The sequence below is a fragment of the Novipirellula caenicola genome (assembly GCF_039545035.1).
In the GTDB taxonomy this organism is placed as follows: domain Bacteria; phylum Planctomycetota; class Planctomycetia; order Pirellulales; family Pirellulaceae; genus Novipirellula; species Novipirellula caenicola.
Genome location: NZ_BAABRO010000012.1, coordinates 115,344 through 173,014 on the forward strand (window position 1 = coordinate 115,344; position 57,671 = coordinate 173,014).

Annotated in this window: 37 protein-coding genes (1 of these 37 only partly in view); 21 read left to right on the top strand and 16 right to left on the bottom strand. The window is 55.2% G+C overall.

What is annotated here, in order from left to right:
- Positions 1-2,262 carry the 3' portion of a serine/threonine-protein kinase gene (locus ABEA92_RS20860; protein WP_345685818.1) on the top strand. The gene continues 480 nt to the left of window position 1, outside the view, so the window shows 2,262 of its 2,742 coding nt (coding positions 481-2,742); its start codon lies off the left edge, out of view; its stop codon occupies positions 2,260-2,262.
- A gap of 100 nt (positions 2,263-2,362) precedes the next feature.
- Positions 2,363-3,370 carry a DUF1593 domain-containing protein gene (locus tag ABEA92_RS20865; protein WP_345685820.1) on the top strand — a complete coding sequence of 336 codons (1,008 nt, stop codon included), beginning with the start codon at positions 2,363-2,365 and terminating at the stop codon, positions 3,368-3,370.
- 1,865 nt (positions 3,371-5,235) lie between these two features.
- On the opposite strand, the gene ABEA92_RS20870 is transcribed toward ABEA92_RS20865, so the two are convergent.
- On the bottom strand, positions 5,236-7,044 hold the full coding sequence (locus tag ABEA92_RS20870) for a glycoside hydrolase family 97 protein (RefSeq protein ID WP_345686109.1): 1,809 nt from the start codon (positions 7,042-7,044) through the stop codon (positions 5,236-5,238).
- A gap of 750 nt (positions 7,045-7,794) precedes the next feature.
- Here ABEA92_RS20870 and ABEA92_RS20875 point away from each other — a divergent pair.
- On the top strand, positions 7,795-9,204 hold the full coding sequence (locus tag ABEA92_RS20875; RefSeq protein WP_425572473.1) for an alkyl sulfatase dimerization domain-containing protein: 1,410 nt from the start codon (positions 7,795-7,797) through the stop codon (positions 9,202-9,204).
- A gap of 41 nt (positions 9,205-9,245) precedes the next feature.
- Positions 9,246-10,112, top strand: a complete 867-nt coding sequence (locus tag ABEA92_RS20880) for an SDR family oxidoreductase (protein ID WP_345685822.1) — start codon at positions 9,246-9,248, stop codon at positions 10,110-10,112.
- 457 nt (positions 10,113-10,569) lie between these two features.
- On the opposite strand, the gene ABEA92_RS20885 is transcribed toward ABEA92_RS20880, so the two are convergent.
- The 4 genes from ABEA92_RS20885 to ABEA92_RS20900 form a co-directional block, all read right to left on the bottom strand.
- The gene (locus ABEA92_RS20885; RefSeq protein ID WP_345685824.1) at positions 10,570-11,163 is read right to left on the bottom strand and encodes an H-X9-DG-CTERM domain-containing protein; all 594 of its coding nucleotides are present in this window, start codon (positions 11,161-11,163) and stop codon (positions 10,570-10,572) included.
- 505 nt (positions 11,164-11,668) lie between these two features.
- Positions 11,669-14,074: a tetratricopeptide repeat protein gene (locus ABEA92_RS20890; protein ID WP_345685826.1), complete on the bottom strand. Its 2,406-nt coding sequence runs from the start codon at positions 14,072-14,074 to the stop codon at positions 11,669-11,671.
- A gap of 449 nt (positions 14,075-14,523) precedes the next feature.
- Positions 14,524-16,353, bottom strand: a complete 1,830-nt coding sequence (locus ABEA92_RS20895; RefSeq protein WP_345685828.1) for a glycosyltransferase family 2 protein — start codon at positions 16,351-16,353, stop codon at positions 14,524-14,526.
- Positions 16,354-16,442: 89 nt separating this feature from the next.
- A complete protein-coding gene (locus tag ABEA92_RS20900) occupies positions 16,443-20,015 on the bottom strand; it encodes an RHS repeat domain-containing protein (protein ID WP_345685830.1) in 3,573 nt (1,190 codons plus the stop codon).
- A 521-nt stretch (positions 20,016-20,536) separates the two neighbouring features.
- Here ABEA92_RS20900 and ABEA92_RS20905 point away from each other — a divergent pair.
- The 4 genes from ABEA92_RS20905 to ABEA92_RS20920 all read left to right on the top strand — a co-directional run bounded on the left by ABEA92_RS20905 (position 20,537) and on the right by ABEA92_RS20920 (position 23,109).
- A complete protein-coding gene (locus tag ABEA92_RS20905) occupies positions 20,537-21,370 on the top strand; it encodes a glycoside hydrolase family 16 protein (protein ID WP_345685832.1) in 834 nt (277 codons plus the stop codon).
- Entirely contained in the window at positions 21,367-21,633 is a 267-nt protein-coding gene (locus tag ABEA92_RS20910) for a PQQ-binding-like beta-propeller repeat protein (protein ID WP_345685834.1), read from the top strand. Before ABEA92_RS20905 ends, ABEA92_RS20910 begins: the two co-directional genes overlap by 4 nt.
- Before the next feature lie 210 nt (positions 21,634-21,843).
- Positions 21,844-22,038 carry a hypothetical protein gene (locus ABEA92_RS20915; RefSeq protein WP_345685836.1) on the top strand — a complete coding sequence of 65 codons (195 nt, stop codon included), beginning with the start codon at positions 21,844-21,846 and terminating at the stop codon, positions 22,036-22,038.
- Between the two features lie 576 nt (positions 22,039-22,614).
- On the top strand, positions 22,615-23,109 hold the full coding sequence (locus ABEA92_RS20920; RefSeq protein ID WP_345685838.1) for an FKBP-type peptidyl-prolyl cis-trans isomerase: 495 nt from the start codon (positions 22,615-22,617) through the stop codon (positions 23,107-23,109).
- 74 nt (positions 23,110-23,183) lie between these two features.
- Here the strand turns inward: ABEA92_RS20920 and ABEA92_RS20925 are convergent, their stop codons facing one another.
- On the bottom strand, positions 23,184-24,875 hold the full coding sequence (locus ABEA92_RS20925; RefSeq protein WP_345685840.1) for a potassium channel family protein: 1,692 nt from the start codon (positions 24,873-24,875) through the stop codon (positions 23,184-23,186).
- A 647-nt stretch (positions 24,876-25,522) separates the two neighbouring features.
- Here ABEA92_RS20925 and ABEA92_RS20930 point away from each other — a divergent pair.
- From ABEA92_RS20930 to ABEA92_RS20940, 3 genes are all read left to right on the top strand, one after another.
- Complete coding sequence (locus tag ABEA92_RS20930) at positions 25,523-26,890, top strand: hypothetical protein (protein ID WP_345685842.1); 1,368 nt, start codon at positions 25,523-25,525, stop codon at positions 26,888-26,890.
- 723 nt (positions 26,891-27,613) lie between these two features.
- Positions 27,614-30,475, top strand: coding sequence for a DUF1592 domain-containing protein (locus tag ABEA92_RS20935; protein WP_345685844.1), 2,862 nt, complete (start codon positions 27,614-27,616; stop codon positions 30,473-30,475).
- A gap of 137 nt (positions 30,476-30,612) precedes the next feature.
- On the top strand, positions 30,613-32,058 hold the full coding sequence (locus tag ABEA92_RS20940; protein WP_345685846.1) for a DUF1552 domain-containing protein: 1,446 nt from the start codon (positions 30,613-30,615) through the stop codon (positions 32,056-32,058).
- 291 nt (positions 32,059-32,349) lie between these two features.
- Here ABEA92_RS20940 and ABEA92_RS20945 read toward each other — a convergent pair whose 3' ends face one another.
- The 3 genes from ABEA92_RS20945 to ABEA92_RS20955 all read right to left on the bottom strand — a co-directional run bounded on the left by ABEA92_RS20945 (position 32,350) and on the right by ABEA92_RS20955 (position 35,519).
- Positions 32,350-33,438: a sialate O-acetylesterase gene (locus tag ABEA92_RS20945; protein WP_345685848.1), complete on the bottom strand. Its 1,089-nt coding sequence runs from the start codon at positions 33,436-33,438 to the stop codon at positions 32,350-32,352.
- A 612-nt stretch (positions 33,439-34,050) separates the two neighbouring features.
- Complete coding sequence (locus ABEA92_RS20950) at positions 34,051-34,218, bottom strand: hypothetical protein (RefSeq protein WP_345685850.1); 168 nt, start codon at positions 34,216-34,218, stop codon at positions 34,051-34,053.
- Between the two features lie 95 nt (positions 34,219-34,313).
- Positions 34,314-35,519 carry a DUF1559 family PulG-like putative transporter gene (locus ABEA92_RS20955; protein WP_345685852.1) on the bottom strand — a complete coding sequence of 402 codons (1,206 nt, stop codon included), beginning with the start codon at positions 35,517-35,519 and terminating at the stop codon, positions 34,314-34,316.
- A 1,142-nt stretch (positions 35,520-36,661) separates the two neighbouring features.
- On the opposite strand from ABEA92_RS20955, the gene ABEA92_RS20960 reads away from it, so the two are divergent.
- Both ABEA92_RS20960 and ABEA92_RS20965 read left to right on the top strand, forming a co-directional pair.
- Positions 36,662-37,492, top strand: coding sequence for a metallophosphoesterase family protein (locus tag ABEA92_RS20960; RefSeq protein ID WP_345685854.1), 831 nt, complete (start codon positions 36,662-36,664; stop codon positions 37,490-37,492).
- A gap of 260 nt (positions 37,493-37,752) precedes the next feature.
- Positions 37,753-38,637 carry a TIGR02452 family protein gene (locus tag ABEA92_RS20965; RefSeq protein WP_345685856.1) on the top strand — a complete coding sequence of 295 codons (885 nt, stop codon included), beginning with the start codon at positions 37,753-37,755 and terminating at the stop codon, positions 38,635-38,637.
- A 115-nt stretch (positions 38,638-38,752) separates the two neighbouring features.
- Here the strand turns inward: ABEA92_RS20965 and ABEA92_RS20970 are convergent, their stop codons facing one another.
- The 4 genes from ABEA92_RS20970 to ABEA92_RS20985 form a co-directional block, all read right to left on the bottom strand.
- Positions 38,753-38,932, bottom strand: a complete 180-nt coding sequence (locus tag ABEA92_RS20970) for a hypothetical protein (protein WP_345685858.1) — start codon at positions 38,930-38,932, stop codon at positions 38,753-38,755.
- A 33-nt stretch (positions 38,933-38,965) separates the two neighbouring features.
- Positions 38,966-39,274: a hypothetical protein gene (locus tag ABEA92_RS20975; RefSeq protein WP_345685860.1), complete on the bottom strand. Its 309-nt coding sequence runs from the start codon at positions 39,272-39,274 to the stop codon at positions 38,966-38,968.
- Positions 39,265-39,462 carry a hypothetical protein gene (locus ABEA92_RS20980; protein WP_345685862.1) on the bottom strand — a complete coding sequence of 66 codons (198 nt, stop codon included), beginning with the start codon at positions 39,460-39,462 and terminating at the stop codon, positions 39,265-39,267. Before ABEA92_RS20980 ends, ABEA92_RS20975 begins: the two co-directional genes overlap by 10 nt.
- A gap of 602 nt (positions 39,463-40,064) precedes the next feature.
- Entirely contained in the window at positions 40,065-40,817 is a 753-nt protein-coding gene (locus ABEA92_RS20985; protein WP_345685864.1) for an ester cyclase, read from the bottom strand.
- A 1,403-nt stretch (positions 40,818-42,220) separates the two neighbouring features.
- Here ABEA92_RS20985 and ABEA92_RS20990 point away from each other — a divergent pair.
- Positions 42,221-42,757, top strand: coding sequence for an FKBP-type peptidyl-prolyl cis-trans isomerase (locus ABEA92_RS20990; protein WP_345685866.1), 537 nt, complete (start codon positions 42,221-42,223; stop codon positions 42,755-42,757).
- Between the two features lie 1,691 nt (positions 42,758-44,448).
- On the opposite strand, the gene ABEA92_RS20995 is transcribed toward ABEA92_RS20990, so the two are convergent.
- Together ABEA92_RS20995 and ABEA92_RS21000 are read right to left on the bottom strand one after the other, a co-directional pair.
- The gene (locus ABEA92_RS20995) at positions 44,449-45,537 is read right to left on the bottom strand and encodes an endonuclease/exonuclease/phosphatase family protein (protein WP_345685868.1); all 1,089 of its coding nucleotides are present in this window, start codon (positions 45,535-45,537) and stop codon (positions 44,449-44,451) included.
- The gene (locus tag ABEA92_RS21000) at positions 45,534-45,710 is read right to left on the bottom strand and encodes a hypothetical protein (protein ID WP_345685870.1); all 177 of its coding nucleotides are present in this window, start codon (positions 45,708-45,710) and stop codon (positions 45,534-45,536) included. The genes ABEA92_RS20995 and ABEA92_RS21000 overlap by 4 nt, the downstream gene beginning before the upstream one ends.
- A gap of 1,350 nt (positions 45,711-47,060) precedes the next feature.
- On the opposite strand from ABEA92_RS21000, the gene ABEA92_RS21005 reads away from it, so the two are divergent.
- From ABEA92_RS21005 to ABEA92_RS21025, 5 genes are all read left to right on the top strand, one after another.
- Entirely contained in the window at positions 47,061-49,025 is a 1,965-nt protein-coding gene (locus ABEA92_RS21005; protein WP_345685872.1) for an AI-2E family transporter, read from the top strand.
- On the top strand, positions 49,003-49,386 hold the full coding sequence (locus tag ABEA92_RS21010) for a response regulator (RefSeq protein ID WP_345685874.1): 384 nt from the start codon (positions 49,003-49,005) through the stop codon (positions 49,384-49,386). The genes ABEA92_RS21005 and ABEA92_RS21010 overlap by 23 nt, the downstream gene beginning before the upstream one ends.
- A complete protein-coding gene (locus ABEA92_RS21015; protein ID WP_345685876.1) occupies positions 49,383-54,047 on the top strand; it encodes a PAS domain S-box protein in 4,665 nt (1,554 codons plus the stop codon). The genes ABEA92_RS21010 and ABEA92_RS21015 overlap by 4 nt, the downstream gene beginning before the upstream one ends.
- Positions 54,044-54,409 carry a response regulator gene (locus ABEA92_RS21020; RefSeq protein ID WP_345685877.1) on the top strand — a complete coding sequence of 122 codons (366 nt, stop codon included), beginning with the start codon at positions 54,044-54,046 and terminating at the stop codon, positions 54,407-54,409. Before ABEA92_RS21015 ends, ABEA92_RS21020 begins: the two co-directional genes overlap by 4 nt.
- Before the next feature lie 905 nt (positions 54,410-55,314).
- The gene (locus ABEA92_RS21025) at positions 55,315-55,602 is read left to right on the top strand and encodes an alcohol dehydrogenase catalytic domain-containing protein (RefSeq protein WP_425572474.1); all 288 of its coding nucleotides are present in this window, start codon (positions 55,315-55,317) and stop codon (positions 55,600-55,602) included.
- A 26-nt stretch (positions 55,603-55,628) separates the two neighbouring features.
- Here the strand turns inward: ABEA92_RS21025 and ABEA92_RS21030 are convergent, their stop codons facing one another.
- Entirely contained in the window at positions 55,629-55,823 is a 195-nt protein-coding gene (locus ABEA92_RS21030; RefSeq protein ID WP_345685879.1) for a hypothetical protein, read from the bottom strand.
- 17 nt (positions 55,824-55,840) lie between these two features.
- Here ABEA92_RS21030 and ABEA92_RS21035 point away from each other — a divergent pair, with 17 nt between their 5' ends.
- On the top strand, positions 55,841-56,809 hold the full coding sequence (locus ABEA92_RS21035) for a muconolactone Delta-isomerase family protein (protein ID WP_345685881.1): 969 nt from the start codon (positions 55,841-55,843) through the stop codon (positions 56,807-56,809).
- A gap of 327 nt (positions 56,810-57,136) precedes the next feature.
- Positions 57,137-57,601 (top strand): DUF1569 domain-containing protein, encoded by a 465-nt coding sequence (locus ABEA92_RS21040; protein WP_345686113.1) that lies wholly within the window; start codon positions 57,137-57,139, stop codon positions 57,599-57,601.
- Positions 57,602-57,671: the final 70 nt, after the last annotated feature.

The following is a 57,671-nucleotide window of genomic DNA, read 5'->3' on the forward strand; positions in this document are numbered from 1 at the left end:
TCGTTGTTTTACTTGATCATGGAGTATGTCGATGGTCAGAACCTACGCCAGATCGAACACGCTGGCCAGCTTACTGCGGCTGAATCACTGGCAATCGTTCCGCAAATCTGCGAGGCACTGCAGTACGCTCATGGTCAGGGTGTCGTGCATCGCGATATCAAGCCGGAAAACATATTGATCAATAAGTCGGGACACGTGAAAATTGCTGATTTTGGAATCGCCAAACTGACCGAACTCGACGACGAATGGGGATTGACCGGACAGTGGCAGGTCATGGGCACGCCGCACTACATGGCGCCCGAACAGATCGAACATCCATCGGAAGTCGATCATCGCGCGGACATCTATTCGCTTGGCGTGGTGCTCTATGAAATGTTGACAGGCGAATTGCCGCTAGGCCGATTCGGCGTCCCGTCGATGCGTGCTAAGGTTGATGTGCGATTGGACGAAGTGGTGCTAAGGTCGTTAGAAAAAGAGCCACAGCGACGCTACCAACACGTGACGGATGTGCAAACCGATTTGGAACACGTCCGAGATACTCCTACCGACGAATCCCGAAGAACCTCTGCCATCCATTCGCTGCATCGGCGGCTCGCCGCGATCAAGCAACAATGGTTTGGGGGTGATACGAGCGCAACGACTTGGCCCGCGCGAGGATTAGTCGCCGCAGGCGGATTGGAACTCGCGTTCGCCGCATTGATGCTGTTGATCGCCCCACTGCAAGGCCGTGAGTCCGTAAACTTTTTAGGGATTGCGTTCACCAGCCTGTGCTTCGGTCTGATCACAGCGGTAACTGGATTGTTGCTCCAGAAACGAGAGTATCCGCTGGGCACAATGATCGGTTTGGGGATCACGTTGATTCCATGTTCGTTCGGTTGGGTATTGCGAGGTCCATTGGCGCTGTGGGCGTTCTGGACGATCCGCAATCCAGAAACGAGAGCGGCATTCCGCTCACCGGCTTGGAATCAATCACAGAGCTATCGAATATTGTCCGGAGTGGCGGTCGATGCCGCCGACACTGCCCGGTCGACGGCATCGACCGCCCGGCAAATGACCATGCGAGGTGCGGTGCTGGCGAGCGGCGTGGCCGGTTTGAGAAGTGTTCAAGCAATCGTAAGCGGGCTTTTGCTCGCTACGACCTGGACGCTGCTTTGCATCGCCGTCGCGGCGCTGTTGCAAATCGGATGGAGCGAGGTTTTCCTGCCACAGCGATGGCAATTGACAGATCGCACGGCTCAGCGAATCGAAAATCGCCTGGGACTATCGCAATTCTCGATCACCGGCACGGGGACCAGTTGGCAACCCTCACTGCCCGAACAACAGCCGTTGGTGCTAAAGCATGTTCAATTTGCAATCGCCCCTGAACGAAATCGACTGGACCGCTTGTCGATCGACTTGGACCATGAGGTCCCTCTTTGCTCCGATCCTTCCTCTTCCACACGCGTTCCATTCACTCAAGATCGCTTGGATGCTTGGCTATCGGCCGTCCAGCCGTTGGAAATGCCACCGTCGGATAAAAACGCAACCACTCTGCAAACACACCAGCAGAGTCGCGACAATCTGTTTCAACTAGTTCAACAGTTACACCAGCAAGCACAAGCATCCGAATCAACAGATATCCCGATCACTCACTGGTTTGAAACTCCCCGTGTTGGATCGTCCTCGATCATCAGCCTTCTGGATCGTTCACTGTTCAAACCGACGAAGTCCGAACCGCAAAGCAAGCGACGGATCGACAGCGAGGGCACGCTGCTAAGCGGTACCCTTTCGGTCATGGTTTGGCTGTTCGGTTTGGTGATAGTCGTCGTACGGTCGGTGCAACCGTGGACGAATCGGCAAGACGCGACGACCGACCGATACTCCATCGCACAGCTCTTACTAGGCGTCACTGCATTCGCCGCCTTGTTGATGGCATCAGTCAGCTACTTAGCCAGCGAGCTGTACCGGCAAGGCTACCTCGAATCGTACGCTTGGTTAGGCAATCAGCAATCGCTGTCGTTGCGATTTGTTTTGTTGTGGGCATTGGTATTGACCGCGATCGTGTGCGTATCGGCAGCTTTGACTCTGCGACGGCCGAGGCTTGCGCGGGCGACGCGGTGGACGCTGCTACCGATCTTTCTAAGCGTTTCCGTGGGGCTGACCGCCCTGCTTGCCGCGCAGTATCCATGGTGGCACGACTGGCCGATGTTATTGCCGTTGTGGCTAGCTGTATTGGCGGCCGTGGTCGCCGTCGTCCAGAATCGACGTCCCCGACAACTCTGAAAAAACGTCGACACAATTTCTCTCGCGCGACGAGATGTACGATAGGATGGTTCAATTCTCGACAACGTCTTCCGGAGTAAGCACATTGAGTTTCCGCAGCATGTTGATTCTTGTCGCCTTGATGGTATTTGCAGCCAAGGGCGTCGCAGACGACCATCGACCTCGATTGTTCATTCTGACGGACATCGGCGGTGATCCCGATGACCAACAATCGCTCGTTCGTCTGATGGTGTATTCCAACGAGTTCCGTATCGAAGGGCTCGTCGCCACCGCGTCGGGAACTCCGGGCGAACTGGAGGTCGCGACGACAAGGCCCGACTTGATTCGCGAAATCGTCTCCGCCTATGGAACAGTGCGTGGCAACCTTGTTCGTCATGCCGACGGATGGCCAGAAGTGGATTCGCTGATGAAGGTCATCGTGTCAGGAAATCCACAACGCGGTCGTGGGAACATTGGTGATGGATGCGACACCGAAGGCTCAAAGTTGTTGATCCAACGAGTTGACGAGGGCTCGGCCGTCTCACCGCTTAACATCGCGATCTGGGGCGGCCAGACGGATCTTGCTCAGGCTCTGTGGCGAGTACGAAACGACCGCGGCGCAGACGGGCTGGCTGAATTCGTCAAACGGTTCCGCGTTTATGACATTGCCGATCAGGACGGCATCGCGAATTGGATTCAATCCGAGTTTGGGGGCATGTACTACATTCTTAGCAAAGCCAAGGCCGGAACCGACAAACGCAATGCGTCATTTCGTGGCATGTATTTGACGGGCGACGCGTCGTTGACTTCGTCCGATTGGATCGAGGCGAATGTGCGATCCAAAGGACCGCTCGGTCAGCTTTATCCAACGAAAACATGGACTTCGCCCAACCCTCACGGCTGTATGAAAGAAGGCGATACGCCATCGTGGTTCTTCTTTCTTCCTCAAGGAGGCAATGATCCCGCCGATCCGAGCAAACCCGGATGGGGCGGCCAGTTCTATCGATCCGATGACGGGTGGTATCGCGACGATCAGATAAAGACAGACCCTCGTAAGTCCGTCAGTCGATGGCGGCCCGATTTTCAGAGAGACTTCGCACTCCGCATGACATGGTGTACCAATCAATGAACCCAATCGTTTTTATTTGTGCTGCGTTGCTGCGTCCGATTTTTCAAACCGAGGCGTACGACTCACTGTAGGCGGTTTCCGGGATGCGGAACGTTCGTCGGTAAACATTGGGCAGGTCGAGACGATGTGGTGGTAACGAGGCAGCATGCAGGGAGTGACAATGGTAGGGTGAGCAGCGACACAGCACTTCATCGGGGTGCCGCCCGCCTTCGCCATCGCACTGGCTTGGTACACCACCGAACCGGTCGTCACCTTTGCGAGACCACTAGAGGTAAAAGGCTGCGAGTAAATCGATCGGTCAGTGGATCGAAGTTCTTTTAACCGACAGTACGCCGTTTCAAGGCGTTTCACTTCCAGCCATAAACATGCTCGGTTCTTCCTTCCCACTATTGGCAAAAAGATGGTTGGCAAAAAGATGAAGAAACCGGAGACACTCCGCGGTACCCCATCTTTTTGCCCTACATCTTTTTGCCAAGATCAGCATCCGAAATTGCTCGCAGTGATACGTAACAGCAGCTAGCTCGAATTGGTAGTCCACCTTGACCACCAATCACCGGTCGACCGGCGCGCAGGAACATGGGGAGGGCAGGAAAATACGAAAGCAGTATCTCACTGCGGTATCCCATTTTTCTGCCCCTTACATTTTCCTGCCCATCCAGTGACCAACGTTGCCTTCGATGACATCACGCCGCTGCTCACTCGACTCGCCCATCCAACATCTCGGCTCGGCCCCGCTCCGGTCATTGGCAAAAAGATGGTTGGCAAAAACATCAATAAATCGGAAACACGCTGCAGTGACCCATCTTTTTGCCCGGCATCTTTTTGCCAAGATCAGCGACCAACATTGCCCGCAGTGAAACGTAACAGCAGCTAGCTCGAATTGGTAGTCCACCTTGACCACCAAGCGCCGGTCGACCGGCGGGCAGGAACATGAGGAGGGCAGGAAAATAAGAAAGCAGAATCACACTGCGGCATCCCATCTTTTTGCCAAGATCAGCATCCGACATTGCCCACAGTGATACGATGCGGCCGCTCGCTCCAATCAGAAGTCCGCACGATTATTAAGCGCCGGCCGACCGGCGGGCAGGAACATGGGGAGGGCAGGAAAATACGAAAGCAGTATCACACTGCGGCATCCCATTTTTCTGCCCAGTACATTTTCCTGCCCCATCCAGTGACCAATGTTACCCTCGGTGACATTACGCCGCTGCTCCATCGACTCGCCCATCCAACATCTCGGCTTGGCCCCGTTCCGATCATTGGCAAAAAGATGGTTGGCAAAAAGATGAAGAAACGGGAAACACTCCGCGGTACCCCATCTTTTTGCCCTACATCTTTTTGCCAAGATCAGCATCCGACATTGCCCACAGTGATACGAAGCAGCCGCTAGCTCGAATTAGTAGTCCGACTTGACCACCAATCACCGGTCGACCGGCGGGCAGGAACATGAGGAGGGCAGGAAAATAAGAAAGCAGAATCACACTGCGGCATCCCATTTTTCTGCCCCCTACATTTTCCTGCCCATCCAGTGACCAATGTTGCCCTCGGTGACATCACGCCGCTGCTCCATCGACTCGCCCATCCAACATCTCGGCTCGGCCCCGCTCCGGTAAATGGCAAAAATATGGATGGCAAAAACATCAATAAATCGGAAACACGCTGCAGTGTCCCATCTTTTTGCCCTACATCTTTTTGCCAAGATCAGCGACCAACATTGCCCGCAGTGATACGAAGCAGCCGCTCAATCAAAGCAGAAATCCAACACAACTATCGAACGCCCTGTGATGGATGCTACCGCTTTCCATGCGCTTTGAGCTTGCCAAACTTGGATCGGATCGTTGCGAGAACAATTGATGCGATGGGGCTCACTCACTTGAACCCGCAGTCGGTGCAATCAAGATCGCGCAACCGCTTCCGGAACTCATCGTGGCTGTCAGCGAACTACTCGATGTGACCTGACGTGATTCGATCGTGACGAGATTTTTGTCGTCGGGATGCTCGGCATAGATTGTCGCCGTGAACTCGCCTGGGCCGAGGAAGTCCAGCGGAATGTCGAGGCTGCGAGCTTCATTGACAATCGTTCCCACAAACCAGCGGTCGCCTTTCCGTCGGGCCACCGTCATGTAGCTGCCGATCGATCCGTTGACCACCTTGGAATCATCCCAAGTCGTCGGCATCTCCTTCCAAAACTCCAGCTCAGGAAACGATTTGCCGGCATACCGATCCGCCTGGTCGTACCAATGCAGATACTGCAGCGGACTGTAGAACACGACTCCCAACGCCAGCTGAAACGATCGGCTGACGACTCGTCCATTCAGGTAGCAAGGCGTGAAATCACCCGCTCCCGCGATCATCCGTGCAAAGGAAGTGGTCAGGACATTCTTCGGTGGGTTCCCTCGGTTCGCCGGTTCTTCGTTGCCCAGAATGCCTTCGACCGTTAACACATTGGGGTAGGATCGTTCGATCCCAGTAAGCCGAAAATTGTCGTGGATATCAACCACCAATTTGTATTTCGCCGCGGTCTTGATCGCAGCGAACAAAAACTCCATGTCGGATTGGCTCTTCCAGTCGACGAAACCGAACTTCACTCCACGAATGCCCCATTGATGGTACGTGCGAAACGTCTTGTCCAGGTCGTATCGCGACATCGCAATCTTGTTGATGTAGCAGATCAACCCGATTCCATGTTCGTCCGCGTAGCGAATCGTCTCTTTCCTGTCGATCGAGTCGATGACGGTCAACGGGTTCGAATCGGCGGCCCGTTCCGGTCCATACCAGCCCGCGTCATAATGCACGTATTGGTAGTTGTTGGCGGCGGCGTAGTCGATGATCGCCTTGGCGGCGTCTGTCGACAGATTGCTTCGCCAAACCTTGCCCGGCGTGATCCAAGCGGTATCGTCGAGCACACAGGGTGGCGAAAGATTTTGCAGCAGGTAGTGATGTTCGACGAGTGTACCAGGGTGCTCGGCAACCATGATCACTCGCCATGGAGTCGTTAGAGAATCGGCGGCCGTCACCGTTCCGCTACGGAACCGCGTTTCCAACTGCAGATTGCCGGATCGATTCAGCATCATCGGCGCGTAATGTTCGAGATCCCCTGCTTCAGCGATCGCCACAAAATGCGATCCGGTTTCCAGCAGTAGCGGCCGGATGGCCTGGTCCGGCATCTCGGAGAGCCGCACCTTGGAATACTCTGCTTGCGGATAGTCGTCCCAGTAGACGAAGTGATCGTCAGTGAATTGGAATTGACTGTCTTCCGAAACGAGCTTGATGTTTGCGACGCCTTTCTGCGGTGGAATCGTGTAGCGAAAGGCCACTCCTTCGTCGTACGCCCGAAACGTGAGGTCGAGGCGTCGCTTCGCTTCCGATGCTTCCCGCAGCTGGACAATGCATTCGTTGTACGCATCCGGGTACGAACTCTTCGATCCGACCACGGGAACCCAGCTGCCCGACTGTGAATCGGTCCGTGTCCTCTCGACCACGAAGCGGTCACTCCACGGGTCGCCCTCGATATTCAACGAGAGTGAGGAATCCGAAAGGATCGTCTTGCCTTGGTAGGAGACACGGTAGTGTGGCACTCCATCCCGCAGTGAAAACTGAATCACATGGTTTCCCGATGGCGAGGAGACGGTCGCCTCTTCAGCCGACAAACCGCGATCAGGCAACGCGAGCATCAACAAGCAAACAGTCAAGAAGGAGGAGGGCTTTCGTATCGATGTCACTGTTGGTAATTCCAGTTGTTCGGGGGCGGTTTTCTAAATTTGATCAGACGGTTCATTCCGTGCATCAATTATGCACCAAAACCCGAGTCCTTGTAGAACGCTTCCCCACTTGGTTGCAGAACTTGTCGAGAGCCGTAGCGGAACTCGTCAAGAGTTTCGAGGCGATCATCATCATCCGATCCGCCCCCCGAAAGTCTTGACGGCTTGTTGATTTAGTGAAGGTTTCTGCGGCCAGGGGTGTAGGATGGACTTCCTAGTCCGCCAATGGTGGATTCGACGGACTAGGAAGTCCATCGTACGACGAAAACAACAAGCCGCCCGCGACTTCCGCTACGACGATGCCTCGGATACGTAGCGTTCATTGCGTTTTTTCGCCGATTTACATCTGCCTTCGCCAACTGCCTCTTCTGTAGAAATTCACTTAAGGAAAGATAGCGATTTGATTGCTAAACAAGCATTTCTGCGGTCATTCATCGTTTTGGCTTCCGCCGAACGCAAAATTATATTTACACGTTTCCATTGACCGAACGGCCATTACCTGTACCATACAGGCATGCGACTTGGGATCGAGGAAGCTGGATCTCATGCCTCAAGCGAATTTGACCAGGCTCATACACTCCGACCTCGGACAACCGGTTCGCATCACGTCCTGTGAAAGACGCTGAACAATCTCACGAACGATCTCGCAAAGGATTAAACACGATGAATAAGAACACCTTTCCACATCTACTTTCGCAGCTCACGGCAAGCACGATAAAGTTCGGTCTTTTGATCCTTCTCGTGCTGACCGCCGCCCCCGCCCGCGGTCAAACGCAAGTCGACCCTGAAACCGCTCTGCGAATGCTGAATTCACAGCAGCACCAATTCGAGAAGGGAGTGATCAAGGTCGCCGACAACGTTTTCACCGCGGTGGGTTTCCATGGCGCCAACACCTCAATGATCGTCGGCACCGACGGGGTCATTATCATCGATACGCTTTTTGGGCCGGCGAGTGCAACGAAAGCAGCGGAGGCGTTCCGGCAATACAGCGACAAACCGGTCAAGGCGATCATCTATACTCACAGCCATGGTGATCACATCGGTGGAGCCAGTGCTTTTATCCGCGACGAGCAGCCCGACATCTATGCAACGGAACGTTTCGGATCAGCCGAAGGCGTCAACAAGGCGGTCGACCCGGTCAAAGCCAAGCGAAACGTGCGTCAGTTCGGTCGAAAATTGTCAGCGGCCGAAAGTACAAATCGAGGCGTCGCACCGGCGGGGACCGAAGACGGCGACCGCGGCGAAGGGTTTCTGTCACCGACCGTCACCGTCCCCAGCAGTGGACTGAAAACAACGATTGCGGGTGTCGAAATTGAACTCCACTTTGCACCGGGGGAAACCGATGATGCTCTGTTCATCTGGCTGCCCAAAGAGAAGGTCTTGTTCGCAGGCGACAATTTTTACAGTTCCTTTCCCAATCTGTATGCAATTCGCGGCACCGCCTATCGCGATGTACTGAATTGGTCCCAAAGTGTTGGAAAGATGGCTGAGTTCCAACCGCATGCGGTGGTTCCTGGCCATACAATGCCAATCCAAGGCCAGGAAGCAGCTACGACGGCACTGAAGGACTACAGCGAAGCGATTCGCAGCGTGTACGACCAAACGGTGCGAGGTATCAACGCGGGCAAGGGGCCCGATCAACTCGCACACGAAGTCGAGCTTCCGGAGCATCTCAAGGACAAACCGTATCTGATCCAGTTCTATGGTTCGGTGCCTCATGCTGTCCGCGCCATCTATACAGGGCTGCTGGGTTGGTACGATGGCAATCCAACAACGCTGAATCCGCTTGAGCCTAAAATCAAAGCCCAAAAGATGGCCGAGTTGGCTGGCGGAACCCAACCGCTGACCGAGCAGATGCAATCCGCCTTGGCCGATCACGACTATCAATGGGCATTGGAATTGAGCGACCACGTCAAATGGTTGGACGACGCCGACCGACAACTCGCTCGCAAAGTGAAGATTGCGGCACTGCGAGGGCTGGCAGCACGAGAATACAACGCGCCCAATCGCAACTACTACCTCAGCTACGCGAACGAACTTGAATCAGGTCAACTCAGCGAAATCTGGTTCTAGTTAATTCTCACGGCAACCTGTACCACGAAATCGAGGAAACGATGTCTAACGGCAACACCATCGCAGTCGCGGCAGCCAGCGGTCAGCTTGGCGCCGCCATTGTTCAAGCCACCGTCGACATCGTCGGCGCCGAGAACGTTGTGGGTCTGGCGCGAACTCCGGCGAATACCGCATCGCTTGGTGTGGAAGTTCGGCCCGGAGACTATGCCAAGCGTGATCCACTGACAAAGTCGCTCGAGGGCGTCGACACGCTATTGCTAGTTTCTGGCATGGACACGCCAGACAAGCGGATCGACCAACATCGCAATGTCATCGAAGCCGCCAAGACCGCTGGCGTCAGCAAGATTGTCTACACCAGTATCCAGGGGGCGGAAGCGGGCACGTCATTCTCGCCGATCGTGCAGAGCAATCGGCAAACTGAACAGGACGTTCGCAACAGCGGGCTGCAATGGGTGATTGGACGCAACGGAATCTACATCGAACCGGATGTCGAGTACATCGATACCTACAAAAAACGAGGTGAGATTGCCAATTGTGCGGGCGACGCCAAGTGCGGGTACACAACCCGACCCGAGCTAGCCTACGCCTACGCGAGGATGTTGACCGAGTCAAAGCACGACGGCCAGACTTACAATCTGCACGGCACATCGATCACGCAGCCGCAATTGGCCGACTATCTAAATCTCGCATTCGGCACGCATTTGACCTACCGATCGATGTCGGTCGCCGAGTATCGCGAGGAGCGCATCGCCGACCTGGGCGAGTTTCTGGGGACGATCATCGCTGGCATCTACGAAGGCATCCGCGATGGTGCCGCGGACAACGAAAGCCACTTCGCCCAAGCCGCCGGCCGCCCTCATCAAAGTTGGGAAGCGTACTTCAGCCAACTGGCTCACGACAACCATTGATCGAGATCGCGATGAACAACACCACAAGCAGCCAGGAACCACGCTCTCCAGAGCGCAAATTCGGCAAGCAAACGTTCGGCAATGACTTCGACATTTCAAAATGTTTCCCGAATGACACAAACCCTCCGTTGGCGTTTGGGTCGTTCCGCAAGAGCTTTACCGCAATGCGCGTAGCTCGCCCGTCAGCAGTTAAGGTAGTGAACGAAGCGACGAGTCCCTGCTCGGGGGTAGTGGACGAGGCGACGAGTCCCTGCGACTGAGTGACACGACGGGACTCGTTGCCTCGTCCACTACAGAGAAATCCTTCACCCGCGTGACTCGTCGGACAATCACAAAGCCAACGAAACACGCAACATTTAATCTTTCTGTCGCATCCATCTTTCTGTCCGTCATCCACTCTCCTCGGAGGCTTGCGAACAGGCAGCGGAGACTGACTTTTTTGTATCCAGAACTTGATCTAGTCGTTGGCGGCGCGAGTTCCCAATGCGCCCCAGGCTCCGAAGCGGCTGGGACTGCCCGGGGCGAGGTCACCTTCCATTCCTAGCCGAATGGTCCCACCCCAAAGGTCTCCGCAATCGATCGCGTCGGAAATGAACTTGGTTGAGCCGTCGGCGAGCAAAACGTAAACACCACCTTTGTGATAGCTGTCGGCGGGTACGATATCGAGTTCAGACGCCATCGCACTCACGGTCATTGTCATGTTCGATTGACCACTCGCGTGCCAGACATCGCCGACGAGGACATCGTTGACCACGATTGTCTGCTCGCCGTTTTCGACTCGCAGACGCCTCCCTTCGGACGCAGTTTTTAGCGGTTTGAGCGTGACAGACCATGCCCCATCCTGAGCCGCATCGGTCGTTTCTGTCTGGTCAGCAAATGTGACGGTCACCCTGTCACCTGCGTCCGCCCAACCCCAGATTTGAATCGGCTGCTCTCGTTGCAGAACCATATGGTCGGCAAAAATGATCGCCAGCCGCATCTCGGCCGACGCGTTGCGCTCGCCAACCGCGATGATGAAAACAGCAAGCATCAGAGCGAAGCTGTATTTCATTTTGGAAAACCTATGTTCGACTTTCGCAGGTTTCAGGCGACGTTCGTAGGCTACTGTAAAACAATGGTCCCCATTGTTCTGTCCGCAACGAAGCTCTCGTTCCCAGACTCCTGCCAGGGAACGCACTACACCTGAGGCTCCGCCTCTTCCATCATGTTTTCTCAGTCGGATCCTGCAAGACAGTGGGTTGCCAGGCGAGAATCAGGGAAACAGAAAACAATAGGGACGGAAGCATGAGGCATCATGGTCCCCGCCCTCAGATCGTGATCCTCGGCGGGCTGCAACCCCGCCTTGCGTGGGCCTTCGCAAGCACTCACATTGCAGAATCCAAGGCAACTTTAAGCCGTTTTCAGACAAAGCCGAGCATTCTAATGCCGTCTAGGAGACGAATTACAGGATTCGTCCGCCATCCGCCAGTTGTGGACTGACGGAGTTTTTTGAAACCGCGTGGCGGACTCTTTCTTTCGCCCTCGTGACCGCTGGAGGCGGCCGTCACTGGAAGGATTTAGAACCGCAGTAACGCGGAATACGTAAAGCCATCACCGCTGAATGGTGCTGCCGCTGGAATCGAGGTCGCAAAGTAGCCTGCCTGCATCTCGACTCGATCACTATATTTCCAAGAGCCGCCTACTTGGTAGCCCCACCCCCAGCCTTCCTCGAGCACATCAATCGCTTCCCCTTGTGCGTCGAGCGACAATCGTTGAGTCAGCGGAATCGAGTGTTCGGTGATCAACCGAATCAAATCAAAACTGTCGGGGCTGAAGTAGGTCGCCGTCTGATCAGCAAAACTCAAATCCTCGTACTTGACCCGCAGGTACCAATCTCGACAAAGATTTGGTCGGTACGAAAGTTGGGCCATTCCGAAACGCCGCTCGTTGCCGTCATAGTAATCGGAGTAGCTGAAGGATCCTTGGGTTGACCAATGCTTATTGAAATCGATGTCATAGCCGGTGGCGTAGTTATCCATCCGGATGTTGAATTGAGGAATGCTGATGTCGGTCAGGTAGGCGGATTCGCCCCACGCGGCTGACGCGTACAAGTCGATCGCAGCGACGGGAGTGTACTTCATCGCCAGTGATCCTGCTTGGTCAGAATCGCGGTGTGAGTAATCGAAGTTCAGGAAACGGGCGTTGAGCTGCAGATGGCGGTTAAGGTGATATTCCCACTCCACTGCCACATCGGTTCGCTGTAGATCGATGACTCCTTGCTCATAATCCCAGAGGTGGACGCTTGTCGTCAGGTATCCGCGGTCTGAAAGAGCCATTCTCAGTCCACCACCGAAGACCGATCGGCGAAAACCAAAGTTGTCTAGGAATTGATAACCGTCGGTGGTCGCGACATAAGCTTGCGTCGTGGCAATCTCTTCCAAACCTTGTCGCCCAGCACGTCCTGCCGGGTCGGCAACGGCCGCACGATGATACATGCCGGCTGCACCGCTGAGATTCCAATCCCAGCGATAGAGGTCCCCTAAAAGACTCAGTGCTTCGGAGTTATCCGGTTGTTCGGATACCAAACGCTCGACACGGCAGATGGGACGATCGCTGAGTCCACGCCAACCTTCCACTTCGGCAATGCCCAAGCGTGCGTTGAAATTGACGGGGTCGCGACAGAGTACCTGATCGTAAATGGCGAGAGCTGGAGCAAAGCTGCCGGCTTGCGCATAGGCTCGGCCGAGGTTGACCAACATCCACAAGTCGTCGGGATCGCGACGCAGGACACTCTTGAACCGTTGGATCGCTTCGCACGTTTTACCGGTTCGCAATGCAGCCAACGCCATCAATTTATTCGTATCCAGATTGTCCGGCTGAATCCTCAACGCCACGCATAGGCGATGATACGCTTGCTCGGGTTGGCCAAGTTTTTCAAGTAGCACATAACCGATCGTCTGGTTCAACGTGTGGCTGTTCGGTTCAATTTCCAAAGCCGTATAAAGACGTTCAATCGCTCTATGGAAGCACGAAAGGCAACGCGAAGCATCACCTTCGGCGATCAATCGCCCCGCTTCTAGCAACAATTCGAGGGCTTCGGCGGTTTGGACATCGGAATTGGGGGGCAGCATATCATCGATTGCCGCGTCGCGTGCCTCGGCGAGATCACTCCGTAGTTCCTGCGCTCGTTTATTTTCGGGGTATTGAGACAAGACCTCATCCAGCACGGCTTGGGATGCATCCCATCGTTTCGCACCTAGTAGTGCCGCCGCAAAATTTAGTTGAATCGTCGAGTCTTCGGGAATCTGATCGGCAAGTTGTCGATAGAGTTGGACTGCGTCTTCGAACCGTCCCATTTCCAATCGCGCTCTAGCGAGCAGCAAACGTGTTTCTTCGTCCTGAGGTGACACGGCATGGGCTCGCTCTAACAGCGGCAATGCATCCTGTGGCTGTTGTAGTTTGTCGAGAAACAGAAATCCGAGTGTCCGATTTACGGGAACGAGCTCGGGAGCCAATTCCGCAGCCCGGCTTAGTCGATTGGCAACTCCGCGATAGTCTTCCGCCAATCCCGACTGTTCAGCATCTGCGTACATGGGAGCGATGCTTTGGTAGATTTCGATCGCGTCGGCGGTCGTGCTAAGCCCAAGTGCGTCTTGCTGCGCTGGTGGCATCGAGCGGATTGTCTGCAACGCATCGTCCAATCGCCCGGCCAAAACCTGAGCTCGTCCCAGCGTTGCCGCGATTGCATCGTCCCCTGGCGCAATGGCTTTGGCGCTCGAGGCTGCCTGCAGTGCTTCGACAGGTTCGCGGGCTTGGATTGCCGCTTCGGCCCAATCCAGCAGCAATGCAACGTCGCGTGGATTTTCGGCCGCTGCCTTGCGGGCTGCCTGGAGATCCGGTTGAGTGGTCTGCGCGACGAGTGTTGTCGCAAATCCAATTGCGACGAGATGCGCGGCGAAGTGACGCAAGATAAAGCGAATCATTGTGAGCTTCTCAGCAACTTGTCCTCTCGGGTGAAGCCATTGCTTCAGCTGCCCCCCCGACGATTCCGAGTCATCCATTGCTCGGACATCAGTATTGGTTATCGTCGCCGCGGTCGATGCTCCTTATCTAGCTAGCCAGCTCCGGAAGATCCCTGACAGACGACCGAAGCATTACAGCACCAACATCCGATGAAATCGGATCTATCGATCTGCTCATTAGAATCGCGCTGCCTCCCCCCCCCAAGGAAAACGGTTGATAAAGTTGGCCGTTTTGAATGACGCTGAGAAGCTCTTCTTGTTCTTGCGTCTTCACCTGAAGGTGGTGATTCGCACTTAGGCGGCAACTAACAACGCTAACCCACGCTTTGGCGAGCGCCGCTACAGATTGTGAATGCCGCTCTGAATCAGCACTCTCCAAGGCTAATCGGGGATGGACAAGTTGAGAGGGGTTACCAGGGAACCCCCGACGGCAAGTCGAGCGATTTCTGTACGAGAGTAACGGCACCAATCGAGAGACCCGTCAGAAGGGCCAGGAAAGGGAGGTAGAGGAAAGGCCTCATCAGCCAATGATTCCACCGTACCCGGCTAAGAAATGGAGCGAGCAGGATCGCCACGGCGAAGGAGAAGAGAACAATGTTCAGCGTGGCGATACACATCACCGCCAGTACCACGCCCAGGCTCAATTCAAGCAGCAGCGCAACGTCGTCTTCTTTCAGCCGGAATCGACTCCGATTCGAGGCGGCGGGGGCCGCTGTTTTTTTTCCTGCCGTGCGATCGCCGGTGGCGGTAAACGTCGCGGTTCGGAACAGTAGATAGCCGATGATTGCTACCGAGGACATCACCAATAGTGACATATACGGTGCCGCCGCCAACCAAATGGTGCGTACTCCTCGAACCGGATGCTGTGCCATCAGCCAAAATCCGCCTAGCGTCGGCGCCAACGTGCAGAACCCTGTGATGACGAAATAGTCCAGTGCAAGCCCAAGATCGAAAAACCGCTCGGACAATAAAAATATCGGGAAAAGCACTTCGGTCTCGCCGACGCTGATTGCAAACAGGTTGTGAACACCGAAAAGAAATGGCATGACCACACTGTACAAGACAATGAAGCTGAGGAAGAACAGGGGCATCAACAGACCGCCGCATGTCAATAGCGTGTCCACCTTCTCGAACCAAGGGACATTCGAACTCTTTAAATAGGGCCAAAGATCGTAGTGGATATATTGGCAAATTCCTTGGACATAGCGTCGCTGCTGTTTTCGAAACGCGGTGTAGGTCTCGGGAAACTCTTCAAAACTTTTGACCTGTGGAACAAATCGGCCGCGATATCCCAGTCGCCTGGCACGATGACTGAGTCCAAGATCCTCCGAAATCAGCGGAGGAAAACCGCCGATTTCCTTCCAGACGTCGTAACGAATGATCCCCCCATGCCCGAGGAAGATGACGGATCCGTATCGGTTCCGCGCCGGTGCAAAGACCTTCCACATGCTTTTAATTTGGAGCCCCAGGTCGCGAGAATAGGACGAACTAGGGTTAGGGTCCGGTTCGAAACCGCCTTGCACAAAACCGACACGCGGGTCATTCGCGAAATACGGCAGCAGTTCGGCAATGAAATAGGGCGGAAAGATACTGTCGGCGTCCGCGAGGGCAAAGTAATCGTAGCCGTGGACATGATTTTCTAATGCGTTGTTGACGTTCCCCGCTTTATAACCCACTCGATCCGTCCGCCGCACCACGGTCACATCGTCGGGATATCGCTGAGCAAATTCGTCCACCACCTGCTTTGCGTCTTCGTTCTTGCTATCGTCAAGGATGAACGTATGACAATTCTCATACCTTTGATTGATGCACGACAGGACCGCTTTCTCCTGAAAATCGTGCATCGTTGTGTAGAGGATCGCCACTCGCGGGCCCGCAAGAACGCGTGGTGTAATATTGACCTTGGATCTCGATAGCGAACTAAAGACCGCTTGTGCAGCAAAGAACCCTCCGTAGAGCCAGAATATGTGCGTCTGCAGGATGAACAAACCGATTGCAAATTTACCAGCGATACCGCTAGCCTCGTCAAACAGGCTGATCATCCGTGGAGTAAATGCGATAGCGCAAAGTGCGTACAGAATGAGCACTACCAGGATCATCGTTGGGCGTTTGCGTTCGAGTCCAGGCACATCCGGCGATCCTAGCGACTCCGGCGGTGTTGTCGTCTGGTCTTGTTGATACTCACGGGGCGAGCGAGCAAGGACATCAATCGTGTTTACGTTTCTGATGATGTTTTCCATTAATTCAACCGATTCCTGTAGGTTGACCTAGGGTGTGTTACCGGCATTGATTTGCACCGGTCCGCTGAAACTAGAGCGAGGCTGATCCGCTAACGCGAGATCGAGAGGCCACGTAATGGATCTTTCAAGGCAGCCTGCAGAAGCCGGGTCTCTTCCGCTCGTGGCATGATTCCTTGCGGGCTTCGGTATGGCGATCGCAAGGGGCCGAGCGAATGAACCGAGCGGCAAAGGTACCGGCCCAAAACTTCCTGTATCCATAGTGCGTTGGTGGGATCGTCGTAGCCGCGGTTGTCAGACTGCTCCGCTGCATCTGCCCATCGATCGCTCTGAAGTCGTGATCCGTTGATTGGATCGCAGCCAGCGATCGCATACGGATGCTGTCCAGAGAGAGTCGCTAACTGGTCTGGCTCGAGAAAAGTCGCGGTGGACGATTCGTACCAGCGGTTATGGATATAGTGCAGGTCGGTTTGGGAGTCGTAAAACGCTCCTTTGAATCGGAACGGAAGTTCCACGTCCGCATCGGGGCCGGCGATTACATTTCCAAAACAATCGGTTTGCGGCGAGCTAACGATTTGGCCCTCCGTATCGGTAATTTCGCTGACATTGCCAATCGCATCCTGCCAACAGTAATGCCAAGTGGCGTCGCGTCGCATGGCTACCAGTTCGCGGTCGCTTGGTTCCGCAGTATGCAAGCGAGGAGCCCAAACATACAGCCGAGGGTCGTTCCCGCCGTTGTTTTCAGAGTAGACAATGCGGTCGCCATCCCAGAAAAAGTGGGTGACTTGGCTGCCGATAGTTCTCGAAGCCAACCTTCCTAGCGGATCGTATTGATACGAGACAACCACTTGGTTCGGCAGCCTCACTCGCACAAGGCGACCGAGCGAGTCGTGCTCATAGGCCGTTTTCTTATCGGCTTGCAGCACTGCATTCAGATTTCCATCAAGGTCGTAAAACCGCGTGCTATCCCCTGTGCTGGAATACTGGTTTAGTACATTGGCTTTCACTGGTTTGGTGCTCAGAGCCGTACGATTGTTGACTGCGTCATAGGCAATGGACAGCCGGTCCTCATCGCCATTTTTCACCGTGACTAACCGGCCCGCCGAATCATAGGCGAACGACTTTGATTGGCCGCCTCGAATGGCAACCTTGGTGATGCGGCTAAGATTGTCGTACTCATAATCTCGTGCGGCCAGAGTTTGTTTTGACGGCGATTCACTTACCACCGACTTGACTTGACCGAGACGGTCGTATTCAAACTGATGAAGCACACCGTTGGCAGTGCGACGGCTTTTCAGGCCAACCTCGTCGTAGACATACTCGGCCAATTGCATCTCATCCGCTAGGGCCAATGTGCGCAAACGTCCTGCAGGATCATACGAGTAAACAAGTTGTCCCCCAGGACTAGCCAACGACTCTTTGCGGCCCAGTCGATCATAGGTGTAAACCAGTGACTTGCCATTGGGATACTTGCATGCAGTCAAGCGGCCCGATTCGTCGTATTCGAAGCTTAGCGTTCCCCACCCGTTTGTAGCCTGAGTCAAATTCCCAACCGCATCGTACTGATAAACGACCTTGGGTTGCCGATTGATTTGCATCGACTGCAGCAATCCGCGTTTATCAAACCAATACTGGACCTTCTGGCCACTTCGCAATTCACGCTGTATGGAAGTGCCATCATCCTCTTTGAAATAGCGGCGAACCTCTGTTAAACCGTCTGGATATTGGATGTGAGTCAATTGACCATCCTCGAGGTAACGTAGCGTAGTACTTATGCCGTTGGCATCTGTAACGATGGTCGCCGACTGCTCCGGTACCTTTTTCCACGTCATCTCTGCGCCACCTGGAAACGTCAACTGCGTTTGCGAATCTTCGGGAACGGATTTCCAAACCGTGTTGTCCAGACCGGTCAGTTTACAAAGCGTGAATTGGTCGTCGTACTCGAATTGGACTGCGTGGCTATCAGCTCCGATACCGCGTGAAAGTACACGGCCATCCGATGCAATTTTCTCACTCAGAATCTCGCCGGCCGAACCCTTGATGGTTCTCGCCCCCGCCCCAATCGCATTTATCGAATAGTCGAGCTCGAGGACTTCGCTCTCGCCTTTAATACTTCGAACGAGACCGTCGTCATAGTAGGCGAGCTCCCTTTGGATCGTATCATTCCGCGTAATATTCGAGAGCCGTTGTTGGTCGTCGTAAACGTAGGCGATTTCCTCGCCCGCAGGACGAGTAACTAGGACAAGGTTTTGGTTTTGATCGTATTGAAATTGGACCGTCCGTCCTGCCGAATCGGACACGGACTCGACAAGTTCGTCTGCATAATTGAACTGTAGGAACTGCCCCGATAGATCGGAAACCTTTACCAGTCGATCCTCTTCGTACTGCAGCGACACACGGTGTCCTTGGCCATCGTCGACCTCTAATGGCGTCAGCGATGCATCAAATCGCCAGATGAGGTGATCGTCGGTGATCAGTTGGAAGGAACCATCGGGATCACGCACCACCTTGTGGGCCAAACCGGTAACTTCGCGGTAGACGCCTGTTTCCGTTTTGACGAAGTGAGGCCCATGTGGTCCCACACCCAGCAGTTCGATCGAGCCGTCGGTATGCTCGACCAACCGCAAACCATACGCATGGGTCCAGCCGCGACCGAATTCAGAAATGTCTGGCTCGGCAAACGCGCTATAGCGATATTGTCTTGCAACCTGCAGGTCTAAATCCCAGTACGGCAGCGAAAGGTCGATGAACTCCGCTAGAACCGGCAACTCTCTCGCCCGAGCGATCAAACTGACCTGCACCTTGTTTTTTGTGATCTCGACGGCCGGACTCGGTTCAGGCGTTGCTTCTTCGAGCGACTCTCCGTCCGCCGCCGCAGTTTCGTTCGATGCTGCCACAGATTCGTCAAGCTCGAGTGACTCCACATCGGTTTCGCTCGCGTCTACCGAAGCAACTAAATCAGACACGCTTGCGATCAAACGATCTGCCAGCAAAACAGTCGACGCATTCGAGGTTACCGTGGTCTTCGTATCAGCGGGCGAAGAATCATCTTCGGTCGCCTGATCTTCGCGCGCCTCATCCACGGGCGATTCTGCCTCTAGCGATGCCAAACTCTTTTGCAACTGCACCTCGATCACGTAGTCATTGGCAGGCAACAGTCCCGCCGTGTTCCAGTGGTAATACAACGATCGTCCATGGGATGCGTGATACAGTTTGCATTCGCCAGAGTCGTAGCCAGCCGCCTGGGAAGTGATCCTGACACTTCCCTCGTTGACATTCAGTGGCAGAAAAGTGTCCGCTACGACGATCGACGATACTCCTCCAATGACCACCGGCATTTGATTGTCTGCGTTGACGTTGATCTCAACCGTAGACAAACCTTGGGCTCGCTTTTGAATCGCTTCAAAGTCCCCACGATCGAGTTTGCTGTTCTGAGAAACGTCGGCACAATCCGGGTTAGGGACTCGGAAATACTGCGATGTCAGTGAGCGATCGAGGCTTCGTGCATCCCAGATATCGACGCTCCCATTACCATCGACGTCTCCCGGTAAATTGGTCCCCGCGATCCGCATGGTCGTGGGTAATTCACATCCGATTCCTGCTAAAAGACACAGAAACAGTCCTAAAAGATGGCCATGGCGGCGCAACTGGAAGCAGTGGAACATAGTTGCAAGTCACGTTGAGAAACAAAGTTACAGATGTACTAGTCGCACGGGTTGTGCGGCTTGGTGGGGCCGGATGCAAACGTTGTGCCATATACGCACATGCCCAAACGCATCGAACGACCAGCGAGCTTTGCGGGATGCCCCCTTTTTGGACGGTGTCCAATTTAGGCGAGTTGCAGACGCCCCAAAGTGAGCGCAAGGTTGAGCCGAACTACATTCGAAAGCCGACTGATGCAATCAAGCAATAAATGAAAGTCGTGAGATTCTGCGGCGTTCATAGACTGGTGGCGTGCGTGATGATTCTAGTGCCATCTGCCTGCACGCTCTTCGAGCAGGTTTAGGGAACCGATGGTGCAGAAACAGACAGTGATGACATGTAGAATGTTGAAGCACCGATGCAACTACTAGCCAAGCATCAGCTAGTCAGCGGTTCATGATTGCGATACCGTGACGAGAGACATTTGTTGGTGCCGCACGTTGTCGGCCGCCATTAGCCTCTTTTAACGTATGAGATACGAGACATGAGCCCAACGCAGATCACTTACGGATTGATCACCCCGGTTCTCATCAGTTGCTGGTTTTGCGCGGTCCCCATAGCAGCATTGCACGCCGAGGAAAGCGGCTGGCATTTGGTGTGGTCAGATGAGTTTGACGGCGAGCGATTGGACTATTCGAAATGGGGTGTCGAAGTCAACGCATTTGGCGGCGGAAACGAAGAGTTGCAACTCTACACCGACCGGCCCGAAAACGTTCGCGTTGTCGATGGAAATTTGATCATCGAAGCACGTGCGGATCGACCGAACATCTCTGGAACAACTCGCGACTATTCGTCAGGCAAAGTGCGAACGAAGCATCGCGGCGATTGGACGTACGGCAGATTTGAAGTACGAGCTCAAATGCCAGCGGGGCAAGGAATCTGGCCCGCCATTTGGATGTTGCCTAGCGAAGAAAGCTACGGTGCCTGGGCAGCAAGTGGAGAGATTGATATCGCCGAGTACAAGGGACAAGAACCCAGTCGCGTTCACGGGACGTTGCATTTTGGCGACCAGTGGCCAAAGAACGCGTCGCATACAAAGCACTATGAATTACCCATAGGAACCTTCGCGGACCGATTTCATGTCTTTACGCTCGAATGGGAACCCGACCAGATTCGTTGGTATATCGATGGGGATCTCTACCAATCGCAAGATCATTGGCATTCCGCCGGGCAGCCCTTTCCCGCTCCTTTTAATAAACCCTTTCACTTGCTTCTTAACTTGGCAGTCGGAGGGCGGTTTGTAGGGGCACCGGATAGCAATACGACCTTTCCACTGCAACTGAGGGTCGATTATGTGCGAGTCTACCAGAAGTCTTGATTCAAAACGGTAAACCGGTCGTCGTATGGCGAGCCGACAAAGCGATCTGTAAATACGCCAGCCCGGTGGCGGTCAATGGCGAGGCATACTTCTTAAGCAAGGCAAACGTGCTGCACTGTCTGAATATCGAAAGCGGCGAAGTTGCTTACCGCCAGCGACTCGATGGTGACTGCGGGCCAACGCCGATCGTCGCCAACGGCAAGCTCAATTTTTTTTTGCAAGAACGGCCAGTGTCATGTGGTCGCTGCGGGCCGCAAGTTTAAACAATTGTCGAGCAATCAACTTTGGACCCCAGACGCCCCGCCCACTCCACAGTCGCATGCCGAGTTTTCAGGCGACGCCACTTCCTCTCATGGACATGGTAACGAGCATGGTGGTAAGCCGGGCAGCAGCATGGCAGACGACTCAAAGCAGGTGATTTGAATGGCGATGGCGTGCTCGAAAGCGACGAAGTCCTTGAGATGTTCTGAGCCATGATTGCTCGCATCGACACCAATGGCGACAGAAAACTGGATGAGCAAGAGATTGACTCGATGGCCAAAAGTTTTACGGAGCGACGCAAGGATTCTGCGGCCTCGTCGCGTGACCCGATCGTTTACGGTGTCGCTGCATTGGTCGGACGAATCATCGTCCGCACCGGCACGCGACTGTACGCGATCGCCGACTGACTCTGCTGAGCATCATTCATTTGATCGATTCGACTTTAGCTGCAACATCACGCTGCGGCAGCTCCTGTGGTGGTTTGTGCAGGCACACCCCATTTTTTGAGTGGCAATGCCTATTCCCTATTAAAATCGATCAAGAGAATTAAGAAACGGTAGCGACCCATTAAGTGACGGCACTCGCATGCATCGGAGTCTGAAATGTGACGTGTGACGTGCCGTTGGATTGAGCCAAAAGTTGAAGGGCGACTCGTCACCACAAGATCAGAGGCCGATACACTGACCGAGAGTGTGTCGCCCTCCGCGCTTTGTTCGAGCAACACCTCACATTGAGACGGGGCGGACGCAGGTTGGGAAAATGCGATGTATTGACTTCGGCCATTCCCCAAGTCGCGTGTCATCGGTTTCCCATCCAACAAAATGCTCTGGTCCTCGGGGCTCTCTTTCGCTAACCTCCCCGACGAAGTAGGGAGGCAAGGTTCGCTTCCGATGGGCGTATTAGATTGGTGTGGGATGCGAAACTGGAGCGTTAAAACGGCGATGAAGTGTTGGGTGCCGTGAGGGCTATTGAGCTTCATTGTGATGGTTTCGGGGTGTCGCTCTACAACCAACCCCAGCCCGGAAATTGCTTCCGAATTGGCCCCTCCGGTTGCCGAAACAGCGAAATCGAAACCAATCACGTTTGTCGACCTTCCTGAACTTCAATCTGGAACGGGGGCAATGGATGTGGGTGAAGCACCCGAGTTCTCGATGACGGACTCAGGATTGAAGTATCGGATCCTGCGAAAGTCCGACGGCAAGAAGCCGAAAGCCGACAGCACCGTAACGGTCCACTATCGCGGCTGGCTCAATAGTGGAAAAGTGTTCGACAGCTCCTACGAACGAGGCGAAACGACAACGTTTCCATTGCAGAACGTTATCGCTGGCTGGACCGAAGGATTGCAACTCGTCGGTGAGGGAGGGATGATCGAATTGGCGATGCCATCACGGCTCGGCTACGGCGAACGCGGTTCCCCAGGCTCCATTCCTGCTCACTCAAGCCTTCACTTCATCGTCGAACTCGTGAATGTCGATTAGTGCGCCATGCTAGACAATCGATTGCGTCGATCCGCGTGAACGTCTACTGAACGTCCCCCAACTGACGGCCGCTGTTAGCGATTCAAATACTGATCCAAAAACTCTTGCTGCGAATCGTCGCTGCCGATCACGATCATTTCCCCGTCCGCGGGCAGCGGCGTGTTGGGATCGGGATTGGCTTGGACTCCAGCGTCGGTGCGAATGGCGATGACACTGCAACCGGTCTTTTGGCGGATCGCAGCTTCGGTCAACGTCTTGCCAGCCAGCGACAAGGGGATCTTTACTTTAAACACGTCCAGCCCCTCGGCCAGCAGCAGCACGTCGCTGCGACGAAGTAGATTAAAGATCGCGTTCGCTCCCATCGATGCTTCGGAGATCACGAAATCGGCTCCGGCGCGGTGTAGGGTGTGAACATTGCGTTCGAGCGTCGCTCGGCTGATGATCTGAATGTCGGCGCGAAGCCGCCGGCAATAGAGCGTCAAGTAGACGTTCAACGCGTCGTCATGTGTGGTAATCACGACGGCAGACGACTCCATGATTCCGGCTTGCTTGATGATTTCTAAATCGGCGGCGTCGCCAACGATCAGTTTGCCGTCCTCTGCCTTTTGTTTGGCATTTTTTTCGACGATGCGATAGTCGATCGACTGCCGAGCAAGTTCACGCGCGGTCGCCGATCCGACTCGGCCAAAACCGAGAATCACAATCGGCACCTCGCTGGTGCGATAGATACAGAACAGCGCGTCGTATTCATCGAGTTGTTCGCGTGTTCCCGCCAGCACCAAAACGGTGTTATCGGTAATCAGTGTCTCAGGCCCGGCGTTCTGATACCGGCCTCGTTCCCAAACGCCCGAAACGGTAAGGTTGACGTGATCCCGCAATCGAATTTCTCGGAGTGTTCTGCCGACAAGCGGTGTGCCTGCGGCGCTCGCCTCGGCAATCAACAACTCATCAAATTGCCCGATGACATGTGTCTTGGCATCGCGACCGATCACACGCCGGGCCAACGTTCGCCCCATCATCTCGGCCAACTCCAGGACTCGGGTGCAACCCGCTAGTTCGAGGACGTCGACTGACGCGACATCGGCTGCGGTGGCAACAATCGGGACGTTTTCGGCGACTTCACGCGCGGTGAAGGCGACGTTGGTGTTGATGACATCGGTACCCACCGTCGCGACCAACGCGGCCTTGTCGGTACGCAACCGCCGATAGGTCTCGGGATCGTCTAATTCGCCCACCACGACTTGGATGTCCAGATCATGAAGCCGCAGCGCTTCATCGACTTCCGGGACCAACACGACGTAGGGGTATTGGTACTGTGTCAATTGTTTAATCAAAGCAGCGTCGACGGGGCCGTAGTGAGTCAAGATCACGTGCCCTTCGGTGTTTGCCGGTAACTCGCGAGGAGCACGCGCAGCCTCCTGGGCTTGGATCCATGGCGCATAGAAGAATTGGATGAAGGTAAAGGGCAGCAGGATCAGCATGAACATCGTTCCGCTCATCAAAACCAGCATCGAAAACAGTCGGCCAAGGTCGGTGTGAAACGTGATGTCGCCGAAGCCCAACGTCGACATCACCGTGAGCGTCCAATAGATGCCGGTAATCCACGTGTGGTGATGTCCCTCCCACAGCATCAGGTAATGAAAGATGACACTGTAGACGAGTATCATCGCAACCAAAAAAAGGAAGAATTGAGCGAGCACCCGCAAGTTGCGGCGGCTGGCGCGGTCTCGCATAAAATGCAGGTACAGCGTTGTAAAGGACTTCATTGCGTCTCCTCAGGCATGTCCCGCATTCTAGCCGCGATTCCGACCGCTGTGGCGAAACTTCAATGGGTAGGGCCCGTTCCCTGCGGCCGATTCGATGCGATCGCAACGCCGGCCGTCCCCAAAAATATCGGCCGCGATTGGTTCGCAGAAACCTGGGCCAACGCTGGACCGCTAAAACGATGGGCTTGTTGTGATTTTTGGTTGCGCAGGCTTTCTGCCACCTCTCCACCAACTTCGTTGGGGGAGAGGTAACTGCACGATCAGCCGGAAGAGAAAGTCAGCTCCAAAATCCGACGTCCATACCAACTTTTTAACGGATTAGGCTAACGCCCAAGCCGCCGATTGGTGATCCCCTTTTAGGGAACGCAAATGTGTAGCATGTACTCGTAGCTACCTTCGCCAGAAGGTGGTGATTCGAAATGGCAGGCAATCATCCACGCTCTGGCGAGCGTAGCTACGGATCGCAAATGTGTAGCATCTACTCGTAGCTACCTTCGCCAGAAGGTGGTGATTCGAATCGGCAGGCAATCATCCACGCTCTGGCGAGCGCAGCTACGGATTGCAACGCAACCCCCCCGGGCGTCACTGCATGCGCAGTCGTTGTGTATAGGCTTCCAGCAACGATAATCAGCGGGTAGCATCCGGGGATGAAAGAAAATCATTGGCGTACATACAAGACGATCTCGCTAGCGGCGTTGGCCTTCGCTGCGATGTTACCTGTTTGCGGCGTTTCGTTTGCAGCGGAATCGATTCCCGAGGACATACAATACATTGTTCTGGAGGGTGGTGGACCTGACCAGGGGCCTGGTCGAGATGTCGCCGCCAATTTTCGCTCGGTCGCTCGTCGATTCGGCGCCATGCCCGCCTCCTCGCGTCGCATGGTGGCCTATGGTGTGCAACAACTTCGCATTCTGTCGCGTTCTCCCGAGGTCGTCCGGCGTGATGTCGAGCAGGCACTGGATCTCGCCGAACGCACCGGCGTCCCCGTTTTTTTGCATGTCGATTCCTGCTACGGTTGGGGCGCCGAGGACACGACCAATCCAGAGGACGCTCCGCCAACACGTTTTTGGCAACACCCCGAGATGCGAGAGTGGGATCGTTTTCCCGATGCGGAAAAACTGCCCGAACGCGTTCCGCGGCCCTGGTTCAACTGGGGGCCATGGTGTTCTCCCGCCCCGGCAATCCCCGCCTTTGGATCACCAGCGTTGACCGCCTTTGCCTCGTCGCAGCTCGACAAGGGAGTGCTAACGCCCTTGGTCACACGGCTTCAGCAGTGGCGGAATCGTGATCGGGAACATCTGTTTGCCGGAATCAATATCGGCTGGGAAGTCCACGTGCCTGACTTTGGCGATCCGACCCTGCTTCGCTTGATCAATCGCGAAAACGGCGTCGTGCGAGCCGAGGCTCCGCGATCAGCCCGAGGCATCGAGATGGACCGCTCGTTCATTGGCAAGCAGCTGGGTTACGCCTCTTTGCACTGGCGTGGTTGGAACGAAGCACGGTTGTTGCAGGCAGCTAAACAGGAAGGCATTTCGCGTGACGCAAAGTTTCGCCAACTGTGTTACGAGTCGATTCACGATTACATGGAAACGCTGGCCAAAGCCTGTCACGACCGCGGCATCCCATCGGATCACGTCTACACACACATTGTTGCACTTGCGACCGTTAAACCGGCCAACACCACGCGTCCGCCGATCTGGACTGCGGTCAATCGCTACTCGACCGCCGGGTTCACGATGGACAATCGCGGCGGAGCACGTTTCGACTTGCACGAACTTGTCAAGCAAATCCGCGAGGCGAGTGGTGAAGAAGACGTGCGCTTCGGAATGGTCGAATCCTACTTTCGTCTCGGCGATCAGATCTACGTTGACGATCCCGAACAATGCCGCCAGGAACTGGAGTCCATGTTCGCAGCGGGGGCAACCATCCAGGCTTTCTATGGTGGTTTCCCACTGGCCAACCGAACCCCCGAAGCCGCAATCTCAGCGATTCAAGCGTGGCTTGATGCGGAGTAAATCCTCCTTGATCTGAATCGGGGGGACTGCAAACACGCAAGTATTGGCGTCGAATATTGCGAGTGAATCAGTTCAACGCTGTCACCTCTGCACCGACGAAGAAGTCTGATGATTTACTGGCATTGATGACAAGCCGGAGGCCGACACACTCTCGGTCAGTGTGTCGGCCTCTGGCATTACGGCGACGGGTCGCCCCTAAACCGTTGGCTCACGCCAACGGCAGGTCATGTTTCGGTCTCCGGCCTATTCGCTTGCTGCCTTGGTGAAGCGGCAGCAGAAAGATTGCGACTCCAATCATCGCGTCCTGCGAAAATTTTTGCAGTTCAACCTGTCCCCCCTAGATGCAACCCATTGCACTCCACGCGGCGGCTTGCGGATGAGCTAGAACGACAGTTCGCCGTCCCTGTCGTTGCAATCGCAGTGTCCAGGGGGGACACATCTCGCTCGTCGGCAGGTGAGTATTCGCCGGTCGCCCACCTGAAACGCAGGGTTTGCCGCTTTGGTGTGGACGTTGGCGAAAAATCGAAAGGCCGGTTTTTACTCCGCAGGACAAGGTTGCGAAGAACTGCCCCCCATAGCCGCAGTAAGCCCGACTTTCACGAGCCAAATCACTTAATCAACTTGTTGATTTCTTGTATAGATTTAGACTGTGTGGACAAACCGGTGCCCGGTCGCTACGGGCCATTTTGCAAGTAAGGCGGCAAATCAAGAGGTTGTTTTTCTATGCGGTCGCCCTGTTGCACCCCACGATGGACCTGCGTTCTGTTGACCTTGGCCTTCATCACATGGGGGCTGTTTCGCGTTGTCACGATCGATGGTGGTCTGAAGGTTGCAGCAGCTGCCGAATCAAAAACAACCGCTGCCGGCCCTGAAAGCGACGGTGGTCGTGTCTCCGAATCGACGCTGCCGAGCGCTGCGTCGTTGAGCGAACTCAAAACATTGGGGGCCGAGAAATCCGCCTACCTCGAACCGTCGCACATCGCGGTCGATCAGCCTCTGAAGCGAGATGCCGCCATCTTTGATCAAAAGATCAAACCGATTCTGAATCAGGCATGCACCGATTGTCATGGCCCTTACGGCGCCGAAGCGAACTTTGACATCACCGCGATCGATCCCGACATGGTCAACGGTGGCGATGCCGAGTGGTGGGAAGAGGTCTTGGCGGCGCTCAACAACGGCGAGATGCCGCCTCCTGACGAAATGGAGATGGAGGATCAGGATCGTGCAACGGTCGTAGAGTGGCTGAGCAACGAGATTCACTATGCCTCCATCGCACGTCGCGCACGCGAGTCCAATACGTCGTTCCGTCGATTGACGAAGTATGAATACAACTACGCGTTACAAGACCTGCTTGGCCAACCCTGGGACTTCGCCAAAGACCTTCCACCCGAGTCGGTGTCAGAGGACGGCTTTCAAAATAGTTCGGACTCGCTGCATCTCTCGGTTTCCCAATTCGAAACGTATCGGCAACTTGCACGACGTGCACTGGATCGCGTGACCGTACGAGGCCCGCATCCAGACCTCGTTCGCTGGCATCACCGTATGTCGGATGCGGCGGCGATCGAAGAACGAATGTATCAAGCGAAGATCAAAAGGCTTGAGAAACGTTTCGCTGACGACACCGAAAAACGCGAAAAACAAATCAGCACGACTACGCGGCTGTATCGGAATCCAGGCGACGGGCCTTACTATCTGAACGTCGCAACCGGAGAAAAGGCCCGCGCGAAATGGGAATACAATGGAGCTCAGTATGCGATTGAGCCTGTTGCCCCCGCCGAAACGGCTTCCCCAAAAGCCACCAACGTCGAGCCCACTCATGTCGCGGTGCTCCCAGCGGGTAGAAATTCGAATCTGACAATCGAACTGGGCAATCAAATTCCCGATGAAGGCTTGCTGCGTGTGCGTGTCCGCGCATCACGTGGCCCCGACCAAAAACGAATCCCGAGCATGCAGTTGGTGTTCGGCTGGCGCGCGACCAACGAGGGCCGCGCCGACGTGCGAGTCAGCCAACAAGATACAGAGGTAACGGCCGCAGCCGGATCGACCGAAACGTATGAATGGTTGATTCCACTTGGCGAAATCGACCCGCGAAACGCCGAACGCAAAACGTCGACGATGGGGCAATATCCCAGCCCATCGGAATACATTCGGCTGGTCAATAGTTCCGTTCCCAAAGGCCGTGACAAACCCGCCGATATCGTGATCGAGTCGGTCGAGGTCGTCGCGCCGATTTACCACGAGTGGCCGCCAAAATCACACCAACAGATTTTTGTTGGCAATCGAAACAACGAGGGTCTGTCACGCCAGCAAGAAGTCGCTTATGCACGCGAGATCCTGACTGGCTTCATGCCCCGTGCATGGCGATCGCCGGTCGATTCCGCTGCGGTCGAAAAGAAAGTCGCTCTCTTCGAAGCGGTGCGTGACGGCTGTGATGACTTTCAGGATGCGATGCTCGAAGTGCTTGCCACCGTACTGACTTCTCCAAAGTTCCTGTACGTTGCTCCCGAGCCAATCACGCCGGCGGAAGATTTCGTTGATGGCGAACCGGTGACAAAAGCCTCACCGGCGAATCGGCGATTGTCCGACGGCGACCTCGCCACGCGGCTGTCGTTATTCCTATGGTGCAGTGTGCCGGACGAGCGATTGGTGGAATTGGCCGCCTCGGGGACTCTACATCAGCCAGAGGTGCTGCGTGCAGAGGTCGACCGGATGCTTGCCGATCCTCGTCATGAACGTTTCGTCCAGCATTTTGTAGGGCAGTGGCTTGGTATGCGAGCGTTATCCTACTTGGCGGTCGACAAGAGCTTCACCGAATTCGATCCGTCGTTGAAAGAGGCGATGCAACAAGAGCCTCGTGCGTTTTTCGCAGAGTTGCTGCGGACCAACGCCAGCGTGCTAGATATCATTCACGCCGACTACGCCACGGTGAACGAGCGATTGGCGGTCCACTACGGAATCGCGGGTGTCGAAGGCAACCAGTTTCAACGGGTCTCGTTAAGCGACGAAGCGTCGCGGGGCGGAATCTTGACGCAAGCGGGCTTGTTGGCAATGAACTCCGACGGAGAGCACTCGCATCCGCTGAAGCGAGGCGTCTGGATACTGAACTGTTTGCTGAACGATCCGCCGCCACCACCACCGGCAGCGGTTCCCGAGATCGATTTGGCAGACCCCGAGATTGCCAAGCTGACCTTGAAACAACGTATCGAAGACCATCGCAATCAAGCGGCCTGTATGTCTTGCCATAAAAAGATTGACCCGTGGGGGATCGCCTTCGAAAACTACGACGCCATCGGACAGTGGAGAGACGAGGTCAATGGAACACCGGTCGACGCCAGTTCCGCGTTGTACAACGATCAGGTCCTGGACGGCATCGATGGTCTGAAACGCTATTTGCTGACCAGTCGCCAAGATCAATTCGTTCGCGCGATGGTTGAAAAGCTCGCCATCTTTGCCTTGGGTCGACCATTGGCCTTCAGCGACAACGCGGCGGTTGACGAGGTAACACGTACGGTGCGGCAAAAGGGCGATGGACTGAAAACCCTGGTGCACTGCCTTGTGACCAGCGACCTGTTTCTAGCCCCGTGACGCTGGCCGTCTGACGCTTGCTTCCCGACGCGCACCTTTGTCGTGTGCGACTGACTCGTTTTTACCGATACACACTCCACCACTCGATTTGAAACCGCATTCTGCGAACGCCTTGTCCCCGCAGTAGGAACGACACTATGAAATTGAATCTGGATTCATTGGACCGCCGGCGTTTTCTGCGTGGAGCCGGGGTCGCGCTCGCCTTGCCCGTTTTCGGCTCTGCGGTGAACCTGAGTGCTGGCACCGCGTCCGAGGCTCTGGCAGCCACTGGGCAGTCCGGGACAAACGGAGATTCGCCACGGAAGGTGAAGCGATTAGGCTGTTTTTACTTTCCCGATGGTGTCCCCATGCCATTGCCCGAGGACCCTGCCTATCAAGATTGGTCATGGTTTCCCCACGGCAACGGCACCGATTTCACCTACACCAAGTGCATGGAGGTGTTTCAGCCGCTGAGAGATCACGTCACCGTGTTGTCGGGGTTTTCCCATCCCGCGGTGCGTCAAGTTCACGGTCACTCCAACGCCGACCAATTCTTGACGGCGGCCGCCACCGGATCGGATGGCCCCTATAAAAATTCGATCTCGCTTGACCAAGTTTACGCAAACCACATTGGTGATCAGACGCGGTTCTCGTCTTTGGTGTTGTCGACCGACGGGGGCACCGGAACGCCGCGTGGCACGCATACGATTTCGTTCAGTCGTACCGGGCGAGCGATTCCAGCGGAGCACCGGCCCAAGCGGGTCTTTGACATGCTATTTGTCAAACGCGATGCCGATGCCGCTCGACGCTTGGCGTTAAGCAAAAGTGCGTTGGATGAATTGTTAGCCGACGCCAAAACACTGCGTCGTGACTTGGCAAGCGATGACCGCGAGCGGTTGGACGAGTATCTCGATTCGGTCCGGCAAGCCGAGCAACGCGTTGAAAAAGCCAAACGCTGGGTCAACACGCCGTTGCCAACCGTCGAATCAGGCGGCCTCGACCTGGACGTGTCACCCGAGGATCCGCAACGTTATGTTCAGACGATGTTCGAGCTGGTCTACCTCGCATTCCGCACCGATTCGACGCGGGTCGCGACTTACCAGATCGGTCGCGAAAATGCATTTGGAATCAGTGACCGCTTGGCTCGCGCCGTCGGGTTCAATTTGGCGCACGCGCTGTCGCACGAAACCAAACAGCCTGGCGGTTGGGAGAGGTTTTCGACCTATTGCGGATTCCTCAACCGCGAATTCTATCGATTCGCATCTCGGCTTCACGACACCCCCGAACCCGCCGGCGAAGGGACGATGCTCGACAACACCCTGCTGCTGTTCGGATCCGCGTCCAGCGCGTTCCACCTATCACAAAACTATCCGATCATTTTGGCCGGTGGAAAGGCGATGGGTTTCAAACACGGACAATTCGTGAACCATGCCGGTTCTAGCGCGGTCGGCGGTTTGTTCGACGGGGTGCCCGAACCGTGGATGCGAGAACCGGCCAAGGACGACCAACCGCTGACGAAGGTATTTGTCACGATGTTACAGCAGCTGGGCCTCGAGGCCGAAAGCTTTGCCGGACAGACCGGTGGACTGTCGGAATTGGTCTAACGAAGGCAGGCTTCAGGCTTCAGTTAGCAATGACTCGTCTGACCTCCAGGATGTCTAACGCGTGCATCGCGATATGTCTTGCTCAATCTGAGAAATCCTGTCGCAAGCGATAGCGATGCTTGCCCTCCATCACAAACACGATATCGGTTCCAATTACGGAGCCACGAACGCCCCCATCTTCGGGATTCATTACTGCAAGAGCTTCAAAACCCTCTTCAGGAACGACATTGAATTCACCGTCGCAGGGCACGGCTTGGACAAATGCAGGACTAAGTCTGAATCCGTCCGATTCTACCTCGCCAACAGATTGACCATCGCCTTGCCCATCGCTTCGCCGACGTTCATATAGGTCTCAGCATTGCCGCCGTAATGGCTGTTGGAGCTGCCACCCATGCTCAGTGGATGGGTGTAGACACTCGCAACGCTGCCTTCGAACTCCGGGTACTTGCTGCTGGCGACGGAAAGCTGGGCGTCGAGGATGAGTCGTTCGTTGCCTTCGGCGTCCCTTTCGGTTTGGCCCAGCGTGGCACAGACAAACTTTGCGTTGGGCGAATCAAAATCCTTCCGCAGCTGTTTGATCAGTCGTACAAGATTCTGCTCGTACCGGCTGGCATGGGCGGTGTTGTAACGATCCTTGTCGCCCTGCCAAAAGAAGAACCCCGCGACCTCGTAGCGTTTTGCTCCCGGGTAAACCTTGTCGAGATCGGCTAACACCTTCTTCGCATTGGCGATGTCGCCGTCGTATTGCATACCAGCGTACCAACTGATCGGCTGCGGCTCGGTACCTTTCTCCCATTTGGCGGGCGAGTCCTTATAGCCAGCATAGACGAACGTCTTTGTTTCGCCGGTTTTCTTATCCGTCTCGTCAACCTCGTAACGCTCGCTGCCGGGCGGCAGCAAGTCCCAGCCGAGGCTGCGGTTGCCGATGCAACTTTTCAGGATCAGCACAGGGGCGTCGGTGGCGTTCCCGACATAATGTCCGATACCATGCTCGGGACCAATCTTACCACCTTCAATGGTCATCCAATCGTTGTTGAATTGCCGCATCGCCCCGGTGCCGCTTCCCATCACACGCACGTATCGAACATCCTTGCGAACCGTCCAATTGCCTTCGTCGTCGACGAGGTAGGGATACTTTTGTTTCTCCTGCACCGCATAGGTTAACGAGCCTTCCTTGTCACCCGTGACCTTGCCAGCTCCCAACATATTGGATTGCCCCAGCAGAATGTAGACTTGCACAGGCTTGGACATGTCGGCCGGCTTGCCATCAGGATCCGGTAACGGAGCGGCAACCTCGGCGGCGAAGCCAGGGACGGCGAGCATCGTCATCACAACGGCGGTACTAGCCAGCAACAAACGAGCTGGAAGACGGAAGTTCATGAAAGGCCCCTTTAGAGTTGATCATGCAAATGGACAGCAAAGCCGGACGACGTCGTCAAAACGTTCGCTCCGTCATGTACTCCTCGCGAAACATTTTAGTGTAGCGGAAGTCGAGAAGACTTTCGTCCCAACACGCATGTCCCCAAAACTCTTGGCGAGTTTCGCTACGAAATATGCCCACGTGTCAGCCGTTTGGGGCAACGCGGTGCAGCATCTCCTATTGCGTCCTTCGCAATCCCCTGCCGATTCCTGAGCCGCGGCGCGTAAGCGGCCGTGTCCCACGCGGTACCAAATCCGTAGCGCAAGCCGTCAACGGCTTTTTGATCTAATGAAGTTTACTACGGCAAGGGGCGATTGATGGACTTCCTAGTCCGTCAATCGCGTATTGGACGGACTAGGAAGTCCGTCCTACGACTAAATAAACGAGTCGAGAAGACTTTCGTTCCACGACGCACGCCTTCCCCGAAACTCTTGGCGAGTTTCGCTACGACATTAAAGCACCCTTGATCGCCTACGTGGCGAACAAGGGTGTTTCGTGAATCAGGTCGTCTCAAGCAGGCTTGATTTTGTATCACACCTGGGCGCTAAAGTGGTCGCGTTGCAATCGCTTGCTTACTCAACCGGCACCAACTCTTCCTCGGGCGTGGTTTGGTCACCATGTTCGTCCAAGTAGGCACTCAGTTCATCCTGGTCCGCGGTCGGACCTGTGTTGCCAGCGCCACATCCCATCATTGGGACCATCAAAAACAAAGCTGCAGAGAAAGCTGCCAATCGGTTCATCGAAAACACCTAGACTTAATAATGGAGTTTACAAAAACAACAGCTTTCGCTTCATCACGATCGAAACGGAAGCTCGCGAAAAATCAAACGATCGACTAAAGTTCTTCGTCGATGACTTCCTTGGAAGCACGCGTACCCAATGCTCCCCAAAAACCATAAGGGCTTGGCGCGCCGGGAACGGATTGCGGGTCGTCGTGGTTGGCTTGGTTTCCAACCTGACCACGCTCCAAATTGCCTGTGTCAATTGAATCGGTAATGAACTTGACCGCGCCATCGGCCATCAACACATGGCACCCGCCTTGGTGTCGGCTGCCTGGCGGGACGATGCCTTGCGATTCGTGATTTGATCCCATGCATATTTCACCGTTCGGCGGCAAGATCGTGGTCATTTGGGTATACAGCGGACGAGAAAATGCCCACTTGTAACCTCGGCGTTCTTCGCCACCACCAGTCAACGTTGCACCACTGACCCAGAATTGAGGTCGCTGGGGATCACGCATTGCATCGCAGGTGCGATTGTTTCCCATGCGAACGATCGGGGTCGAACCACTGTTGCCCGCATGCGTGCGAACATCGCGGTCACCCAAATCGGTAACAATCTCGCCCGCACAGATGGTGTTGGCCAAGCCGTCCAGGATGTCGCGAAATTTCATCGCCTGTCGATGGACAAACACACCTCGCTGGGCCGCTCGAACGCGTTGGGCATATTGTGGATTCCCATCGCTATCGACAGGCCCATCGGCCCCCATGTCGATAGAGTCGCCGGAACAAACGGCGTAGTTCGTGCGTCCTTGAGCCGGCAGCCCAACACCAGGATCGCTTGGGCAACGGTACGATGCAATGTTGGTCAACCACGGCTCATAACGTCCGTTGTTGTTGTGGTGCGACAACGATCGGTGCGGGCTTGGCCCCATCGACTGGACATCGACCGTTCCATCACTGTTCAAATCTCGGGGAGTGGAAATCTGCTCCCACAACGCTTGTTGCTCGATAAACGGCGTCAAACCGACCAAGCAACTCAGGTCGCGTCGCGTGTTGCCACGCATGTTGAATCCGTCATACGCCGCATTGGAAATATTGTCAGTTCCGCCACCGTGAATCGGCAGCTGTTTATAGGCGGAATGGTAATTGTGTAATCCCAAGCCGATTTGCTTGAAATTGTTGCTGCAACTCATCCGTCGCGCAGCCTCGCGAGCCGCTTGAACTGCTGGCAACAACAATCCCACGAGAACGCCGATGATTGCAATCACAACGAGAAGCTCAACCAGCGTGAAGCCTCTTCGATAACTAGTGCGATACATAAAGTACTCCTTGTACGCAGATGATAAGAATGAGAATTTTTGACGAGTTAGGAGGCATGCGTTAGCAGCGCAGCCTCAGCAAATCACCTCAGGGTGATTACCGACGAGCGTCCTGCGGGATTTTGGAACAGCCGCATCACAGGACTTTCCAGCAACGGCGCAACGGACTTACACCGCTGCCCCAATCGCACTCTCCCAAAACGAAAAAGAAATCTGTCGTGATCAACTGATTTGTGTTGATCCGTACACCGTTTCGTCGGTTTCTATAGACTATCAACACAGCGGAAGCAATTCTAACACAAGCGGTTGCATTCTGGCAACACTCCAGGGGTACCGTAATGCACCACCGGCGTTCTGCAAACACTAGACAATCGAGCGGAGCGATTGGAAATACAGAAACGTTGCGGTGCCTAGGCTGGCTGTGTCAGCGGAGTACAAAAATGGCGAATCTCCGTTTCACCCTGTTTTTCAAGGGATAAAGCGAACGAGACGAACAATCCTCCGCCCCCCCTTGACACGATCGACGTGCGTCATGTCATCAGACCTCGCTGTGACCGGTTGATTACCAGACGCTGCGTGCGAGCCAAGACGCGTCAAAACACCTCACTGGATTCGGTTGGACACTCGGTAATAAATCACTCAGCTCAGTCGCGGTTCAATGCCTCTGGACCTCGCCAGCAAGCAAATCCTCATCAACGATCATAGCCACGCGATGCGAACGCTCTCACCAAAAGCGAAACCGAATTCGCCTGTGCGGAGAACGCTTGCATTTCGCACGCGTGGAGTCGACCGGATCGCGCCGCCCAGTGTCGGACAATCCGAGACAGCAGCGTATCGAATCGCACCACGTGACCATCCGAACAGAAGAACGTTTTGACAACAACACCCGCAGTGAGAGTTCATCGAGCCCCCGCGAAACACGCTTCGGATGTCGTCGAAACGACGGCGGTAGGCCAATGCCGTTTACTTTGGGTAGCGGTGCGGCGAGGGGCCCGTCCGGTTGCAGCGAGTAAAACGTTCCATTTTCACCGGGCGGCTCGCGTCGCTCCGCAATCCAATCCGAATCGAGCCAGGATCGTTAGTGACGAATACCGAACCGGCGATCACCGAACCGATGCGTGTCGGAAGTGTCTAGGTCATCAATGAAAATCACATCGATCGATTCAAACTTGCTTGCCGAAATTGAGTTTTCGAATGCTGGACGCGGGCCCGGCGACTTCGATAACGACATCGTTGCGGTGCACCGTGGCTACGTGGACTCATTACCCGACGGAACCGCCGCGATCGTCGTCACCGCCGACCTGCAAGGCCGCGAGACGTTTGCGTCGGCTGCCGGACGGCCTCTGCGACTACTTGGCGAAGTCCTTCCGGGGATGCTGCAAACCGATGTCCTGCCGCACCTCGGCCTGCCACCGGGTGACATCGGTGTTTGGCTTGCGGGCGACTTCTACACCGTCCCAGCACTCGACAAACGCGGCGGCTCGGGCGACGTGCGCCCCGTATGGAACGCTTTCGCGGCCGCATTCGACTGGGTCGTGGGTGTCGCTGGAAACCACGACACATTTGAAAACGGGGCGAACCGGCCAAGATGGACTAGCCCCGTCCATTTTCTCGATAACGACCAAGTCACGATTGGCGGCGTGACGATCGCCGGGTTGAGCGGAATCCCTGGCAACCCAAAACGCCGTTTGCGACGCACCGAAGACGACTATGCCGAGACGCTTCGTATGCTGTTGCGCGACGAACCGGCGATCACACTATTGCACGATGGTCCTGACGTTCCCAAGAGTGGCTTCCGAGGATTACCGCGTATCCGAGAAATCTTCGAGCGATCCGCTCATACGCTTGTTGTCCGAGGCCATTCCCATTGGCCGGAACCGCTCGCCGAACTCGCTTGCGGAACGCAAGTTCTTAATGTAGACGCGCGAGTCGTTATTCTGACAGAAAGCAGTCGTTCGCCTCGCCCCTCGTGAATCTTCCATGCCCATTGCCTGCATCGACGTCGGCTACACCGAGTCAGCATCGGGATGGCTACGCTTCGACAGTGGTGGACTAAGTAAAATCGGATCAATCACGGACGACGGTCGTGGATTGCTGGGAACGTCACATGGAGTGATCGAGACAATCTCGCAACGAACACGCAAAGATCGCGGAGCGATCAGCGACGTTGATGCTAAACTTAGTTGCGCTAAATTTAGTTGTAATGTGGATGTGTAATGGTGAAGGAGATTCAATGAATAGGCTGCGGTTCACTGGTTGTGTTGATTCGGATGCATTGGCTCGCAAAAATCGACGTGCCCTTGAGATTCGTCACGAGATCGCTGAATCGCTCGGTCGATCCGCACTCGAAGCAATCGATCAAGGCCAATACCTGACCGACCATGGCCTGGTCGATTGGTCGGCACAGATCAACGCGGCTGCAGCGGCGAAAATTTCGATACCACCCAATATGGTCCTTCCGACTGCGGCTGCACGACCTGATGGGGATGGAGATGCCGAGACGCAAGTGACCGTCGCTAACGAAACCACGCTGGCCGCCGCTCACGCCATGGTCGCAGAGGGACATCGTCCGTTGGCACTCAATTTTGCCAACGGCGTTGAACCAGGTGGTGGATTCTTGCGAGGTGCGACCGCGCAAGAGGAAACACTGTGCCGATCCAGTGCATTGTACGCCACGCTGTTTGGCGATCCGATGTACGACTTCCATCGTGACCATGATCCGGCCGCCTCGAGTGACTGGGCGATCTTGTCGCCCAATGTCCCCGTGTTCCGCGATGATGTGGGAGTTGAATGCGCCCCACCGTGGTCGCTAGACTTTCTAACCTGTGCCGCCCCCTACGCTCCCGCGATCGGCCGGATGGATGCCGAACCGATGCTCCGCAAACGGATTCATCGTGTTCTAGCGATCGCTCGTGCTTACCAGTACGAATCGCTTATCCTCGGCGCGTGGGGATGTGGAGCGTTTGCCAACGACCCGCTACAAACGGCGAAGGATTTTCGCGATGCACTGGAGGGTGATTTCGCCGGTGTTTTCCAGCGAATCGTATTCGCGATCACCGATTGGTCGGACCAGCGAAGGTTTCTGCGGCCATTCTGCGAAGTCTTTTCGGATCCGTGAGGAACGAACGCGACTCCGCCTCACCTTATTGCATCTCACGTGCAAAAGGGTTTGCCGGCAAACCATGACTCACACGTCGTCATCTGGCTTGACGGGTGGCAACGACTTCCATCAATCAACTCAATTCATCTTCGATGTCGTCTGGCTGGGCAACCGTGTCAGCGATCGAGCGGCGAAGGATCTCGCCATAACGTTTTCGCATACGGTGCAGTGACATCGCCACCGCTTCGGCACTCATTCCCAACTGTTTTCCAATCACATCACGAGGCAGCCCGCCGGCCAAGTATGGCGACAACGCATCGAACAGCGCCGTTTTCTCTGCCCTCTGTTAATCGGCCCGCTGTTCGCACACGACGTTGGTCAACAACGCGTCGACCCGACAGCGATCAAACAACAACTCCGGCGTGCAGGTGTCACTCAACGATTCCTGGTACTGCTGCTCGAAATCATCGGCATTGATCGTTAATGTTTTGACGTGCCCGCCGCGACGCTGAGTTGTCTTGTGACGCCAGTCATTGGCCATGAAGTTCTTCAGCGTGGCCAACAGAAACGCTCGGAAACGTCCTTTGTCCTGGTCATCCGCCACCAGCAAACGCTTTTCTAATAGGTGGGCAAAGAATCCTTGGATCAGGTCCACGCATCTTCTCGCTGGTGTCCGCGTCGTCGCGCGAACGCATACAGCGGGTACCAGTAGATGCTGCACAGATTGTCCAGTGCCTCGCGTGACTCTGGCAGGTCGTGATCCCCGGCGCGAAGCACCATGCTCCACTGAGTGCTTTCGAACACCGCGTGGGACGGGCAGGCGATTTTCGAGCAAGAGTTCATGGATGTTAGCAGCGTAAGACGAGTCGAGCCTTTATGGGCAGTTTACTCCGCTGGAAAACGAAGGCCAATTCACCGCGTCGACGAATCTTTGGCAATCTTCACAAAATCGTACAAAAAGCTTGTTACAGAATCGTGGGAACCGGTTTAAGCAAGTCGCGGAGGAGTTTTCTGACTCTGCCCCCAACTCCACTTTATCGGACCGATCCCATGAAACTCATCGAAAAACGCCCCCATCGCCGAAGCCGCCCCGGACGTCACAAGTATGAGCGTCCCCGTTCACGACGAGTCCTTCTAGAGTCACTCGAACCGCGCAACCTGCTGCCCACGATCACGGTCACCAGCCTGGACGACAATCTGATCGAGGACGGCAAGGTCACTCTTCGTGAAGCCTTACCCTGTCATTCAAACAGCTTTCGCTCCGCTAACCGAAGTAGATGGCATCCCGAGGACGTTGGTACGTGATCAGCAACGCCATCCGCTGACCGCAAGAGAAACATTGGTGCCAGGACTTGGCTGGCAAACCACCGGCAAACGATTTGATCACGGAAGCGTCGCAGCCAAAAGCATCAAACTTGGTTTGGCATCTCCGGCGAAATCGCACTTTAGACAGGCCGCGATGATTCGCCGCTGATCTGTCGGATGCAATTATCAATGTCCCAGTGATCTCGAACCGAGACGATACGACCGTCCTGGACCGTCGCCTGCGAAGCTCCCTTGACCTCAACCCAGCGACCTGTTGCGGCGATTCCCAAAAACTCGCCGACATGCTTTTTGCGGACGCACCAATACGCCGCAAACGCATTGCCCTGAGTGATCATGCTTTCCACTGTGAGGGTCAGTGGGTTGAACGCCGAAAGCACGTGAGAGACACGATGGCGAATGACGTCACGACCGTGGCGAACCTCGCCCTCCGAAAGAATCTCAACATCCTCGGACATCATCTCGTCAATGAGTGCTAGATTTCGATGATTGTAGACTCCGTCGAACCAGCGGCGGCAGAATGCGGTAAGATCGTCTTTAGGTTCGCTGCAAACGTACGCGGAAACTGGAAGCTCAATCACAGGGTCTCGCTGGTTGTATGTTTCGACCACGTCGCCGAGCGTTTGCATCAGGACCGGTCCTCCCTGCTCGAGTTTTCGGATCACTCGATCACTGTAGCCCGCAAGTTTGGCAGCGGCTTCCTGCGTTAGGCCCAGTCGCGTTCGTCGATCCTTCAATGCTTTCCCGTCTACGGGCAAACCGCGGTTGCTGCTAGATGCTTTGCTGTCCATGACCTTCATTAGTTCGAGTGACGTTTGCGAAATTCGAAGCAGGTAGGTGCCTTTCAGTAGTTTAGCCGTTTTGACCAACGCCATGAAGCATTTCGGAGCCGCGTTTTTGCCAGTGCAACACAAGCCGATGCGTCAGCGAGGGAATCTCGATCATGACTCGCTCTCTTGCTGACGCGTCGGGTTGGGATTGGTGATCACAACCATGACGTCGTCCCGGCCGCTCACGCGTCGCGGCTCAAGGGATGTTTGGCCTGAGCCGTATGCCGTAAGGCATCGGGTCTAGCTTGTAAGTTGCTGCTGAGGTTCAATGGAACCCGGCCGCTCACGCGTCGCGGCTCAACGGATGTTTGGCCTGCGCCGTATGCCGTAAGGCATCGGGGTTAGCTTGCACGTTGCTGTTGAGGTTCAATGGGACCCGGCCGCTCACGCGTCGCGGCTCAAGGGATGATAGGTCTGAGCCGTATGCCGTAAGGCATCGGGTCTAGCTTGTACGTTGCTGTTAGGATTCAATGGGACCCGGCCGCTCACGCGTCGCGGCTCAGGGAATGTTTGGTCTGAGCCGTATGCCGTAAGGCATCGGGTCTAGCTTGCACGTTGCTGTTGAGGTTCAATGGGACCCGACCGCTCACGCGTCGCGGCTCAGGGGATGTTTGGTCTGAGCCGTTTGCCGTAAGGCATCGGGTCTAGCTTGCACGTTGCTGTTGAGGTTCAAAGGGACCCGGCCGCTCACGCGTCGCGGCTCAGGGATGATTGGCCTGAGCCGTATGCCGTAAGGCATCGGGTCTAGCTTGCACGTTGCTGTTGAGGTTCAATGGGACCCGGCCGCTCACGCGTCGCGGCTCAGGGACGATTGGCCTGAGCCGTATGCCGTAAGGCATCGGGTCTAGCTTGCACGTTGCAGTTAGGGTTCACCGGGGACCCGACCGCTCACGCGCTTCGAGGTTGCGACTCTATCACACTCATAACGTCGTTCCTGCCGCGGCCAACTTCCTCGATTGCAGTTTCCCCTTCCGACGACTTGAACAACTCCGTTCACCGCCAGCCTGCCGCTCTTCGATCCCCTGCGGGGCCTCGTCATGCCGTTTCACGACAGCCTCTCGCGTTTCGGTGCCGTCAGTGCAGCGGTGGATGCTGCGGTCGCTTGGCAGCAATGTTTGCTTCTGCCGCCGAACCGAGGCACGCAAACACCGCGATTCGCCGAGTGCGACCGATTTTCAGCGGAGTAAAAGTGGCATTGTCTATCCCAAGTCAAACGTGCGAATGACGCGACTATCGAGCCCACGCCAACGTCGCGTCTCAAGTAAGTGACACAATGAAAGCAACGCTTCCCGAATGACGGACTTTCAAATATTCCCTGTTTTCGCTAACCTGCCCAACGAAGAGTTGGGAACCGGCGACGAATGCAGGCCCCAACGAGGAATTTGGAGGCAGGGTTCGCTTCCGATGGTCATTTTGGATTGACGCGAGACTGGAGCGCTGGAACGACGATGAAGAGTTGGTTGCCATGGTGTCTATCGAGCGTCGTGTTTTTGTTTCCGGGTTGTCGCTCTACCGAGAAACCCACCCCAAGCATTTCTCCAGCGTTGACATCTCCGGATGCCGCAAAGGCGAGATATCGACAAATCTCGTTTGTCGACAGTCCCGAACTGCGATCCGGAACGGGGGCAATGGATGAGGATGCCGACCTTGAATTCTCTGCGACCGGTTCAGGACTGAAGTATCGGATTCTACGCAAATCCGACGGCGTGAAACCGACCGCCGACGACACCGTGACCGTTCACTATCGTGGCTGGCTCAACAGTGGCAAAGTGTTTGACAGCTCCTACGAGCGAGGCAAACCAACCACCTTTCCGTTGCAAAATGTCATCGCAGGTTGGACCGAAGGCGTGCAGCTCGTTGGCGAAGGCGGCATGATCGAACTGTGGGTGCCATCGAAGCTCGGCTACGGCGAACGCGGTTCTCCAGGCTCCATTCCCGCTCACTCGAACCTTCACTTCATCGTCGAACTCGTCGACGTCGACTGATGCTGCATCACAGCCAAGTATGAGGGTTGGTGGTAGCGGAAGTCGCGGGCGACTTGTTGATTTAGTGTACGATGGACTTCCTAGTCCGTCGAATCCACCATTGACGGACTAGGAAGTCCATCCTACACCCTTTGCCGCAGGAAACTTCACTAAATCAACAAGCCGTCAAGACTTTCGTCGTGTTCACCCGCCGCCCCGAATCTCGTCAGCAACAGCGGATCGATTGAGCCGCGACGCATCAGTTTTGAAGTTGCTGTTTTTGTGCCGGAGGCACTTTCTGCAATAGCCTTAAACTTTAGTCCAAGGTAATCGGTTCTGAAATTGGCACCCCGTCGCGGAGCGACGTTCTGTGGCGAACGATCAGTCACAAAGTGACGACAGGCTGTAGCCACGGACGTGAGTCCGTGAAAGAGGACGCACCCCGGCGCACAAAGTCGCGAAGCGACGGCAGGTGTTGCGGCCACAGTGCAACGTACCTGAGTTGCAGCGAAACAGTTAAAAGATGAGAGATTAAAAAATGGAGATAACGCCGGAAATCCGTTCTGTCGAGAACCGTGTTGTCCGTCACATTTTTCTGTCGCATCAATTTTTCTGTCGCCCCATCGTCCGGGCCCACCGAATCGGACCGCAGATTCTCAGTCCATCCCGTTCGATTGTGCAAGCGCGCTAAGGCCATATGTAAGGACAGAAAGATTGGTGCGACAGAAAGATTCAAAAACCTGAACACTGAACTATCTATCCTGGTGCCAACCATCCATCCAGTGCTACCCGTCGCAACGCGCCGACAAGCTATAGCCACGGACGTGAGTCCGTGGAAGAGGACGCACCCCGGCGCACAAAGTCGCGAAGCGACGGCAGGTGTTGCGGCCATAGTGCAACGTACCTGAGTTGCAGCGAAACGGTTAAAAGATGAGAGATTAAAAAATGGAGACAACGCCGGAAATCGCGTTCTGTCTCGAACCGTGATGTCCGTCACATTTTTCTGTCGCACCAATATTCCTGTCGACCCATCGTCCGCGTGCACCGAATCGAACCGCAGATTCTCAGTCCATCCCGTTCGATTGTGCAAGCTCGCTAAGGCCACATGTAAGGACAGAAAGATTCAAAAACCTGAACACCGAACTATCTATCCTGATGCCAACCATCCAACCAGTGCTACCAGTCGCAACGCGACGACAGGCTATAGCCACGGACGTGAGCCCGTGGAAGAGGACGCCCCCGGCGCACAAAGTCGCGAAGCGACGGCAGGTGTTGCGGCCACAGTGCAACGTACCTGAGCTGCAGCGAAACGGTTAAAAGATGAGAGACAAAAAAATGGAGACAACGCCGGAAATCGTGTTCTGTCACGAACCGTGATGTCCGTCACATTTTTCTGTCGCATCAATTTTTCTGTCGCCCCATCGTCCGGGCACACCGAATCGAACCGCAGATTCTCAGTCCATCCCGTTCGATTGTGCAAGCGCGCTAAGGCCACATGTAAGGACAGAAAGATTGGTGCGACAGAAAGATTCAAAAACCTGAACACCGAACTATCTATCCTGGTGCCAACCATCCAACCAGTGCTACCAGTCGCAACGCGACGACATGAAACGTTTCTGCCGGATGCGTGTTCTGATTAGTGACACTATGTGATGGCTTGATTCAGCCTTTCGATGAGCCTTGATGCGGCTAATAGGATCGCTGTCGGCAGTTCATTCATTAGCTTCCGTTAAGTCGGCCGCCTCCTGTACTGCTTCGTCGGCGTCCTGCTTGTCGCCGGCGTCCAACTGGGGTGCTTCTTGGTTTGATTCAGCCTCCGGTTCATGACTGAGCTCAATCAGCAATGGGAAATGGTCCGAGCCTATGAACTCAAGCGTTCTCAACTCGGCGACTCGGAAGTCGTCGGAGTGAAACAGGTAGTCAAGTGGATAACGCAAATACCAAGAGGTCGCATCGTAGGTCGAATACATGCCGCGTCCCTTTCGAGGATCGAGCAAGCCACTGACCTCCTGAAACAAGTTAGTCGTTCGTGACCAGCCGACATCGTTCATGTCGCCCAGCACGATGGCGGATTTATCCTTCGCAACTTCGCGACCGACAAGCACCAATTCGGCATCGCGTTTCACGGTACTCTCGCCAGGTCTTGGTGGATTGGGGTGAACGGCAAACAACCGCAATACTTGCCTGTTTCGCAAACGCAGGGTGGCATCGATGGAAGGAATCTCGTGTTTCACCATTGACCGAACGCGACAGGAATCCACCTGCAAATTGCAGTAAAACGCAATTCCATAGCCATTCTCAAGAGGATGCTTTTTGGCGAAATCGAATTGTTCGTCAAGCGCCGCAAGCGAATCGAGCCACCGCGAGTTGACCTCGCAAAGCACCAGTACGTCTGGCTTTTCTCTTCGCACAATTTCCAAGACCGCCGCTGCGTTGTCGTTCTCTTGGAGGACGTTCATTGAAATAATTCGCAGTCGTGCCGCTGGATCTTGCTGCTGCGCCCACTGGACACTTTTTGGCGCGAACGGCATGTAGGGAAAGATCCAGTACCCTTGAATGGCGCAGGCTACCAGCAACCCCGCGGCCAGCCACTTTGTAGGACGATGTCGACGAACAAGCAGCATCACGGCAAGCGTCACAAGGTAAACGCAGAGAAGTTGGACCCGCGGATAATCGCCAACGCGGACCCACCACCAATTGACCGGAATCAGCGGCGCAACGGCAGTGACGATCAGTAGCCCACACCAAACACTCCACAGTATCCATTGCCAACTTCGTTCTTTGACACCGTCGTTGTTCATGGCTGTTCCGAGGTAATTGCGTAATCGGCGGTTACAAATTCGGCCCCAATATTGCGAACCGCTGATTTGCCTCGACAGGTCAGGTCGCTGATGAAGGCGAATTGATCACGAAGGTCAAATGGATACGCTTTGACTTTATAATGGGTGCCCCATGGCTCATCCGCTAACATCACCAAGACCGGTTCGCTGTATTCTAAATAGGCGCTCGTATGACTAAATCAACCGGCCGTTGACGACCTCCGCTACGGTTTTCAGACAGAGCCTAGGCCGTGGGGGCCTGCAAGGTCCGTGAGTCGTTGTGCGACGAACCTGCCACCGATCGTCTCATCCATCCCGCGATCCGGGACGGACATCGGTCAGTCGCAATCGATCTTAATGAACCAATTAGGCACATGTTGTGCCGTTGCCAATCCCCGTGGTCACAAGCCACGTGCAATTCAAGGTGTCAACCGTCCATGGTCGCTCGGCGAGCCCATCGCGAATTTATCGAGTGATTGCCACGGCGTGCTTGCCGATCACCCCCATAATGCGACCGTTAATAGCAAATTTGAATCGCTGCACTCGTCACGCATGTGCCCGCCACATTGACAAGCCAAATCGTCAGTGTTGTTCGCTCCCTTTTCAGGCTTTGCGCGTTACTTGGCCCCAAAGGAGACTCGGTCGATCAAAGTGGCAAGTTTGGTCGCTCGTTCTGCGATCAGCTTGGTCGTGAACGGATCATCGTCGGGTCACCATCTCAATTTACATCAAACGTAGTGGACGAAATAGCGAATCCCCAAGCTCACCGTCCACCGTAGGACTCGATGCCTCGTCCACTACCGGAAGTTTGATAGTCGTTGATTGCTCCGCAATCATCACGTCGAGTCCGCCTCAAGAGAATTTCGCGTTAGTCTTCCTAACTTCGCTGCCGCACCAAGGCCGGCGTTGGATCGTTAGGGCGGAACGACTGCGGTGGCGCGGACAAATTGGGTAACCCCATTTTTTGCTCACCCAATGATCACGGCTTCTCGGTCACAACCCTGCTGCCCGCTTCGGGTCGACGACGTGGACATAGCTCACTTGCACCAAGCGATCCGTATTCCTTGTAAGGGTCTCAGGTTCCTTTTGAGGACATCAGGAAATCGGGGGCCAAATCTCGATGGCTAAGACCGCCTGCTCATGAGCGGATTGCCCAGCTCAAGCGAATTGGACCGTTCAAGCAAACTGAACAGGTCACTCAACTTCGAATGTGCAAACACGCCCGAATGAGGGTATGAGATTTGCGTCACAAGGTATGCGTGCCCTTTATTGGGCACAGGGTGTGCTTTGAAGTGGTGGGTTCATTTTGTCTGGTTCGAGGATCGTGACAGCATCATCACGCGCTGTGCATTGAACATGTTACACCGTTCCTATATGCAGCCGAGAACTATTCAGGCGTGAACATGTTTATCTACCCCATTCCTGGCGAGTCGATGCGACTCCGACGTAGACAGCCCCGCAGTCCAAGACACGTACTTTAATCTCAACCGAGACGGAAGGCAGGGATGGGAATTCAAAATGCAGATCCGATCTCCCGATGGCTGCCGCCACTGGCGATTGCGGTACTGGCCACGATCGCGGTCGCTGGACTGTACCTGGGCCAGGTGATCTTTATCCCACTGGCACTGGGAATCATCTTAAGTTTTCTCTTGCAACCGATTGTCCGGATGCTTGAGCGTGGCGGGCTCCAACGCGTACCTGCGGTGGTGACCGTTGTGCTGCTAGTCTCGATGGTGCTCGCTGGAATCGGCTGGAGCGTAGGGGGACAGTTGCGGGATCTCGCTCACGAACTGCGTGCGAATCAAACTTATATCAGTAATCTAGAGAGCAAGATTTTCGATCTGCGGCGTTTGTTGGGCAGCGGGGCGATGGCCGACCTGCAAGCTACCTTGGAGCGGGTTGGCACGAGATTGGAAGAGGTAGAAGGAGACGCTCAAAACAAGACCAAGGTGAACGAGACCAAGGTACTCGTCCAAGCGGAGTCGCAGTCGCAGTGGGCTTACATGATGGCCACCGTCGGTCCGCTGATGGGTCCGCTGGGGACGACCGCACTCGTGGTTGTACTGGTCATTTTCATGCTCATCAGCCGCGAGGATCTGCGGAACCGTTTGATTGGGATGTTCGGACATGGTCAGTTGTCAGTCACCACCCGGGCGCTGGATGACGCGGGACGACGAATTGGCCGGTATCTGATGATGCAGTTTCTGATCAACGCTAGTTACGGACTGGCCCTTGGACTTGTGTTGTTCGTCGTGGGTGTCCCCTTTGCGCTGTTATGGGGATTGATGGCGGCGCTGCTGCGATATATCCCGTACGTCGGGCCCTGGATGGGTGCGATCTTCCCAATCGTGACGAGCTTGGTCGCGTTTGAAGGTTGGACGCAACCATTGTTAGTGATTGCCTTTATCGTCGCGTTGGAACTCATCAGCAACATGGTAATTGAGCCACTGCTGTTTGGACACAGCGTCGGTATCTCCGCAGTCGGGCTGATCTTGACCGCCGCATTCTGGACGCTTCTATGGGGACCGATCGGCCTTGTAATGGCCACTCCGCTGACAGTTTGCCTCGTGGTTCTTGGTCAGCATGTGCCTCGGTTCCGGATCTTCGTGGTGCTGCTGGGGGACGAACCTGTTCTGCCGCCTCACGTCCGTTTTTATCAGCGACTGCTGGCTCGTGATCAATTGGAAGCAAGGGAATTGGCACACGAACAGTCAGGGGACACGCTCAAATTTCAACACATCTGCGATCAAATTCTGATGCCGGCCATCGTGCGAGCCCGCAAGGATCGCTACCGGGAGCAGATTTCGGTTGAGGATGAAGCCTTTGTGCTGCAGGCCACACATGACATCCTTGCGGATCGCGATAGGTCATCACCGCAGTTAGACGGCGGATTTCTGCACCGCCAAAGTTCGCCGCTGGCGACAGATCGCAACGATGCCGCCGTGGGCGACCGGAATGGTTCTGCGGGCCCGACGGTCGCGGAAAACGGGGCGTGTTCGCCAGAAGCGACAACAAAGAAGCCGACACTACGAATTCTCGGCTGCGCGGCGCATCACAAGTCCGAGGAACTTGCGGTGGAGATGCTTGCACAAGCACTCGGTCCCGAGGGGTATTACGTCCATTCACTGACGACCAAGGCACTTCCGAGCGAGGTCGTCGATCTGGTGCAGCAGCAGCATTGGGATGCCGTCTTCCTAGCGGTGATCCCACCGAGCGGAATGCCACAGGCCAGTTACCTTTGTCGGCGGCTGCGAAAGACGTTTCCCGACTTGAAAATCATCGTCGGTTATTGGGGTAATAAAAAGCGATTTGACGAGGTGCTTGTCAAGATGCGATCGCGAGGTGCGAGTTACCTGACGACTTCGATCGGTCAGACGCACAAGCAAATTGCGGATCTCGCACTACTGAACCGCAGCAACAGTCCCTCTCGCCTAGTAAGGAGTGGTCATGCCACGGATTCTAATGATTGAAGACAATGAGATGAATCGAGATATGCTCTCGAGACGACTACAGCGACGTGGCTTTGATGTCGTGTTAGCGGTAAACGGAGCCGAAGGGATTCGCATGGCGCAGACCGAGTCGCCCGATCTCATCCTGATGGATCTCAATATGCCCGACGTCGATGGTTGGGAGGCGGCTCGGTTGCTGAAGCAATCTCCCGACACGAAACATCTGCCCATCATCGCGCTGACTGCGCATGAAGCCCCCGGAAACCGCGAACGCCTGATTGCCACGGGGTGCGCCGAATATCACACAAAGCCGGTGCAACTGCCGCTGTTGGTATCCCAGATCGAAACGATCCTCAAAAAACTGCGAAGCGACGTCCCATGACGCCCCACGACAACGCGCAGCCCGCGACGCCGAATACCGAAATCTCAAAAGATTCGCAGAACCTTGAACAGCTATCCGCTTGCGCGCTTCCATTTTCGCCCGCTGCTATTCCAGAAAATGAATCGGATCGGCTCGCTGCGCTTCGTCGCTACCAGATCCTGGACACGCTGCCTGAGAAGGAGTTCGACGATCTGACATCGCTCGCGGCCCAGCTTTTCCAGACTCCCATCGCTCTGGTCAGTCTGGTGGACGAGAAGCGGCAATGGTTTAAAGCCACGGTCGGGCTCGACGCAAGCGAAACGCCACGTAAATTGGCATTCTGTGGCCATGCTCTGCTGCAGGACGACGTCCTGGTGGTTCCCGATGCCCATCTGGATGTCCGCTTTGCGAACAACCCGCTGGTCGTCGGCGAGCCGCACGTTCGCTTTTACGCGGGCGCTCCGCTGGTGACACCGGACGGCTTCGCGTTGGGAACCCTGTGTGTCATCGATACTCAGCCCCGGACGCCCGATGACGCGCAGATCACCGCCTTGAAGCGATTGGCCCGGCAGGTCGTCAGCCAGCTAGAACTTCGTCGACATCTAATGCAGATGAAAACGTTGACAGATGAGAGTCAACGGGCCCTAGTCGCTCTCCGCGATAGCGAGGAACGGTACCGAGTGGTCGCCGAAACGGCCTCCGACGCGCTGATCACGATCGATGACCTGAGCCGCATTATCTACGTCAATCCGGCAGCAGAGCGGATCTTTGGCTACCCAGCGGCGGAGTTGATTGGGCAGTCGATCACCGCGCTAATGCAGCCTGAACTGCAAGATCGTCACCGCGAGGGACTGCGTCGATACCTCGAGACCGGCCAGCCGCAGATCCCCTGGACCGGCGTGGAGGTGATGGGACGACACCGCTCCGGTTCGCCGATACCGCTGGAGATCTCGTTTGGCAAATATGAGCGAGAGGGACGCACTTATTTTACCGGCATCCTCCGCGACGTCACCCGTCGTCAAGCGGCGCAGATGCGCTGGGATGCTCAACATCGGGTCACGCGGATTCTAGCAGAATCGACCTCTCTCGAGCAGGCAGCACCTCCGATGCTGGAAGTCATCTGCCGCTGCCTCGATTGGAGTGCGGGCGAGTTATGGACGATCGATGCGGAACACCAGCAGCTCCGCTGTATGAGCCAGTATCCGCAGACCCAGTCGGCATTCAGCGAGGCGACACATCGCAGCCGTTTCCGACCCGGCGAAGGATTACCAGGCCGGATTTGGCAGAATGCGAGTCCCGTTTGGATCGAATCGATCGCAAGCGAAGATTTGTTCCAACGAACTGCAACCGCCCTACAGGAAGGTCTGCACTCGGGTATCGGGGTTCCGATCATGATCGATGGTAAGGTGTACGGCGCGATTACATTTTTTGACCGCAAAGCATTGCCTTTTGATCAGGAACGCATCGATCAGCTCGTCAGCGTTTCACTACAGATCGGGCAGCTGGTGGAACGCAAGCAAGCCGAACAGGAGCGGCAGGAGATGGAGCGGTTCGCCGTGGGGACGGTTGACGGTCTTGCATCCCAAATTGCGATCATTGACGAGACCGGGGAAATTCTCGCCACGAATCGAGCCTGGCGCGAATTTGCAGAGACCAACCAGGCACGCGATTCCGTCGGCATAGGCGTCGGTGCAAACTATCTGCAAGTCTGTGATCACGCGGCCGCTCGGCACAGTGCCGAAGCCGCTGAAGTTGCAGCTGGTATTCGTGCGGTCCTGGCGGGAGATCGAGGGCACTTTGAGATCGAATATCCCTGTCATGCTCCCGCTCAAAAACGATGGTTCACCGCCCGTGTCACCCGGTTTGCCGGCGCTGGCGCTACACGGGCAGTGATCTCTCATGAAAATATTACCCATCGCAAGCTGGCCGAAGCCGCGTTGGTGTTAAGTGAAGAACGCATGCAGCGGATTGCAGCGAATGTTCCCGGACTGGTGTTTCAGGCAATTCGAAGCTCCGACAGGCAGCTGCGTCTGCCGTATATCAGCGAGGGGGCACGCGAGTTGTTAGAGACCGACACGGAACAGATCGCGGCCGATCCGCAGAAATTGATCGATGCGATTCATCCCGAAGATCGCCTGTCTTTCGATCAGTCGATGTCCGAGGCGGCAGAGGATCTGAGACCGTGGAAGTGGGAGGGCCGCATTCAGCTTCCCTCGGGCCAGCATCGCTGGGTGTATGGGGCGGCTCGGTTGCAGAAGCTTCCTACCGGAGCAGTCGCGTATGACGGGCTGTTGATCGACATTACGGAGCGTAAGCAAGCGACCGAGGAACTGCTGTTGTTGAAGGTCGCCCTTGAACAGACCAATACGGGGATTGTCATCTCCGACGCGCGTCAACCGGATTGTCCGCTGATCTATGTTAACCGGCCGTTCGAACAGCTATCAGGTTATTCCGCCGAGGAGGTGATTGGACGGAACTGTCGGTTCCTGCAAGGACGGGGGACGGAACCGGCGGCGGTTTCTCAGCTCCGCGACGCCGTGAGCAATGGCACCGAATGCCGCGTTGTCATCAAGAACTATCGCAAGGATGGGGCTCTATTCTGGAATGAGCTTCGGATCTCGCCCGTACGCGACCACCTGGGCCGGCTGACTCACTTCATCGGCATGCAGAATGACATTACCGAGCGGATTCGCTCCGAAAAGACCCAGCGACGACTGGCCCGCTACAACAAGCTGTTGCTGGAAAGCACCGCCGAAGGAATCTATGGTATGGATCTCCGCGGCAATTTGACGTTCGTCAATCCTTCGGCAACTGCGATTCTTGGACTAGACGATTCCGAGGTGCTTGGGAAGTCTGCACATTCGCTAATGCATCACAGCTTTCCAGACGGCGCCCCCTACCCGGTGGCCGATTGTCCGATCTTCCGCGCGCTAGAGACCGGAGAAGTCGTCAGACTTGAGGACCAGGTTTTCTGGAGAAATGACGGGACCTCGTTTCCCGTCGCCTGCGTGGCCTCGCCGATCATTGAAGACGGAGAGGTCGAAGGCGCGGTAGTCGCATTCTCGGATATCACCGAACGCCTTCGCACCCAGTATGATCTGCAGGAGGCCAAGGATGCCGCCGAAATCGCCAACCAAGCAAAAAGTCACTTTCTAGCCAACATGAGTCACGAACTACGCACCCCGCTGAACGCCGTGCTCGGCTACAGCGAAATGCTGCAGGAAGACGCTCAGGACCTGGGACACGAGGAACTACTGCCCGACCTACAGAAGATTCATTCCGCCGGCAGACACCTGCTCTCGCTGATCAATGATTTGCTCGATCTGTCCAAGATCGAAGCCGGAAAGATGACCATTTATAACGAGACTTTCGACATCGCGACGATCCTCCGAGAAATTGCGGCCACGGTAGAGCCACTCGTACGGATCAACGATAACCGACTGGAAGTCAAGATCGCTGCCGAAGTGGGGACCATGTATGCGGATGTCACTAAAGTCAAACAGTTGCTGTATAACCTGCTGAGCAATGCAGCAAAATTCAGTTCCGACGGAGAGATTCGCTTGACGGTCGAGCGAGATGACGTGGACAACGAAAGCTGGATCACGTTTTGCGTCGCCGATACCGGAATCGGGATGACCGACGAACAACTCGATCGGCTGTTTCAACCTTTCATCCAGGCCGATGATTCGACGACCCGCCGCTTTGGCGGAACGGGACTCGGTCTGGCCCTGACACGACGTTTCTGTCAGTTGATGGGAGGAGAGGTCAGCGTCCGCAGCGAACCAGGCTGCGGATCGGTGTTCACGATTCGTTTACCGACGGCTCAGAGCCCGCAAATCCCGGCGATCGAAAATACGGAGGATGACAGGACCACGGACGACGAGGGGGCTCCGGTCGCATTGGTCGTGGACGATGACCCGGCCGCCCGTGACCTGCTGACACGCTTCTTCCGCCGTCAGGGATTCCGTGTCGAATTGGCTGCAAACGGAGACGAAGCGTTGGTCCATGCGCGAGCTCACCTGCCCGCCGTCATCACGCTTGACGTGATGATGCCTCGGCTCGACGGCTGGGCCACACTCGCGGCGCTGAAAGCCGATTCACAACTTACCGACGTTCCGGTCATTATGTTGACGGTCGTCAACGAAAAAGGCATCGGATACGCATTGGGGGCCGCGGAATATCTCACAAAGCCGATCGATCGCCCCCGACTCGCTGAGGTGCTTCGGAAGTTGCGGATTCAACATCTTGTCGATAACGTGCTGGTGATCGACGACGACGAGGTCGCACGGGCCTCGGTGCGGAAGGTCTTTCAAGATTTGGATGTGTTCGTGGTCGAAGCCGAAAACGGCCAAGTTGCGCTGGACCGCATCGGCGAAAAGCCGCCCCAGCTAATACTGCTCGATCTGGTGATGCCCGTGATGGACGGATTTGAGTTTCTCGATCATCTGCGCAAACTTCCCGAAATGCAGGATATACCGGTGGTCGTATTGACGGCACGCGATTTAACCCCAGAGGAACGGACCGAACTGAGCGGCAAGGTGGAGCAGGTTTTTAATAAACTGTCATGGACATGCGAAGATCTACAGATGGAACTTCGGCGAATCCTTTCTGAATTTCAACATCAACCGCCGCCGAATCAAAATGATCTCGCTGAATCGTCCGACGAGGTAACTCGAATATGAATAAGTTGCTCCTGGTTGAAGACAACGAACAGAACTGGGACATGCTCTCGCGACGGCTAAAACGTCGTGGATACGAGGTGCTAATCGCCACCGATGGGCAGCAGGGGGTACAGCGTGCCGAGCTTGATCACCCGGACTTGATCCTGATGGATATCAGTCTTCCTGTAATGGATGGCTGGCAGGCCACACGACGAATCCTTGCACACGAAGGCACCCAGGATATCCCGATCATTGCGCTGACCGCACACGCGATGGACAGTGATCGAGAAAAATCGTTGGCTGCTGGGTGTAAGGATTATCACACGAAACCGGTCGAATTCGACCGATTAGTCGAACAGATCGAAGCACTTCTGAAGCGATGAAGAGCTTCGATGAGCGAAACGGATACGCGGTGCACGCCGGGGACGATAGAGAAGCATCGACGGTTTCGCCAAGGTTCGCTTCGAGCCGCTAATCAACTTGGGTACTGTTCGGAAATAACTTCGTCATTCGAGTTTTGTTACAAACCACGCGGGTGAAGTGTTTACTCTGTAGTGGACGAGGCAACGAGTCCCGTCGTGCCAATAAGTCGCTGGGACTCGTAGCCTCGTCCACTACATCCAACGCTCGGATCGTAGCCTCGTCCACTACCTTTAAAGCTGGCCGAGCTACGCTCATTCCAGTAAAGCTCTAGCGGCACGCCCTAACGCTACCGGAGGGTTCATGTCATTCGGGAAACATTTTGAAATGACGAAGTAATTTCCGAACGGTTCCTTAACCGCAAGGAAGTCGGCTGATTGACTCGGTTAAGTTGGCAAAGTTAACGGTATCTGTTTGAGTCGACTGGATTGAGATTTCAATTACAAATCGACGCTAAAAAACCGAATGGCAAGCCAGCTCCGGTGCGGTCGCCAGCAACTTTCGAAGATCGCGATTAGAGCAACTAATCCTTTGACACTACGGTCATCACGCCTGCGATGTCACGGAACCGCAAAATGACCTAATTGTCAGCATCCGCTGTGTGACACAACCGATCTTCCGCTTGAGTTCACTGAAACCAAGCCGGCCGTCGAGCCAATAGAAAAGTACGATCCCTTACCACTTCCCGCCAACGTCGCTTCAAAGGGACAGGCGGGCAGCAAATAACTGGTGTGCCGGGGCTTTTTCTTGGTATCCATTTCGTGCCTACGTATCCGAAATGTGCGTACTTGTTCGTTGCAGTCGTACTCGTATTATGTGCATGGAGACGGCCAAAGACACACAGTTTCAAACAAACAGGAGAAACAAAATGAAAGCGATGCTCATTAACGCCTATGGCGAAATTGCAACTTTTGAAGCAGCCGATGTTGCGAAACCCGACGTGAAATCTGGCCACGTGTTGGTCAAGATCGCCGCTTCGAGCGTGAACACGGTCGACACGATGATTCGCCACAGGGGGAAGGACTTACCTTTGTCGCCGGATACGCCAGCCCTTCTCGGGATCGACTTCGCCGGAACGGTTGGCGGAGTGGCCCATGTCGCGCTGCAACTGGCAAAACACCGGAGTGTAGAAGACTACTCGACCGGTGAGGTTTAACCCATGATCCTTTCCCCTACCAAAGCTTAATCGTCCGCCAAGAAACGTGTAACGAAGTCAATGACCGAAAAGGGGGAACCCTGACCGGCATCGACATGCACCAGCGAGGCTGGGTGTTTGCGCAGCGCATTTGCCCCGAGCCAATCGTCCGCGGAAAGGAACGGCCACACGCTGGCCCGTTCATTTTCTTTCACTGATATTAATACTGCCGTCTTGCCCATATCTATTGAGATTCCCTATGAAAGTTCTAATTGTTCACGCTCACCATGAGCCACAAAGTTTTTCGTCGTCGCTTGCAAAACGCGCTAAGGAGAAACTTCTTTCGCTCGGTCACGAAGTCACCTTCAGCGATCTGTACGCGTTGAAATTTGATCCCGTCTCGGACCGCCGCAACTTCACGACGACCAAGGACTCCGGTTATCTCAAGCAACAGGCCGAAGAAGTTCACGCAACCGAAAACGATGGGTTCGCTCCTGACGTGGAAGCTGAGATGCAAAAGCTCGAAGCTGCCGACGCAGTCATCTTCAGCTTTCCACTTTGGTGGTTTAGGATGCCCGCCATTTTGAAAGGTTGGGCCGACCGCGTTTTGGCAGCTGGGCGAATTTACGGTGGTCCCAAGTTGTTCGAAGGCGGCATTGGCGGAGGTATCAAGCGCGGTCTAGTCCTAATGACGACCGGCGGGGGTGAAGCGACGTATGGTGGCTGGGGAGTGAACCCAGCACTCGATCGAATGATGACACCTATTCAGCACGGCATTTTTTGGTTCAACGGGTTTCGTCCACTGGATCCCTTCGTTGCCTGGTCACCCGCTCACATCGGCGATGAGGGCCGCCGAGAGCAATTGCAGGAACTTGATCGAAGGATGGAGTCGCTTTTCGATGAAGCTCTGTTGACGCTCCCGCCCCTTGCGGATTTTCCTCGCTTTAGCGTCAATACGAAAAACCGATTTCAGGTGGTCGTTCGATTCGTCAAACCATTCGACGAGGAATTTCATCGACTGGTACCCGCCGAACACAAAATGATCGACGAATGGCGACGCGATGGACGGCTGCTCGAGTTTGCTCGTTCGGAAATGGACGATCCGAATCCGCGAGTCTTCATGACGTTGCGTGCGACCGACGCTGCGGAGGTCCAGGACTGGTTCGGACAACTGCCGTTAGCAGACTACCTTGAGACTGAAGTCACCAAGCTTCATAAGCCCGTATAGCGACACGTTGCAAACGAAAAATATTGCATCTGGCACGAAAGCCGCGCCGAAAGATGCGTAAGGTTGATGGCGGATTGCTACGTCTCAGTTTATCCAGCCATCATTTTTCAGAACTTGACATTTACACGAGTGAATTTGATGCAACCCACGATCGATCCGTTTCCTTGACACCAAAGGCTGCCAACGAACATACTCTCGGGACTTAACGAGGTCGTCCTATCCGGTCGGTATAACGGATACTATCTTTGACGGCCAATTACCACTTTCAATCTGCATTGACCTGTTACAGGAAACATAGAAAGAGAACTCTGAATGCCTCAACGACGAATGGATCTGTACTTCCCCAATTTGAACGCCGCTTGCGAGGACGTTCGTCACTTGCGTCAAGTTGGCAATGAGTTGACCGAGCAATGGAGTCTTGCCCAGATTCTCGACCACCTGAATCTTTCGTTGCAGATGACGCTCACCGGTGCTGAGTTCACGTTCCCTGTTCTTTTGCGGCCACTGTTTCGAGTGATGTTCAGCCGCACGTTGCGTGTTGGGAAGCCGTCGAAATTGCGTGGAAAGGCTCCAAAGGAGATCCAGCCCTCCGCAAATCTTGATGAAGATTCCTGTGCAAATCGCTTTTATCAACTTTGCGATACCCTAATGCAGCCCGACACCAAATTCGTTGAGACCTATCCGATGCTCGGGCGGTTAAACCGGGAGCAGTGGCTTCAATTGCAACAGTGGCACTGCGCTCATCATTTGAGTTTTGCAGTGCCCCACGTATCTCGTTCAAAAACCGTCTAATCACCATCAATAATCGTGTCGACCAATTTGGTGTGAATGCGAAGTTTGACGCGGAAAGGGAAAGGTTGCG

Bases quoted from the DNA above. Each gene is read 5' to 3' on its own strand.
- ABEA92_RS21005 (WP_345685872.1), top strand. From the start codon at position 47,061: ATGGGAATTCAAAATGCAGATCCGATCTCCCGATGGCTGCCGCCACTG.
- ABEA92_RS20945 (WP_345685848.1), bottom strand. From the start codon at position 33,438: ATGAACTTCCGTCTTCCAGCTCGTTTGTTGCTGGCTAGTACCGCCGTT.
- ABEA92_RS20950 (WP_345685850.1), bottom strand. From the start codon at position 34,218: ATGAACCGATTGGCAGCTTTCTCTGCAGCTTTGTTTTTGATGGTCCCA.
- ABEA92_RS20935 (WP_345685844.1), top strand. From the start codon at position 27,614: ATGCGGTCGCCCTGTTGCACCCCACGATGGACCTGCGTTCTGTTGACC.
- ABEA92_RS20915 (WP_345685836.1), top strand. From the start codon at position 21,844: ATGATTGCTCGCATCGACACCAATGGCGACAGAAAACTGGATGAGCAA.
- ABEA92_RS20960 (WP_345685854.1), top strand. From the start codon at position 36,662: ATGAAAATCACATCGATCGATTCAAACTTGCTTGCCGAAATTGAGTTT.
- ABEA92_RS20955 (WP_345685852.1), bottom strand. From the start codon at position 35,519: ATGTATCGCACTAGTTATCGAAGAGGCTTCACGCTGGTTGAGCTTCTC.
- ABEA92_RS20875 (WP_425572473.1), top strand. From the start codon at position 7,795: ATGAATAAGAACACCTTTCCACATCTACTTTCGCAGCTCACGGCAAGC.
- ABEA92_RS20890 (WP_345685826.1), bottom strand. From the start codon at position 14,074: ATGATTCGCTTTATCTTGCGTCACTTCGCCGCGCATCTCGTCGCAATT.
- ABEA92_RS20990 (WP_345685866.1), top strand. From the start codon at position 42,221: ATGAAGAGTTGGTTGCCATGGTGTCTATCGAGCGTCGTGTTTTTGTTT.
- ABEA92_RS21010 (WP_345685874.1), top strand. From the start codon at position 49,003: ATGCCACGGATTCTAATGATTGAAGACAATGAGATGAATCGAGATATG.
- ABEA92_RS20980 (WP_345685862.1), bottom strand. From the start codon at position 39,462: ATGAACTCTTGCTCGAAAATCGCCTGCCCGTCCCACGCGGTGTTCGAA.
- ABEA92_RS20940 (WP_345685846.1), top strand. From the start codon at position 30,613: ATGAAATTGAATCTGGATTCATTGGACCGCCGGCGTTTTCTGCGTGGA.
- ABEA92_RS20900 (WP_345685830.1), bottom strand. From the start codon at position 20,015: ATGTTCCACTGCTTCCAGTTGCGCCGCCATGGCCATCTTTTAGGACTG.
- ABEA92_RS20930 (WP_345685842.1), top strand. From the start codon at position 25,523: ATGAAAGAAAATCATTGGCGTACATACAAGACGATCTCGCTAGCGGCG.
- ABEA92_RS21030 (WP_345685879.1), bottom strand. From the start codon at position 55,823: ATGGGCAAGACGGCAGTATTAATATCAGTGAAAGAAAATGAACGGGCC.
- ABEA92_RS20920 (WP_345685838.1), top strand. From the start codon at position 22,615: ATGGTTTCGGGGTGTCGCTCTACAACCAACCCCAGCCCGGAAATTGCT.
- ABEA92_RS21025 (WP_425572474.1), top strand. From the start codon at position 55,315: ATGAAAGCGATGCTCATTAACGCCTATGGCGAAATTGCAACTTTTGAA.
- ABEA92_RS20870 (WP_345686109.1), bottom strand. From the start codon at position 7,044: ATGCTCGCGTTGCCTGATCGCGGTTTGTCGGCTGAAGAGGCGACCGTC.
- ABEA92_RS20865 (WP_345685820.1), top strand. From the start codon at position 2,363: ATGTTGATTCTTGTCGCCTTGATGGTATTTGCAGCCAAGGGCGTCGCA.
- ABEA92_RS20905 (WP_345685832.1), top strand. From the start codon at position 20,537: ATGAGCCCAACGCAGATCACTTACGGATTGATCACCCCGGTTCTCATC.
- ABEA92_RS20925 (WP_345685840.1), bottom strand. From the start codon at position 24,875: ATGAAGTCCTTTACAACGCTGTACCTGCATTTTATGCGAGACCGCGCC.
- ABEA92_RS20985 (WP_345685864.1), bottom strand. From the start codon at position 40,817: ATGGCGTTGGTCAAAACGGCTAAACTACTGAAAGGCACCTACCTGCTT.
- ABEA92_RS20995 (WP_345685868.1), bottom strand. From the start codon at position 45,537: ATGAACAACGACGGTGTCAAAGAACGAAGTTGGCAATGGATACTGTGG.
- ABEA92_RS21020 (WP_345685877.1), top strand. From the start codon at position 54,044: ATGAATAAGTTGCTCCTGGTTGAAGACAACGAACAGAACTGGGACATG.
- ABEA92_RS21035 (WP_345685881.1), top strand. From the start codon at position 55,841: ATGAAAGTTCTAATTGTTCACGCTCACCATGAGCCACAAAGTTTTTCG.
- ABEA92_RS21040 (WP_345686113.1), top strand. From the start codon at position 57,137: ATGGATCTGTACTTCCCCAATTTGAACGCCGCTTGCGAGGACGTTCGT.
- ABEA92_RS20880 (WP_345685822.1), top strand. From the start codon at position 9,246: ATGTCTAACGGCAACACCATCGCAGTCGCGGCAGCCAGCGGTCAGCTT.
- ABEA92_RS21015 (WP_345685876.1), top strand. From the start codon at position 49,383: ATGACGCCCCACGACAACGCGCAGCCCGCGACGCCGAATACCGAAATC.
- ABEA92_RS20895 (WP_345685828.1), bottom strand. From the start codon at position 16,353: ATGGAAAACATCATCAGAAACGTAAACACGATTGATGTCCTTGCTCGC.
- ABEA92_RS20885 (WP_345685824.1), bottom strand. From the start codon at position 11,163: ATGAAATACAGCTTCGCTCTGATGCTTGCTGTTTTCATCATCGCGGTT.
- ABEA92_RS20965 (WP_345685856.1), top strand. From the start codon at position 37,753: ATGAATAGGCTGCGGTTCACTGGTTGTGTTGATTCGGATGCATTGGCT.